Genomic DNA, 54,419 nt, shown 5'->3' on the forward strand with positions numbered 1-54,419 from the left:
ACTTGTAAGAGTTGGACCTTTCAAGGATCTACCGGGAGGTCTTTTTATGCTATTCATGAACCGATAGTTGATAAGACTACTTGGACAATGGTAAAATCCAAAATGAAGAAGGTCGATAAGGTAAAAGTAACCTTAGACGAAGAAGTACCGTTGAGAGGTGTTGTAAAATGCCACTGCGGAACTCCTCTCACAGGTGCTCCTTCTCTTGGTAAATCTGGAAAATATTTTACTATTATAAATGTAAGCATTCGAAGCGTAACAACATAAGTGCCGTAAAAGTACATGAGCAGTTTTTAAATGCATGCAATCTTATGAGTGTTTCTGAAAGGAAAATTAAGAAAATAAGGGTTGCATCTTGCGCTTCAATTGAACAGGAAGTAAAAGCAAACAGGAAAAAAGTAGCAGCAAAAAGGCATAAACTTGACGAAGTACAGCAGAGATTAAATAAGGTAGAAGAAAAATGGTTTAAAGATAAATTAAATAAAGACACTTACGAAAGTGTATTTTACCTATAGTGATCATATCTTAACGCTTACTGCATCAATAGAAAAATTCAGTACAAATCAAGTAAAGCTTTTGAGGTTCTAAATAACAACTTGGATTTAATGGGTGATATCAGGCAGTTTATACAAAATTAGATGTTTTGCAAAAAACGTCAATTTGTAAACATGTTGTTCAATGGCAACTTGTACCACCAAAAGGGTATATATCGAACACCTGCAATGATGGAGATATTTTCTCATAATGCCATTAAAATGGAGGAAAAGGGATATCTTATATATCAAAAAAAGAGGATAACATAATTGTTATCCCTCACAGTGGGCAATTGGAATTTAGAACACCGCATGTCCATCTTTTAAAAATTCCTACGATTTTATTATCCTGTTTTAACCGAAAGATTGTTTTTCTAGGTTGTTGGGAAGCATGAACTGTCCATCGCCATCGACGGCCCTCGGTTTTTGGGATACCAGTCGGCTGGCGGAAAATCTCATTTAGCTTATTTGCTTGTCTGGTCCGCCTTAAAAAAGTTCATGCCGCACCGGATGCTTTCTTTAATTCCTCGATAAAATATTTCGGGGATATTCCCGTATTTGCCGTAAATGCGTTGACGAACCGCCGGGTGCTGCTGAATCCTGCTTCGTCTGCGAGCGCCTCGTGCGTGTAATTTCGCAGCGTCTTTTCATTTTTGATTCGCTGGGCGATGTGCTGTACTTTCAAGCCGTTGATATACTCGTTGAATTTTTTGTGCCGCTGCTTGAGGATGATCAGCGAAAGGTATTTGGTATTGGTATTGAAATGGCCGGCCAGCTTGGTAAGGTTCAGGTCCTTTTCAAGGAACTTTGTGCTGTTTTCAAATTTCGTAAGGCTGTGCAGGACCGCTTCTTCGACGTCACGGCTCATCCCAATTTCAGCATCGCTGGTTTTGGCTTTCGCCTTGGAAATGGCATCAATCTTTTGCAAGAGTTCCCCATATTTTTTTCTTGCTTCCTTTTTATTTCTGTAATACCGCAGCATCCCGTAGGCTACAAGCAGGAGAAGGGCGCCGATCACCGCGGAGAAAATCTTGTCATTGTATTTCCTGTTGCTCAGGGATTTTTTAAGGGATTGTTGCTCAGCCAGCAGTTCCTTGGTTTCGTATTCTTTCTGTATTTTGCCTTGCAGGTAGGCGTGCGTCTGGTGCAGCTTCTGGTCTATTTCCAGCAGTTTCTCTACGTACAGCAGCTGTTCGGGGAGTTGGTTTTTTTCCTTGTAGTAGGAAATGAGCACCTCGTAGGCTCCTCGGATGTCGGGGCGCATATAACCGCGCCGGAGGTAAATCTGGTCTACCTTCTTGAAGTAGGCCACGGCTTTTTCCTGCTCGCCCAGGCTCCAATAAGCCTTTCCCAAATAGAAATAGCCGACCATCTCGTTGGAAAAATCCTTGTTGGCCCGGATGCCGATCATTGCCGCCTGCAATTTGTCGACGGCTGTCCTGTAGTTGTGGACCAGGCACTGGTTGACGCCTTCCGAGAATACAAAGTAGGGTTCCATGTCACGATTGCCCGTGCGGATCCCTTCGGCCATTCCAAATTCGTTGGTCTCGGTGCACAGCCCGTGGTTTCCGACTAGTTTGTAGCAGATGCCTAGCGAATGCAGCGAATTGAGGTAGGCCCTGGTATGGCCTTTCTTAAAATAACCGCAGCATTCCCTGAAGATGGAAATTGCCTCGTCGTAGTACCCCAGGATATACTTCATCTGCCCGATATGGTATCTGGTCTTGTAGATAAGGTACGGGTCGCCTGTTTTTGCGACATACCGGTCTGCTATCAGATAGGTGTCCATGGCCTCGGCCAGGCGCTTCTGTCCGTAGAAGGCGATGCCTTTTGAAAGGTAGGCTGCTCCGATTACCTCGTTGCTTTTGGAGCGTTTCGCCGCGGCGACCATGCTGTCGGCGTAGGCCATCTTCAGCGCATCAGGAGCGTAATGCACGTAATTCTTGTAGCCGTTGGAAAGTTCTTCCCAATTTTCTTCATTCTTGGCCTTGCTCACAAAGGACCGGAGGTAGGCCGATCGTGCCGCGTGGCTGATGTCTTCTTCGATACGGTCGAAAAGGTAGTCGTAGCTCCGCTTTTGCAGCGAGTCGGGAGTATGCGCAGGGCGCGCGCCGGCTTCATTTGTCGGGGCGGACCACAGCACGGATGCGAGTAGCAATCTTACCATCATAGGCGGGTGTTAAGAGAAGTTGTGCCAACTTCGGTGTTAGGTTGATTGGCGGCACCTTGAAAGCAGGGGTGGTTATCTAGGCGCGCGGGGCAAATCAAAGTTAGCCATATTACCGGTAAAATCCTACAGGGCAGGAAGCAAAAGCTGTGTCGATTTTCGGAAAAAGTGCAGTGGAAATGCGGTAAACGTGCAGGTAATGGCTTGCAGGGGTTGTTTTTTGCTTTTAGTTTTGGCTCTGAATTCAAAGCATACGTTCTGGGATATTCCAGGATGGTTCGGCTTTCCCCGGGTGAAAAATGAACTGAGAAAAAACATTCAGTTACCATTTAACACAAAGCAAAATGAAAAATGTAAAAGTAGTCTTGGCGGTACTGCCATTTCTTTTTAGTGCCTGTACGGATGAATACGCAGGAAGCAATCCTGAAAGCACTGGCTTGAGCGAAAGCGCCAGAATGGGAGAGCTCGGTCCCGAAAATCCTTCCAATCCTTTTGACGCCGCTGGGGCCATCTGCGACGAAATTACTGAATTGGTTGTCGAGACCAAGCCCGGAGCAGGCTCTGTAGCAGCTATAGCGGCACGGGTTGATGCTGCGATGGAAAGCCATCCAGAGTGGGGACTTTCAGCGGCCAGTTCGCCACTTTCAGGCAGGATAGCTGCGATTGCTTTATTGCTTGACAATTCTGATCCGCTGGGCGACGCGATGGCGGGATCCGGAATGGGAGCAGGGGCAAAATCCGGCCTTTCTGGGTTTGTCAGCCTGCTGTCTACTAGTGAGGTGGCGCCTTATGAAGATATTCACGCTCTGGCAGTTATCTATGAGTCCGATATGATGAGCAATACTTCCTACACCGGTTCTGAAAGGAGGCGCCTGCTGGAAATTGCCTCAATCGCCCGCTATTCCCTATACAGGAAAAAACGCAAGGACAAGGATTGGGAAACTTCTGTCAGTGTTGCCGGAGCCATTTCCGGCAGCAGCGATGGAGCATCGCTTGCCATCCGGATGGCAGTTGTAATCGGCATCTGCAAGAGGCAGGGCATTACGCAGTAGAAATTTCATTTTGAACGGATGGGTTGGGAGCACCTACAATGTAAACTAAAAAATAAGGCACGTGAAAAGGAAAGCCGTTAAAAGTCCATGGCGGGCAGACTTGAAGATAACGTACAACGCGAAGTGCGCATCTGTTCCCAAGTGCAACTTGGATCTCGAGCCCCGATGGTTTTCAATAGTGCTGGTAAGCAGAGGCATGCTCGAATTCAATATGTCAGGGGTCCGGATTGCCGTTGGGCCTTCAGAAATCTATGGCTTTACCGACACCACAATTCTCTCTAGATGTATTGGGCGGCCAAGCTACAGCTTTGTGTCATGTACCTTAGCGCTTCTGCTGGACAGCCGAATTGCGAGATTTCCATCGGGATACCTCGAGGCAGTCCTGGCACGGCCTGCCAACGTGATGCAGGTGTCAAGAGTAGATTTTCGCCAGCTGCTGCGGCTTGTTGCTATGCTGCGGGAGAAAGTGTACCGTCCGGTACACCCAGAGTTTGAGTCCGAAATCATCAGTCTCTGTCTCAGCCTCCTTTTCTATGAGTATGGTGCCATCTGCAGCAGGAATTTAGCGGATGGGGCGCACTTGTACAGCCGGCCAGAAAAAATAGCGGCGTCCTTTGTAAGGCTTATCGACGAGCATGTGCGGGCGCAGCACGGGGTCAGATTTTATGCAGACCGTCTGTATATCACCCCCGGCTACCTGCGCAAGTGCATTCGCGTGGCGACCGGCATGCCAGCTAGATATTTTATCGACACGGGCCTGCTGTCCGATGCGTATGCCTTGCTGTTGGATGAAAGCCTGTCGGTCGATGATGTCTCGGACCTGCTGCATTTCAGCACGCCTCTTGCCTTCAGCGCATTTTTTAAGAAATATGCAGGACTCACGCCCTCGAAATACAGGTCGAGCCTCAAATAACTGCGGACTGGTGGGAGCGACTGCTTTTTTGCCTATAAAATTATAAAAAATGAAATCACTGAACGTACTACTTTCAGAAATCCGCCTGAAGCAGGAGAGGGTTTCCCAAGAGACCTCGGATCCCATTGAAGAGGCCTACCAGATGACGCTGTACCTTACGGGCATTCTTCAGGAGGTGCGCGAAAGGATACTGAAAAATGGATTTGCGGCTGCGGACCAGGAGGTGCAATTCTTCCGTTACATAAAGCCTCAGATCCTTGGGCAGCTGATGTACTACAACAAGGTGTTTCGGATCGAGGCTGCCTGTCCGGTACATGAGGGGAAACTGTACCATAAGTTTTTTATGGGCCAGCTCCAGGAGCTGAAGCAGGAATTTAAGGACTACGTCTGCGGTTCTGATTTCTACAGGTATTACCGTTCGGGGCGAAACGACAGGGATGCAGAATATTTCCTTCGCGGCAGGATTAATTTCAGCGATGGCCTCAGCAATTTTGTGTTTGAAGTAGACCCGCAATTTTCCACCTATTATGATTCTCGGGTAGCGCGTATCATAGCGAACGACTTGATCTATGTCTATCTGACCCGAAAGATCAATCCGGACGAATCCTCTGAACTCTTGCAGCAGAGCGATGCCGCCAAGGAAATTTGCTGGACGGATTCTAAAAACGCGCTCATTGAGCTTATTTACGCATTGCATGCTTCCGGTGTAATCTCTCACGGAAAGATCGGAATCCGTAAGGTCAGCTTGGTGTTTCAGTTGCTTTTCAGGATCCCCCTGGGCGATATCCACCATTCCTTCCACCGGATGAAGGACAGGTCCGGGACACGGACTTCCTTTATAGACCATCTCAAGCTGTCTCTAGAAAGCTACATGGATAGGGGGCTGTAGCGGGCAGTTTGCAGAACTGTAGCTTTAGCACCGCAGTTCCATACTGGAAAAGCTGGCACCAACCTGCCAGCTTTTTCTGTTTCCTATCGCAGTGTTTTTCTTATTTTACGCTTCGTTAAGGAAGGCTAATGTTTTCTCATCAGGAATTCCGTCGAAATATTTATCCAAGACCGCCCTAAACACGGGATTAGTTTCGTCTGCTGAGGCAAACAGTGTCATGGAAGAGCGGAGCTTCAGGTCGTCAGGAGATCCGAATATGTCGTTGGCAGACTTTCGCTCAATTTTCAGCAGGGCCTCTGAAATATTTATCAGGTGCTTGCCGAGGACAGGGTGGGCCAGGTATTCTTCGGCTTCTTTTAGGTTTTCAATACCGTAAAATGCTGCCATGTCGCTTTTTCCCAGGCCTTTGAGCTGGGGAAAGATGTACCACATCCAGTGGGAGTTTTTTTTTCCCGATGTGATTTCTTCGAGCGCTTTGAGGTAGGTATGGTTCTGGGCTTCCAGGAAGCGGGCTAGTCCTTTGACGGTATACATTGGTGTTGTTGTTTTGCGGTGTAAATTTAAATAATTAATCGAAATTTTCAAAATTTGCTGCATTTAGCGGGATGGCTTTTTTGATCGGCTTGACCTTCCCGGGATGCCGGGCAGCGAAGCTTGCGATCAGCTTCATGACGTAGTGGCTGCTTTTGTACGGATCGATGTATTCTTTCAGTTCCGAGAGGTCTGATACGGTCGCATCGGATGGAAAGTAGCCCATGCCGCAGAAAGCGCCGTTTTCGACATAGACGCAGCTGCGTTCCTCGGCATGCCTTCCCTTATCCAGGTAGGCATAGCTTTCCTGTCCTTGCTTGAGCAGGTCGAGCGCTTCCACGATGCAGGCGTTGTGCACGCTTAGGTCTGGAAGCGATGCTGTAGTTGGCTGGGGTGTAAATTCACCCGCTTCGGGCCTCCCGTAGCAGCAGAAGCGTGGGTCGATTTCGAATTTCTGTGCGAGCTCCCGAAGCGCGTCCATGCCTTCGTGCTCCCTGTCGTAGGCCTGCACGCAGAACTGGAACTTGGGCAGCTTTCCTACCGCCAGGTACCTGTAGCCGTTCCTGGCCTCGTAGCTGTAGAGGCCGAACTTGGGCTCGAAGCGCTTGAGCGCCCGGTTGTACTTTGGCCAGAGCTTCTGGATCTCGGAGCATTCCAACAGGAGCGCCATCAGCTCATTGGCGCATTCTTCAAAAGAAATGCCGTAGATGTCCTTCAGGAAATTCTGGCGCTGGGAGGAAATGCTGTTGCCGCTGAAGTGGGAGGCGACCCGTTTTCTGATATTGACAGCCTTGCCCACGTAGATGACCTTTTTTTCGTAGCTGTAAAAATAATAGACGCCTGGTTTTTCGGGAAGGCGCTCGAAGTCTTCCGGAGGCAGGTGGGGCGGCAGGCGCTGGTCCTGGGCGGTCTTCTTGAGCATTTTTTCGATGTCACCTTCGGTATCCCATTCCATCAATCTGGAGAAAAGGATGGCGGTGGCAGCGGCATCGCCTCCCGCGCGGTGGCGGTTTTCCAGCGGGATGTCCAGCGAGCGGCACAGGTTGCCAAGGCTGTAGGAGGGAAGCCCCGGTCGGATCTTCCTGGCCGCGCGCACCGTGCAGAGCTTTCTGGGCGACCACTTGTAGCCTTCCTGGGCCAGCTGGTGGCGCACGAAGGAGAAGTCGAAGTTGACATTGTGGGCCACGAAGGTGCGCCCCTCCAGCATCCGATGTACCGTGTCGGCCACCTTCTCGAAAGTGGGCGCATGGCGCACCAGCGCGTTGTCGATACCGGTCAGCGCGAAGATCGGGGCGGGGATGTCCTGCTCGGGATTGACCAGGGTCTCCCAGCGGTCCAGTACTTTTTCTCCGTCATGGATCACGATCGCGATTTCCGTAATGCGGCTTCCCCTGGCGTTGCCCCCTGTCGTCTCGATATCTACGATGGCATATTCTGCTGCTTTCATCTTTTTAAGCTTTGGTTCTTATTTTTTGTTCTTCGTTCTGTTACTGTCGTGGATTCATCTTGTAGCGGGGCAGGTTGATCTCGTGTTCCTGCGGGTAGGGCTTGCGCTGGGTCATGCTGACGTCTTCCTGTATGTTCTGGTGCGCGGTGAACTGCCTGTCGTTGGAATTGCTGTACCTCGGGTCGGCGATGAAGGGCATCTTGGCCATCTTGCTTATTGTGACGGTCGGGAAGTGGTAATCTACTTCGACCGTCCCGAGCAGCAGGTAGCACCCGCCGCCCTGAAAAGGGTACCTTGTGACGCAGTCCGCAAAATGCGCCGTATCGAAATAGTTCCCTTCATGGTCCACCCAGGTGCCGAAAAACATGGCACCCATTTTGGTGGGCACGTGCTTTCGGGAGATCAGGTAGGCCAGCATCCTGACCGTTTTTTTGTGGTGGGCCAGCAGGTCCCTCGCCATCACGTCGCCGCGGTAGTGGGTCTGCAGGAGATCGAACGGCGTCTTAGAGACTGGAAAGCTCAGGAGCTCGATCTCATCGAAGGCGTCCTCGAATTCCGAGCGCTCCAGCTTGGGCAGCTCGTACTCGACGGCCGGCTCCCGGATGAGAAGCATGTCTCTGTTCTCGGGCCTGAAGCTGGCCAGCAGGAGCCGTGCGGTGACCAGCAGCTGGTTCTTGGTCTTGCCCGTGAAGCGGAAGGCGCCTATGAAGATCAGCAGCTGCAGGCCCTCGATGCCGATCGGGATCCTGTTGGTGAAATCCTCCAGGCTCTGGAAATCCCCGTTCTTTTCCCTTTCGGCCTCGATAGCGAACGCCGTCTTGGCATCCAGGCTCTTGAGCTGCTTGAAGCCCAGGTAGATGTCTTTTCCATAGACCGTAGTCTCGTACCCGCTGCGGTTGGCGCAGGGGCAGTGGATGGCGGCGCCCGACATCCTGGCCTCGTGAACGTAGACCTCCGTGCGGTAGAAGCCCCCGTCGTTGTTGATGGCCGCGGTCATGAACTCGATCGGGTGGTACACTTTTAGGTACAGGCTCTGGTAGCTCTCCACGGCATAGGAGGCGGAGTGCGCCTTGCAGAAGGAGTAGCCCGCAAAGGACTCGATCTGGCGGTAGACCTCCTCGCTAAGCTGGCGGGGATGGCCTTTTTTTTCACAGCACTCGAAGTAGCGGTCCCTCACGGTCTGCAATTCCTGGAGCGAGCGCCCTTTGCCGCTGATGGCCCGGCGCAGTATGTCGCCGTAGGCGGGCTCCAGGCCTCCGTAGTGCTGGGCGATCTTGATCACGTCTTCCTGGTAGACCATGATGCCGTAGGTCTCCCCGAGCTGTTCCCGGAACACGTCGTGGAAATACTCGAACTTATCAGGATGGTTGTGGCGGAAGATGTACTCCTTCATCATGCCGGACTGCGCCACGCCCGGGCGGATGATGGAGGAGGCGGCCACCAGGGTCACGTAGTCGCTGCACTGCAGGCGGCGCAAGAGCCCGCGCATGGCCGGGCTCTCGATGTAGAAGCACCCGATGGTCTGGCCCCGGCTCAGGTAGGCGTTGCACTTGGCCTCGTTCTTGGAAAGCGCGATATCGCGGATGTCTACCTTTATGCCCCTGTTTTTTTCAATCAGCTTCACGGTATCGTCTATGGTCCCGATGCCGCGCTGGCTCAGTATGTCGAACTTCTCGAAGCCGATGTCCTCGGCCACGTGCATGTCGAACTGCACGATAGGAAAGCCCTTCGGGGGCATCTCCAGCGCCGTGAAATTGGTGATGGGCTCCTCGGAGATGATGATGCCGCAGGAATGCATGCTGCGCTGGTTGGGATACTTCTCGAGCATCATGCCGTATTCCTGCACCAGCCTTACGATCGAATTGGCATCGTGCAACTGCATCGGGTTCAGGGCCAGGGCGTCCAGCTCGGACTTGGGCAGGCCGAATACCTTGCCGACCTCGCGGAAGATCGAGCGGTACTTGAACTCCACGTTGGTGCCGCAGAACGCGACATGCTCCCGCCCGAAGCGGCTGAAGATGTATTCCAGTATGGTGTCGCGCTCCTTCCAGCTCCAGTCGATGTCGAAGTCGGGCGGGCTCTTGCGGCTCGAGTTCAGGAAGCGCTCGAAATAGAGGTCCAGCTCGATGGGGCAGATCGCGGTGATGCCCAGGCAGTAGCTCACGATGCTGTTGGCGCCCGAGCCTCTTCCCACGTGCATGAAGCCCATGCTGTTGCTGTAGCGCACGATGTCCCAGGTAATCAGGAAGTAGCCGCTGAAGCCCAGCTCGTCGATGACCTTGAGTTCTTTTTTTACCCGTGCCTGGGCCTCCTTGTTATCCCTGCCGTACTTGGCAACAAGTCCCTGCTCGGCAAGCCTGGTCAGCAGGGCGATGTCGGATTCCCGGCTGTCGGTATAGTATTTCTTGTTGCGGGGCGTGTCGAATTCAAACTCGAAATTGCAGGCATCGACAAGCATCTGGGTATTCTCCAGGATTTGCGGATAGTCGGCATAGGCGTTTGCAAGGTGGTTGAGATCTGGCATGGTGTCGGTCTTGCGGCAGCAGTCGGCCTCATCCAGCCTGGAGAGCAGGATGTTGTTGTCCACGGCCCGAAGGATGCGGTGCAGGTTGTACTCCTTTTTGGTACGGTAGCTGACAGGCTGCAGCACGACCATGTCTTTGATGAGGCCTTTCCATTCCTGCTGTACCAGGCGCGTCAGCTCTTCGGGGCGGACCCCGATGTACTCGTTTTTATTCAGTGCCGCTGGCGCATTTTCCATGGGATAGATGACGGCGACGTTTTCAAATGCGGGGGCGCGCTCCGGCTTGTCGGTGCCCTGGAAATTATGGTGGGTCAGGAAGCGGCACATCTCGCCGATGCCCTGCTGGTTTCTGGCCAGTCCGATATAGAGCTGCCTTCCGGCGTTGCGGAAATCGATGCCGACCAGGGGCTTGATGCCGTTTTCGAGGCACCCCTTGGTGAAGTTGTAGATGCCCGTCACGGTGTTGATGTCGGTAAGCGCCATGGCAGGAATCTGCTGCCGGGCGCCGAGCGCTACGAGTTCAGCCAGCGGGATGGTGCCGTAGCGCAGGGAATGGAAGGAATGGCAGTTGAGCAGCATTTTTGGTCTTGCTTGTATTTCTTATTGTCTTGTCCTAGGGTCTTGTTTTTAGCTGTGCGCCAGCGCACCTTGCCACGGCGTCCGGGCCGAAGCGGTTCTTGATCCGGTCCATGGCCTGGTAGAGGGAGAGCATCTCCTCGGTGTCCTCGAACAGGTTGATCTGGTAGGTGCCGCGCACCAGCCCGCTGAAGCGCAGGCCGACCAGGCGCAGGCGCATCCGGCGCTGGTAGAGCTTCTCGAAGAGCTCCTTCACGTGCCTTGCCAGGGCATGGTCGCAGGAGGTGTAGGGGATCCGGCACTGCTTGGTCTCGGTATCGAAATTGCTGTAGCGGATCTTGACCGTCACCGTCGAGGCCAGCCACTGCTCGGAGCGCAGCTGGTAGGCAAGCTTCTCGACCATGCCGGAGAGCAGCGCCCTGAGCATCGGGATGTCGATGGTGTCCTGCCCGAAGGTGTGCTCGGTGGAGATCGACTTGCGCTCGGTGTAGGGCTCCACGGGACTGGTGTCGATGCCGTTGGCCTTCTTCCAGATCTCGATGCCGTTCTTGCCGACCATCTGCTGGAGCACCGGGGCGGGCATCTCCGAGAGCGTCTGTATGGTGCGGATGCCGATGCGGGAAAGCAGGGCGAAGGTGGCATCGCCGACCATCGGTATCTTCTTTATCGAAAGCGGGTTCAGGAAGGGGCGCACGTTGTCGGTCGGAATCTCCAGGCGCCCTGTCGGCTTGGCTTCTCCGGTGCCGATCTTGGAAACGGTCTTGTTCACGGAAAGGGCAAAGCTGATGGGAAGTCCCGTTTCCCTGGTGACCGCCTGGGCCAGCTCGCTGGTCCACCTGTAGCTGCCGTGGAAGCGGTCCATGCCGGTGATGTCGAGGTAGAACTCGTCGATGCTGGCCTTCTCGGTCAGCGGGGAGCGCTCCTCGATGACCTCGGTCACCAGGCTGGACATCTTGGAATAGAGCTCCATGTCGCCCTTGATGACCCGCGCCTGCGGGCACATCGCCAGGGCCATCTTGATAGGCATGGCCGAGCGCACCCCGAACCTTCGGGCTTCGTAGGAACAGGAGGCGACCACCCCGCGGTCCCCGCCTCCGATGATCAGCGGAATGCCGTGAAGCTGTGCGTTTCCTAGCCTCTCGCAGGAGACAAAAAAGGTGTCCAGGTCCATGTGTACGATCGCTCTTTCCATATCTTTCTCATTTTATACCCGGCAAAATTAGGACAGATATTCCCAAAGTTTTATATATTTGCTGGGATAAATAATCCCAAAACGAACATGTCCTTATTCTCTGACAATATCAGGCACCTGCGGATGAAAAAAGAGCTCTCGCAGTCGAAAGTGGCGGAAAGCCTAGCCATATCGCGTGACAGGCTGGCCAAGTATGAGGAAGGGAAGTCCCAGCCGCCCCTCGAAATACTGGTGCGCCTTTCGCGCTACTACCACGTGAGCACCGACCTGCTGCTGACCGTGGACATCCGAAAGGTCGACATGGACGGCCTGCTCCGCCTGGAGGACAACCACATACTCTTGCCTGTTGCGGTGGACGCCCGGGGCGAGCACGCCATCGAGATCATCCCGCACCGGGCCAAGGCCAGCTACCTGGCCGGCTACAGCGATCCCGAATACATAGAGTCCCTGCAGCACGTGTCCCTGCCGTTTCTGGGCAGCGGGAAGTTCCGGCTGTTTGCCATCGACGGGGATTCGATGCCCCCGCATAAGGACAGTTCGTATATTGTCGGAAGGTATGTCGAAAAGCTGGAAGAGATGAAGGCAGGCAGGAGCTATATCGTGATCACCGCAGACGGAATGGCCTACAAGAGGCTGGGACGCAGGGAGGCTACCGCACTGGTGCTGGAATCGGACAATACTTTTTATGCCCCGTTCGAGGTACGGGCCGCGGACGTCCTGCAGGTATGGGAATACGCGGGAAGCATCGCTACCGAAGAGTTCGATGTTTCGGAAATGGCCCCGGAAAGCGTGAGGGAGATGCTGCAGGAAATAAGGAAGGATGTGGCTGCCCTGCGTGGGCCTAAGCTGTAGCTTGCAGCACCTTACATTTCTCTATTGCTGGAAACAGTAGAAAATCGCAACTGCGGCCTATTTTATTTTTAACTTTGCAAAAAAAAAACATGAACAGGATATTTTCAATTTTATTGGTGCTGCTGTTTTCTGCAAGCGGTTTTGCATGGGGGCGCAAGGGCCACACGATGGTGGCGCAAGTGGCCTTCAGCTACCTTGATGAAGCGACCAAGAAAAATGTGCTCGGCTATCTGGACGGCATGTCGCTGGAGGAAGCCGCCAACTGGATGGACGACATCAAGGGCGACCGCAGCAAGGACTTCATGAAGCCGTACCACTATGCGAATTTCCCGAAGGGGGCGAAGCCTGCCGACAGGGAGGGAAGCAACATCGTGCGTGTCTTGAACAATACCATTTTAGAGCTTGGCGGAAAGGACAAGCTGGACCGTGAAGAAATAAAAACAAAGCTGCTCTTCCTGTTCCATCTGGTAGGCGACCTGCATCAGCCGCTCCATGTCGGCTATGAGCACGACAAGGGAGGCAATACCGTGCAGCTCAACTACAGGGGGCAGGGCACCAACCTGCATTCGTTCTGGGACAGCGGGATCATCTCCACGCAGAATATCCAGCTTTCGGACTGCATCAATGCCAAGACATATGTGCCCGAAGAGCTTGCTGAGATCAGGAAGATCAACGTGGTAGGATGGAGCGAGGAATCCAGAAGCCACCTGGCCCACGTCTATGCCTACGGCAATCCGAAAGTACAGGACAGGTATGCCTCCGAAAGTGCAAAAATTATTGAATTGCAGATCCAGAAGGCCGGCATCAGGCTGGCAGCGGTACTGCAACTGCTTTTTAGAACTGCCTGATTGCACTATTATTTTATCCACAACACCATGACACCCATAGAAATCAAATCCTATTTTGAGAGCAACCCGCCGCCTGAAATTTTTGGCTTCAAGCCCTGGGCGAAGATTAGCGACTACGGTGTATTAAAGATCAGTAACGGTGACGTTAGGCAATACTTCAAGCAATTCTTCTCCATAAGCAGAACCAGGAGACTGAAATCCTTTCATAAAGTTTCCTTCTAAAGTGCGTGATGCAATTTCAACGGCTGAAAAAACGGTAGGGGCATAGCCTGGCTCCATTTCTATTTTGGAACGCACGATCCTACCGTCGGCATCGGTTACCTCAGCAAGTATTGCGCTTTTGTCCTGAATTTCGCTCGAATGCTTTTCATTTCCAATTAGCAGGGATCCATCTTCAGGGGTAGCGGCGGGAAGTGCCATTTGAAAAAACTCTTCTATATTTTCGATTCCAGTAGATTTGTACGACAATACTGAACCGCCCAGCGGCGTCGGCAGGCATTCTGCCATGCCATTGCCGAAGTCAAACTCGGCAGGTTCGCTCTTGCTTAATTTTACAAGCGTTCCATTTTTTCTGACCAGCAGGCCTGCATTTATAATGTTAGCGCTGCTTGCTATCGAACCGGGGGTAAAACCGCCTGAATATTTAAATGCCACTCGCAATCCGGTCGGATTACTTACACGCTTGGCCGTATGCATCACAAGCGGATCGTAGCTGACAAACAAGCCTGCGCCGGACAATATCATAATTCCTGCTCCTTTAGCTGCTTCGTCTTTCGATTCTGCCAGACGGTAAATATCTATCTCGGCAGTAATGTCGATGTAATGTATCTTGTTTTTGATACACGCATCCATGGCCAGCGCCGCAGTTGCGCTGAAAGGACCCGCCACGTTAAGCAGGGAGTATTTTCCCGACAGGCTTTTTTCCCAGCCCTGTTCCTCATCCACAGAAAATACATGGCAGGAAACGCCAAGTTTTTCAGCCAGCGCCTCAAGCAATTCTTTATTTCTGCCTGCAATTTCAAAATCCAAGCCTCTTCTGGAAGCTTCTTCACAAATCAATGTGCCCGTATAGCCCGTTGCTCCGTAAATTAGCAATTTGGGATTTGTACTGTCTTTTGTTTTCATTTCTATTTCTATGTTTATGATTGCCTGACATCTAAAGATACAGACTGTATTTATTTGATTATATGAGATCTGCTGACAGATGCGTTATCTTTCCTTCCCCAAAAATAAACTCAAAAGAGCCCCGAAGCTTTCCTTCCGGAAAATCGCCTGAAAATTCTACTTCTAGAGACGCCCTGTCCGGATCTTTTATTGCAATGCTAATTATTTTAGTCTGCGTCTTGTAGCCTATAAAATAGCTTTCGTAATATTCCATTATGCCTTTCTTTCCATTAAATTTTCGACCTACAGAGGGATCATCCAAAACTGCGTTTTCATGATAAAAGTCAAGGTATTTTTCGGTATCGTAGCTATTGCCAGCTGTAATCCATCCTTCAATAATTTTTTCTAAATCCATGTTCAATATTTTCGTTATGATCCCGTTTTTTAAATACAGCAACAGTCTTGCAATCAGGCTTTGTTTGAGCTATGATGCACCTCATCGGTTGCAGATGCAAAATTGATACATTAAGTAAGATATAAGTTCGCCGAAATTACGTTATGCGTAGCCATTTTGACGTATGTAAATTTAATAGGGATTGCCTGATCAGGCCGATTATTTTAGCCGAGAGTGGCATATGGAGTATAGGCAACTTCCAAAATTTGCCCGTCAGGGTCATAGAAGTCCACGGTATAATATTGCTCAGAATAGGGCATCGCTATTGGACCGCGGATGAATGCGGCGCCTTCGGCTGCCAATGCATCATAGACCTGATCCACTTGTTTTTTTTCCACAGCCTGAAAGCATAGATGTCTCATGCCAAGAGATGCCGTCTTTATATCATTCTTTCTTTCTACGAAATAGATAACCATGGCGCCATTAGAAAACGAAGCGCCGCTTATCTGTTTCCAACCAATCAAGGTAAGGAAGCTGTTATAGAATTTCATGGCTGCAAACAGGTCTGATACCCAGAATTCAATGTGGTTGATTCCCGGCGTTAAGGTTTTTTCCATAATTTAATATTTGGCCTGCCATATGACTGCCCAGTGCTTGATACTCCGGACGCGCTGTCTGGCGAAGCAGATGAATTTGTATTGATTGCTAATTTAGCCTTCTGCCTTTTTCTTGGTTGCATGCTTCTTTCTTGCTTCCAGGATAGCAGGCATGCTTGCAGATGCCCAGTTTTTTAAAACTGCAATTGCTGGCAACAGGGTTTCCCCGAGCTGGGTCAGCGAATACTCAACCTTTGGCGGCACTTGCGGATAGACCTTTCTGCTGACAAGGCCGTCGATCTCCAGGCTTTTGAGCGCAGAGGCGAGCATCTTCTGCGATATGCTTTCGATCTTATGGTCCAGTTCGCTGTACCGCATCGTTCCCTCGCTTCTCAAAATATCCACTATCATCAGCGACCATTTGTCACCGACGCGATCCAGTAGGCTTCGTATCCCGCAGTCTTCTGCATCAAAATCTTTTTTTATTTTTTTTCTGATCATAATCTTTTGATTTACAGCATTACAAACTTGGCGGTTAGTCACAGGTATTGGCGTGCGTTCTTGTTTGGTGCCCATTTACACGGTAGCTTTGTTTCTCCAAAAGTAGGCAATATAACTTAAAGAGGAATGCCAGAATCGGCTTTGGACCGGTTCTGAAATAACAGCAAGAAGGGTATTTTGAATGCAGAAATTGGGATGCATTATATTTTAAAATACATCTTGCGAGTTGAAAAGAGTTTCTAGAAATGAAAATCGGAATGGCTGGCTGCCATTCCGATTTTTTATTGCTCATTTCAAATTAATAGCCGACTCCTCTGGCACCGCCCGATGCCCTTATAGATTCGCCAGTGACCCAGTGTGCATCGTCAGAAGCTAAAAATAAGGCCAGCGGTGCGATATCTTCAGGCTCTCCAAAACGTCCAAGAGGAGTTCCCGCAATTAGTTTCTCTCCCAGTTCGCCATCAAAGTTTCCTGCGGTAGCAGGTGTATTTGTGTGTCCGGGAAGTATGGAATTTACCCTTATTTTACGAGGGCCAAGCTCTCTTGCCAGAGCCAGCGTAATTGTATCTACGGCTCCTTTAGTCGCTGCATAGACGCTTGATGCCAGATAAGGATCGGTACTCAAGATAGAACTGATATTGATTATGCTTCCGCCTTTAGCCTGCCTTGCAAATTCTTTTGCCGCCAACAGGTATCCCAGCACATTTAAGTTGAACTGTTCATGAAAAGCTTCTTCCGTCAGGTCATCAATCATTTCAAAAACCGCTTTTCCTGCATTATTTACCAAGATGTCGACGGTTCCAAATTCTGACTTGACTTTATCAAACATCAGTTTTACATCGGCTGACTTGCTCATATCTGCCTTGATTGCAATTGCCTTGCCGCCCTTTGACTGTATTTCGCCTACGATCTTGTCTGCGTCATCCTTGCTTGACGAATAGTTGACTATTACAGTGGCTCCTGCTTTACCAAACTCTTTCGCAATACCTGACCCGATTCCTTTTGACGCGCCCGTTACGATAGCTACCTTATCTTTAAGTTTCATAAGTATTTTTTTTAAATTATTATTGTCCAAAGGTAAAATATAGTAACTTTACTTTTGATATGGGTTTCCTCAAGTAAAGTGGGTTCTCGATAATAAATATAGAAATGGAAAAAAATAGACAGCTGGCTGATGAACAGGGCGACTGCTCCAAAATACTTTTTGCCATACAGGATACGCTTGACCTGATAAGCGGCAAATGGAAGATCAAGGTGGTGAGCGTACTGCTTTACGGAAAAAAGAATTTCACAGACCTGCAGCGCCAAATAGACGGGCTGGGCGCGAAGATGCTTTCAAAAGAACTTCAGGATTTGGAAATCAATGGGCTGATAACCCGAACTGTCAACGCTACCAAGCCAATTACGGTATCGTACGAGCTGACTGATTACGGGCATACTCTGGAGCCGATTATAAAAGTACTTGCCGAGTGGGGCACGGAACACCGGCACAAGATTACTGGCAGGTAGCCTGATTCCGATTCTATAGAATTGCAATCGCTTCCGAACTTATCGGTTTTTTTTAGTTGAAAAACGTCAATACAGGCAAGTCCCGTGTAGCATTGGAAGATAAAGATGTCTCTCACTGTGGCATGGCTTTCGGTATGGAATTTATGTATTTGAAGCTTGTCAAGTTCGCTGGCGCTGAGAACCTTTTACAGGATTTTCGCCTTTTTTTCAGCTCAGTCAGGAAAGGGCAAAGTTATAGCAGCTGTTTCCTTAAACTAGTTCAAGGTTATTTCTTGCATTTGTTCATTGGCATTTTGATTCAGATTGCCGCAATTTTGTGAAAATTACAGGGATCAAATTAGTGAATGCAAAATAATAAGGAAGCAAATGATGAACGAACAAGACGCACTGCTGAAAGAACTGATTGCCAATTATGCGAAAGCTGTCAATTCGCGCGATATCGAAGGGCTGCTGTCGCTTTACGCCGAAGATGCGTTTTTTATGCCTGACGGGGTGCGGACCCTAAAAAAGGGGCAGATAGGCAGATCAGGCCTGGAGCAATTTTCCAGAAAAGCTTTTGAAATCGAGTTTTTTGACATTAAGATTGAAGTGCACGGCAGCACCGCATTTGCTGAGGCTGTCGCAAAGACTGCCGCAAGCAGGCCTGACAGGGCCTCGAGACTTGAGGCGACGAGCAGGGATCTTTTCGTGTTCCGACACGAAAACGGGCGATGGAAAATTATCAGATATATTTTTAACAGCGTAAAAGTATCAAGCGCTGAAAATTCCTAGTTTATGAAAGCAGCTGTATTATATCGTCCTGGGGGACCCGAAAATCTGCTCCTGGAAGAAAGGGACATGCCGCCGCTTCAGGGGGATCAGGTCCTGGTAAAGGTGATGGCTTTCGGGCTGAACCGATCGGAGATAATGACAAGGAAGGGCTATTCTGAATCAGTTCGGCTGCCAAGAATTTTAGGCATCGAATGCGTAGGCGAGATTGTTGAAGATCCAGAAGGAGAATTTGAGCCGGGGCAGAAGGTCGCTGCATTCATGGGAGGCATGGGCAGGGATTTTGACGGGAGCTACGCGGAATATGCGCTACTGCCGCGCTCGGTTCTTGCCGCTTTCCAAAGCGGTCTTCCATGGGAAATTCTTGGCGCCCTGCCCGAGATGTTCCAGACTGCCTTCGGATCACTTCATGCTTCCCTCAAGGTAAAAAAAGGCGAGACGCTTCTCATCCGCGGCGGGACATCCTCGGTCGGGCTCCTGGCGGCCCAGATTGCCAGGTCGGAAGGACTGAATGTGATTGCGACCACCAGGAACAGCAGCAAGATAAAACTGCTTCTTGAGAACGGCGCCCACGAGGTGCTGCTTGATGACGGATGTCTTTCCAGCCAGGTTAAAGAAAGCAATAAAAAAATTGATAAGGTTTTGGAACTGGTCGGTACGCCGACCCTGAAAGATTCCCTTTCCTGCATTTCGGCAGGGGGCATCGTCTGCATGACAGGAATGCTTTCGGAAGAATGGTCCCTGGAAGATTTTGCCCCGATGGAATCTATTCCAGCCGGCGCCTACCTGACGGTTTACGACAGCGGGCAGATCAGGATCGGAAGCCGGGAATTTCAGGATTTTATAGACAAAATCGAAAAGGCAGCGATCGTACCCAAGATACAGCATATCTTCAGGCTCTCGGAGATTTCCAAGGCGCATGCGCTGATGGAAGGCAACAGTGGCGGCGGCAAGATTGTCGTAATCCCCTAAAACCGATAATAAAACTATGGATACTTCCACAAATACAGCATTCCAAACGCAAAAGGCTTTTTCCGAGACATTTCTCAACGATGTTCTGGATGGCCTGGGCGGCAGTCCGAAACGGCTATTTTCTAAATATTTTTACGACCAGGCGGGCGACCGCCTTTTCCAGCAGATCATGGAAATGCCGGAATACTACCTGACCGACTGCGAGCTTGATGTCTTTAAAAATAAGACCAGGGATATCGCAGCAGGCATCTTGTGCCAGGATGGGCCGTTTGACCTGATAGAAATGGGCGCTGGCGATGCTATGAAATCAAGTTTTTTATTAGAATACCTGGTAAAAAACAATGTCGATCACACCTATATTCCAATCGATATTTCCGGCAACATACTGTCCGTTTTGACTGATAAGCTAAAGGATGCGCTGCCGCAGCTAAAAGTTGTCCCTCTGGAAGGAGAATATTTTGAAATGCTGGACAGGGCCGTTTCGCTGTCGGGCAGCAGGAAGGTCGTCCTGTTCTTGGGCGGCAACATTGGCAACATGGAAATGGAAGAAGCTTTCCATTTTTGTGCCGCACTGCGAAAAAGGCTGGACAAGGGCGATATCCTGCTGGTCGGATTTGACCTGAAGAAAAATCCGCATGCCGTATTGAAAGCCTACAGCGATCCTGCCGGAATCACCGCGGCATTCAACCTGAATCTTCTTTCCAGGATCAACCGCGAGCTCGATGCTGGTTTCGACATTGCTGGATTTGAGCACTACCAGACCTACGATCCGGTCTCGGGCGCCTGCCGAAGCTACCTTGTAAGCCTTTGCGAGCAGACCGTGACTATTTGCGGCAAAATCATTAACTTTGAGCAGAGCGAGCTTATAGACATGGAAATCTCTCAGAAATTTTCCCAGCAGGACATCGGCAGGATGGCAGCGGATTCAGGATTCCGCATCCTCGGGGAGATCAACGATTCTAAAAATTGGTTCACAGATTCCATATGGCAGGCGGTATAATTAAAAGGATTTCAATGATAGACAGTTACCCAACAAAAGTGTCAGACGATCAAGCTAGGCGGGCAGTGCGCTTTGCCGAAATTCGCAATCATTCTGTAGAAATCTGCGAACCTCTGGAAATCGAGGATTACGTCGTACAGCCAATCGTGGATGTGAGCCCGCCGAAATGGCATCTGGGGCACACGACCTGGTTTTTTGAAACCTTTATCCTGGTTCCGAGCGATCCGAATTACGAAGTTTTTGATGCGCACTACAATTTTGTCTTCAACAGTTATTACGAAACGGCAGGAGCAAGGGTGATCCGTACCGACAGGGGGAACCTGAGCCGTCCATCCGTTTCCGATATTTACAAATACCGGAAATATGTCGATGAAAAGATGCAGGATTTTCTTCAAGGCGATCTGATGGATGAAAGCATTGGATCGTTATTGGAATTGGGCCTCAATCACGAACAGCAGCATCAGGAATTACTGCTGGCCGACATCAAATATATTTTAGGGCACAACCCGCTTTTTCCGGTTTATAAAAAGGAAATTAGCGAACAGATCGAAATCGAAATTGGTACAGGAATGATAGGTTTTTCAGCAGGAATTTACGAAATTGGCTTTGCAGGCGAAGGATTCTGTTTCGATAACGAACTGGGCAGGCATAAAGCGTACCTGAATGATTTTGAAATCTCAAACCGGCTCGTTGCAAACGGCGAATATCTGGAATTTATGGCTGCAAAAGGCTACTCCGACTTCCGGCACTGGCACGCCGAAGGCTGGGACTGGGTGAGACAGAACAAGGCAAAATCTCCTTTGTACTGGCACTTTGTCGATGGAAAATGGATGCAGTACACCTTGAATGGCTTGCAGGAAATCAATCCCGATGAACCGCTTTGCCATATCAATTTCTTTGAAGCTTCCGCTTATGCATCCTGGAAAGGGAAGCGCCTGCCGACCGAAGCAGAATGGGAAGTTGCCTCCGGCCATTTCGACTGGGGAAGGCGCTGGGAATGGACCAATTCTGCCTATCTGCCGTATCCGGGATTCAAAAAGGAAGCGGGCGCAGTTGGAGAATATAATGGTAAATTTATGGTCAACCAGACCGTTCTTCGTGGCGCGTCGGTTGCAACGCCAAAAGGGCACAGCAGAAATACCTACCGTAATTTCTTCCCGACCGATCTCAAATGGCAGTTCACAGGAATCCGATTGGCTAAATAATGTACCATGATAAAGTTTGAATCAGTTTCTAAATATTTTGGCGGCAGGCCAGCGGTCGATACTGTTTCCTTTCAGGCAGATGACAGGGAAATTTTGGTGCTTCTGGGAACCAGCGGCTGCGGAAAGACGACAACACTGAAAATGATCAACCGTTTGGTAGAAGCTGATTCTGGAACTATTTTCATCGACGGAAAAAATATCCGAGACCAGAAGGCAGAAGTTCTACGATTGGGAATTGGTTTTGTGATGCAGCATTCCGGACTTTTTCCGCATTATACAATTCGGGAGAACATAGCAACCGTTCCAAATCTTTTGAAATGGGACAAAAAGAAAACCGAAAGCAGGACGCAGGAGCTTTTAGGCAAACTCAATCTCCCGGCAGAAATCCTTTCCCGTTTTCCAAACGAATTAAGCGGCGGCCAGCAGCAAAGGGTAGGAATCGCCAGGGCTTTGATAGCCAATGCTCCTATTTTATTGATGGATGAGCCTTTTGGAGCTTTGGATACTATTACCAAAGCCGATATTCATTCCGAGTTCAAATCTTTGGAGGAATTGAAAAATAAGACTATAATTCTGGTTACGCACGATGTTCAGGAAGCCTTTGAACTCGGTCACCGGATTTGCTTGATGGATAAAGGAAGAATCATCCAGGCCGGAACGCCGAAAGAAATGCTTTACCGTCCAAAAAATGATTTCGTGAAGGAATTTTTCGCAGCAAGCCGGCTTTTGCTGGAATACAAGGTCACGGCTTTAAAAGACCTTTTGCCTTTCCTTTCTGATTTCAAGACAGATTTTCCAGAAGATTCTGATATTTGGAAAATTTTGCAGAAGCTGAGCTCCGAGCAGCAAAACACAGCGGATTACGAAAAGATACTGAGGGCGTTCAACGAGTACCGAAAATTGCAGATCGTATGACACAGCAGAGTCTTTGGCAGTTTGTTTCAGAACAGCACGAAAAATTACTGACCCAGATCGCAGAGCATCTGGGACTGACATTTTTATCTTTGCTCTTGGCAATCGTCGTCGGCTTGCCCGTGGGAATCCTAATCGCCAGAAGAAGAAAATTGTCCGGTCCCGTTTTGGGCGTCGCAGGAATTTTGCAGACCATTCCGAGCATTGCCCTGCTGGGTTTTATGATTCCCGCTTTTGGAATCGGTGCCGCTCCGGCAATCGTGGCCTTGTTGATCTATGCGCTCCTGCCAATCATCAGAAACACGTATGCAGGCATCACAGGCGTAAATCCGGCAGCCATCGAAGCGGCAAAAGCGATGGGAATGAGCCGCAAACAGCTGCTCTTCAAAGCAGAACTCCCTTTGGCCATGCCCGTTATCATTGCGGGAATCAGGACGGCGGCGGTTATCAATGTCGGGGTGGCGACCCTGGCTTCGTTTGTTGCGGCAGGAGGTTTGGGCGAATTTATTTTTGGCGGCATTTCATTGAACAACACCAATATGATACTCGCAGGAGCAATTCCCGCAGCGCTATTGGCTGTTTTGCTGGACAAGCTGATTGCTGTCTTTCAAAAAATAAAATATAGGGACCTTCGCAAATTCTGGCATGTTTTTCCTTTGTTCTTGCTGGTTATCGGCGCAGGCTACTGGTCTTATACTAAATCGGACAGTAAACTCAAGGCGGGATTCACGCCCGAGTTTATGGGAAGGTACGACGGCGACCTCGGCCTGCGTTCCGTTTATGGCATGAATGTCAATCCGAAAGTCGTGAATGACGCAATTATGTACAAAGCGGCCTATGAAGGCGAGCTCGATCTCATCAGCGGCTATGCTACAGACGGCAGAATAAAGGCTTTTGACCTGTATGTTTTGGAAGATGACAAGAAGATTTTCCCGCCGTATTTTGCCGCACCGATTATCAAGACAGAGACTTTGCAGAAATTCCCCGAGCTTGAAGATGCGCTCGACTTACTGGCCGGGAAATTTAATGACTCGATAATGACGGGCCTCAATTACCGATCAGATTATCTCAATCAGACGCCTGAAAAAATTGCGAGCGATTTTTTAATCGAGAATAAATTGTACAAAAAACCGCAAAACGGGAATTCGGGAACAGTAAGAATCGGTTCCAAGATTTTCGGCGAGCAGTATATCCTGGCTGCGATTTACAAGATGCTCATCGAAGGTCACACGGATTACAAAGTGGAAACAAAGACAGGATTGGGCGGCACGAAAATCTGCTTTGAGGCCCTGATGGGCGGCGCCATCGATTTTTACCCAGAATATACAGGAACCGGACTTCTGGTCTTGTTAGCGCCTGACGGAAAAACACGTTCAACGGTTGCCAAAAGTGCAGAAAGCACCTATGATTATGTCAATTCGGAATTTCAGAAACAATATGGAATCCGCTGGCTGAAACCGCTCGGATTCAATAATTCCTATGCATTGGTGATGCGCAGAAAACAAGCGGAAGCGCTGAAGATAAAATCAATTTCTGATCTTAGGGACTATCTCAATTCTGACTGATGCCTGTTAAATCTCAAACTGCCTGATGGATATCCGTTTTTCATAAGGCAGAATCAATCTTTCAGGTATATTATTCTTCCCTTTGCATATTGCTTTGCACATCCATTCTTCGTAAATTTGTTAGGGCCAGGGCATTGTTTTGAGCCTTTGCGGTGGCAAATAATAATTCTTCCGGCAAAAGTGCAGTGCTGCCTTTCATTACGTACAAATCAAATAAATAATAGGTTATGAAAAAAGTAATAGGAATTCTTGCAGGAAGCCTGCGAAAAGAATCATTTTCAAAAAAAGTCAGCAGGGCGCTGGTCGGTTTCGCACCGGAAGGATTTGAGTTCAGAATAATTGACGTAAGCAATATCCCAATCTACAATCAGGATTTTGACGACGAAAATCAAGTTCCACAAGCGATTGCAAGATTCAGGTCTGAAATGGCTGCTGTCGAGGGCGTCATTTTTGTAACGCCGGAATACAACCGTTCTGTGCCAGGCGTGCTGAAAAATGCGATCGATGTCGGTTCCAGACCCTACGGGAAAAGCGTATGGGACAAAAAACCCGCAGCGATCTTCAGCAATTCACCAGGAAATCTTTCCGCCTTCGGGGCCAACCACCACCTGAGACAGAGCCTCGTGTTTCTGAATATGCCAGCTATGCAACAGCCCGAAGTCTATATTTCCCATGTCAGCGATCTTTTTGATGACGAAGGAAATATGAAGGACGGCACAACAAAAGATTTTATTAAAAAGGCAGTAGAATCCTATATCGAATGGTACAGCAAAAATGCATTATAGGATGTTCTTTCCGGCATTTTCTTAAACAAGGTTAACCGCATTTCTTAAACTTGTTTATGGGTAGGATGTATTTTTTAGACGGAATTTTATAGACGGCAAACAAGCTTATAAATATACATATGAAAGTCAAATCCTTACGGCATAAAGCTCTTTTTTTCCTGTTCATTCTGTTCTCTTTTTCATCATTTAGCCAAGAGGCAAGCAATCTGCGCTACTTTATGCAGGGCAATGCAAAAGCGAGTCCTGTCCCCTATGGAAACAATGCTGCGGCCGGTGCTTATGTACGGTCTGATGACGCAAAGATCTATTATGAAATCTATGGAAAGGGAAGCCCGATTGTCGTGCTTCACGGCGGGATCGTAGGTTCTCCTTTGGAATTGGGCCAGCTGATCGACAGCCTTTCCCAGAAGCACCAGGTCATCTCCATCGCTACGCGCGGACACGGAAAGTCTGAAATGGGCACCAAAATCCCTAGCTACGAGCAGAAAGCCAAAGACGTGAATGCGGTGCTCGCGAAAGTGACCAAAGATAAAGTGACGGTTTTGGGATTTAGTGACGGCGCCTATACCGGCTACTACTTTGCTAAAAACTACCCTGATAAAATTGAAAAGCTGGTAGCCATCGGGGCGGGAGAGTGGAAGAAAGGGTTCCGTGAGTTTAATATGGATTACAAGACCCTTTCGGCAATGGACGAATCCTACTGGAAGCAGCAGATGGGCATACGGCCGGAGCCTAAAAGGATTTATGAATGGTTCAGCAGCCTGAGCAGCTATTACAGCAACGTAAATATTGATGAAACCATTTTGGGACAGATCAAATGTCCGGTCTTGGTGATGGCTGGCGAGAAAGACCAAAACGCGCCTTTCGACACCGTGATCGCAGCATACAAAATGATTCCAAATGCGCAGCTGTCCATCATTCCAAATGCGCCCCATCCTGCATTTTTGGTAAATTTTGATGCTGTTTGGACGAGCATGAAACCTTTTATAGATCAAAATAATCAATTTAAATAGATAAAATCAAAATGGAAAACGATGTAGGGCAGCTACTGGTGCATCATTTTTCAGCTTCTGGCAATAATGATGCGGGCGATATCGCATGAGATTATGCAGAAACTTCTGTCCCGTCTGCATCCAAGAGAACTGTTACAGTTTTTAATAATACCGTCGGTTTTTTGTGGAATTCGTTGCAGTGATCCCAACAGGTTCAACTTTCGGAATGGATCAGAACTAACTGAGGAAGTTTAGCATACATCCTCTGGAACAGCCATTCAGACCTAGATCAGATTCCTGTAGGAAGCGACACTTTCGTTTTTGAGGGAGGCAGAATTCAATATAACGCTGCAGCAGATTACAGGATTGCAAAATAAACACGCCCGATTAGGGCTTTTTAATAATAGTAGTATGAAGATAAATTTTAAAAAATTATTTCTTGTAGCAACAGTTGCCGCAGGATTACAAGTTAGTGCACAAGAATACCGTTCGGCAACGGGACATCCAGTACTAGGTAAAGCGCCAAAAATGAAAGTTAAACTTCTGAGCACGGTAGGTGAGGTGAAAACGTATGCGGTTATTTTTTCCAAAGGTGATGATGCGGTTTCCGGACTGACCGAATTTGCGGAGAAATATAAAGTTAAAAGCGGGCATTATCAAGCTATTGGCGATGCCATGAGCATTGAAGTAGGCTGGTTTGATTATGAAAGGAAAGAATTTCTTGTGCATAAATTAGGTGAAGCGGAAGTGACCTCCTTTACAGGCGATATTGCCTGGATAGACGGTAAACCGGTTGCCCATACGCATATGACCGCATCTGTTAAGGATGGTTCTGTAAAAGGGGGACATCTCTTTAAACTTATCGTTGGGCCAACTTTGGAGGTGATTGTTACTGCTGAGCCTACGCCGTTATACAAAAAGTATAATGAAGAATTTAAGGCTAATTTAATTGATCCGGATTTAAAAGAATAAATTATGGAATCACAATACAAATCCATCAATACGGAAGTAGAATCAGGAAAAGCGCCAGGGTTGAAAATAAAACTTCTAAGTGAAGTCGGTGGTGTTAAAACCTATGTGCTTGTTTTTTCGAAAGGAGATGAAGTAGTTTCCGGACTTACAGATTTTGCTTCAGAGTATGACATTCAAAGTGCCCATTACCAAGGTATCGGAAGCGCTTTCGAAACCGAATTGGGCTGGTTCGATTTTGACCGTCAGGAATATTTGGTCAATACAATGGGAGTTGCAGAAGTGACCTCAATTATTGGCAACATCACCTGGTTTGGGGGAAAGGCAGCAGCACATAGCCATACGACTGTTTCTTTAGGAGACGGAAGTGTCAGAGGTGGACATTTATTGAAAATGGCAGTAGGAGCAACCATAGAAATTGTGCTGACCGCGGAGCCAACTTTTCTCTATAAAACATTAAATCCGGAGTTCAAGGCTGCAACCATCGATCCGGAATTATAAAGAATAAAACTATTAAAAGACAACATTATGGAAATTACAGCAGCTATAGTCAAATCAAAAGGCAGCGAGTTCGAATTGGAAAAAGTAACGCTTGACGGGCCGGGCGCTGAGGAAGTGCTGGTAAAAATCGTTGCGACGGGAATCTGCCATACCGATATGGTGGCCCGCGACTTTATTATGGGATCGCCCAATTTTCCCGTAATCCTGGGTCACGAGGGATCAGGGATTATTGAAAAAATAGGTAACGATGTCCATCATCTCAAAGTAGGAGACCATGTGGTCCTGACTTACGGCTTCTGCGGCGAATGCGAGATCTGCAGGACTGGAAACCCGGCGTACTGCTACGAATTCTTCGACCGCAACTTCTCGGGTGCCGATATCGAAGGGCGCCACCACCACCATGACCACGAAGGAAAGGGCATCAATGACAATTTCTTTTCGCAGTCTTCTTTTGCGACCTATTCGATTGCGCACAAAAATAATGTGATCCCAGTGCCAATGGATGCGCCTTTGGAAATCTTAGGGCCGTTAGGGTGCGGCATCCAGACTGGTGCAGGAGCCGTAATCAATACCCTTAAGATCAAAGTAGGGAGTTCTATCGTGATATCGGGAACGGGTGCTGTCGGCCTGTCAGCTGTGATGGCAGCAAAAGCTTCTTCTGCAACAACTATCATAGCAGTGGATATCAATGACGAGAGGCTGGCTTTCGCCAAAGAATTGGGAGCTACCCATACGATCAATTCGGTTAATGAAAATGTAAGGGAAAAGATCCGCGAGATCCTTCCGAACGGCGTGCAGTTTGCGGTGGATACGACAGGAAGAAGCGAAGTGATCAACAACTCTTTGAACAGTCTGGCGCCAGTCGGTGAAATGGCAATCATTGGTGTTGCCACTAAGCCATTGGAGCTTGAAACCAACATCTTTCTGACCAAAGGATATAAAATCAAGTTCGTGAACCAGGGAGACAGCGTATCTGAGGAGTTTATTCCGAAATTGATAAAAATGTACCTTCATGGGCAGTTTCCTTTTGACAGATTGATCAAGACGTATGCTTTCGAAGATATCAACCAGGCAGTGGAAGATTCTGAAAAAGGAAGAACCATCAAGGCGGTCTTGAAAATCGGAGAATACAATAAGTAATCTTAAAGAAATTAGCAAAGCTTTACACCTGCCTATCAACAGCTCGTGTAAGGCTTTGCCGTTCTAGATGCTGTCCAAATGAAAAAAAATTGTCGAGATGCCAATTTTTATCGCAACCGCCGGAGATGATGATTTTGGCTTTGCCAGCAATTCCGCCAAATTGTACGAAAACTGCAAATAGAAAAGGCCGCGCTGTGTCCCAGAGCCGCCAGTAAACGCAAGATCGAGGACTGAATGCTACGCCTGAGCTTTTCTAAGGGAGTTGTAAAAATAGTAAATATAGGTTTCGACTGTTTAACCAAGCATAAGTTCATATAACAGCTGACAGCCTTGCGGCGGCAGGAATAAAACGGGCCTAGCGATCGGTTACTGCTTTCGGTAATTATTTGGGGAAAGCCCGGAATACTGCTTGAAAAAGCGGCTGAAATGAAACTGGTTTTCAAAATTCAGATGGTCTGAAATCTGTTTTACGGGCAAGGCCTTATTATCGAGCAGAACTTTTGCTTCCAGAACTACCATCTCGGTGATGAATTGCCGCGCCGTCTTGCCTGTTTTCCTTTTAAGAAGCTGCGAAAGGTATTTTTCGTTGATAGAAAGCTTTTCTGAGTAAAAAGTAACTTCCCTGCTGCTAAGGTAAAATTCGGACAATAAATGGATGAATCTGTAGATCAGCGTGTTGGAATAATCCTGGTCTGTTTCCATTTCGTCATAGTATGGCTTTACTTCCAAAAGGATGGATTTGAAGATATTCTTGATAATTTCCGAATGGGTTTCCTGTCTGTCGTTTCGATCCTGTATCTCAGTTATGATGCTGATCATCTTTAGCACCAACTCTCGATCATTTTCCTCCATATTCCGGTAGGAAGCGATTCCTTCCCTTAAAAAATTGGCAACATTGAAGTATTTGCCGAGTATTCCCGACACCTTTAAAAAGCTTGAGGTAAACAGCAGGGAAATAAAGTGCGTATTTTCATTTTCCCAGCTGAACTGGCGAATTGCCGAGGGCGGTATTATAATTACGCCGTTTTTGTTCAGGCCGTATTTTAGCAAGTTGACTTTCAGGTCCAGGGTTCCCGTTAAAACAAAAATAATTGAAAAGTGCTCGGAGCGGAATGGCTTGTTTCTGAAGGCTTCCGAATCATATTTTAAAGAGTCGTAAACTACAAGACCGGAGTTGTCAATCCCCATTCCGATATTTTTGCTGATCTCTGAAAGTTCGAACTCCTTAATTTCAAGATTTGATAGGGCTGTTTTCACACTTTTGCTTTTGACAAATATAAAAACTCTTTTCTTACTTTTAGGTATATTTTGGTTCCTTTCTTCTATGGCATTGCTGGAGTAGCAATACGAATTTTGTAGATTCAACAGCTGATTAAGATGATGATCAGTAAATTTAAATTATAAAAAGGATTTAATGTCAGTAGCTAAAAATATCTCAAATGGAAAAGTGACCGTTCAATCTTTCAGAAAAATGAAAGAAAAGGGACAGAAGATAAGCATGCTGACCGCTTACGACTATACGATGGCAAAGCTGGTAGACCAAGCGGGTATTGATGCAATCTTGGTCGGTGATTCTGCAGGCAACGTCATGGCGGGTTATGAAACCACGCTGAGCGTCAGTCTAGACGAAATTATTTACCATGCAAAATCGGTAAGGCGAGCGGTAAAGAATGCGCTTCTCGTAGTCGACATGCCTTTCGGTACCTGCTCGGGCGATCCGATAGCTTCGCTGCACAATGCCATAAAAATCATGAGAGAGACGGGTGCTGAAGCACTCAAGATTGAAGGCGGGGAAGAATTGCTTCCTGACATCAGTAAAATCATTGTGGCGGGTATTCCCGTGATGGGACATCTCGGGCTGATGCCTCAGTCTGTCCATAAGTATGGAGGATTTGGACTGCGCGCAAAATCAGATATGGAAGCACAGAAACTAAAGGCTGATGCAAAATTGCTAGAGCAGGCCGGATGTTTTGCAGTAACCTTAGAAAAAATTCCTGCGGCACTGGCTGAAGAAATAGCTTCCTCCCTGACTATTCCGGTGATCGGGATAGGTGCAGGACAAAAAGTCGACGGGCAGGTTTTGGTCATCCATGACATGCTGGGACTGAATCAGGATTTCCTGCCCAAATTTGTACGCAGCTATGCCAAATTGGGAGAAACTGTAACAAAAGCGGTATCCGAGTATATCACGGATGTCAAAAACAGCGACTTTCCCTCTGCCAGCGAATCATATGAAAGACCCGCCCAGGAAGCAGTTTGATTATGGAATTTTTTCATTGCTTAAGATCACAACGATTTTTCCGATAAGTGTAATTTTCCATCCCTCTTTTTTCGGAAATTTGCATCATTAGTAATCAAAAATTATAAAAATGAAAAAATTAAGTATTATCGTTTTGGCAGGGATGGGATTGCTGCTTGCTTCCTGCAACAAGAATGCTACGCCAGCGCCAACGGAAGAACAAGAAGTAGCCGAACAGCAAGGTGCTGTTTTTGCAGTAGATACGACATCTTCTGTAGTAAACTGGAAAGCTTTCCACAAAGGAGGATTTGCTCCAAGATGGGGAACACTTTCCGTGACTTCTGGAGAATTATCTTTGGCTGACGGGCAATTGAGCGCAGGTGCTTTTGTAATTGACATGAAATCGCTGAAAGTAGATCCTGCTTCTGTGACTGAAAAAGATAAAAACTATGCTGAATTGGAAGGCCACTTGAAGAGTGCTGACTTTTTTGATATAGAAAAAAATCCGACTGCCGAATTTAAGGTGACCAAAGTTGCTGACTTGGCGGCAGGTACGGCTGATGCTGTAGAAGGCGCTAATAAAACAATCAGCGGTAACCTGACATTGCAAGGCAAGACGCTAAACGTTTCTTTTCCTGCCAATGTTACGGTTGCGGACAAAACAGTTTCTGTTAAGGCTAAATTTACCGTAAACCGCACAGATTGGGGAATCAAATTCGGAACAAGCGAGGCAGATCCGGCAGAATGGATGATCAGCAAGGATATCGAGATCGGCGTTGACGTAAAAGCGTCTAAACTTTAAGACTGCATTTTTAATTCACGCAGCACATCTTGCTTTAATTATAAAAGGTTTGAAAGGCATCTGTTTGACAGGTGTCTTTTGTGCTTAAGTGAAATAACTGCAACATCTTTTAGGCCTATCTTTGCCTATTCTCAGATGAAGATGTCGAAAGCCGTCTTTATCAATAATTACAATCATATTCATTTAAAAAAGTAACTCTTGGATCGTATAGAAATTAAGAAAAATATTCAGAAGCCTGAAGACCAGAACTTGTCTTTTCGCGTATTTGAACTCACGGCTGAGAATTTAGAAGATTACGCGGCGCCACATAAAAAAGACCATTTTTGCATAGTGCTGGTTGAGTCTGGGGAAATCCTGCTTCAGATCGAAGAAAGGCTTTTGAAACTGGGTTCGGGCAAGATATCCATTGTCTTTCCTGAGCAGATTTCTTTCGTATCGAATTTTTCTTCTAATATTTCGGGCAAGATTATACTGTTTGAGGAAATCCTGTTCTGTTCCGATATCTTGAAGAATGAACTGCTTTCCTATAATGTCGACCTGGCCGGCCATCTCAACTGCGTCTTTTTGTCTCCCACGGAATTTGACCATTCAAAAAAGATTGCCCAGGACATCCAAAACATATACCTGGACCCGAGCCTTGTCCGAAAAGAACAGGCGCGTTTTTATATCAAAATTTTTCTGTTGGGACTTATCGAACTGGTTCATGGCCAGCATCCGGTCTTGCAGCACGAAAGCGATAAAACGCAGTATATCCGATTCAAAAAAATGCTGAACGAACGTTATAAGACAGAGCGGACTGTACAGTATTATGCGTCAAAATTAGCAATCACTACAAAAAAGCTGAACAACATTACCAAAAAGCACTGCGATGAAACGGCTATCAATGCCATACATAACCGTATCTTGCAGGAAATCAAAAGATTATTGCTGTTTTCTGATCTTTCCCACAAGCAGATAGCGCTTGATCTTGGATTCAGTTCTCCGTCAGCGCTCAACAAATTCGTAAAGAACAAATTACAGGAAACGCCTACTGAACTGCAACAGGAACTGGCTCAAATTTATACCAGATAGGCCCAATTATATAACACCGCCCTTGCTGTCTGCAATACATTTGTACTATAATTTCAACGTAAAAAAAAGTACAAAATGAGCAAGTTATTTATTGCAGGAGAGGTTTTCCACGGTGCTGGAAGTCTCGAAGAATTAAAGAATGTAAAAGGGAAAAAAGCAGTATTGGTTACTGGCGGCGGTTCCATGAAAAAAAGCGGCACTTTGGATAAGGCAATCGCTTATCTGAATGAAGCAGGAATCGAGACCAAAACATACGAAGGCGTAGAAGAAGATCCATCATCAGAAACCTGCTTCAAGGGTGCAGAACTGATGAAGGATTTCCAGCCAGACTGGATCGTTGGAATCGGGGGCTGTTCGGCTATCGACGCTGCAAAAATGATGTGGGTATTCTATGAGTATCCTGATGCCGATTTTGACGCCATGATCAAGCCTTTCAGCGTTCCGGTATTGCGCCAGAAAGCGAAGTTTGTCGCAATTCCATCTACAAGCGGCACAGGAACTGAAACTACAGGCCTGGCCGTAATTACAGACCGTGAAAAAGGAGTAAAATATCCAATCGTATCTTACGAACTGACACCAGATATTGCAATTATTGACGGAGAAATCTGTGCATCTATGCCAGCTCACGTTACATCAAACACAGGATTGGATGCCTTGACACACTCTGTAGAGGCTTATGTCTCAAACATCGACAATAATTTTGCAGACGCGCTTTCTAAAGGCGGCTTGAAAATCGTTTTCGACAATCTGAAAGAAGCTGTAAAAAATCCAGATAATATCACGGCACGCCAGAATATGCATGATGCTTCATTTATGGGAGGATTGGCTTTCAACAATGCATGGCTGGGAATCGTGCACTCGCTATCTCACCAAGTTGGTGCTTTATTTGGCGTTCCCCATGGTGCCTGCAACGCAATTTTCTTGCCGAATGTTATCCGTTTTAATGAAAAAGAAAGCAGCCGTTTTCCAGACCTTGCAAAAGTAATCGGAAAAGAAACTGCTGAAGACTTGGCTCAGGCCATCGAAACTTTAAGATCTGAAGTAAACAACCAATCTGCCATCAAAGAATTTGGAATATCTCGTGAAGACTGGGATAAAAACCTTGACTTTATGGCAAACAATGCCTTTTTGGATCCTTGTACAGGTTTCAACCCTAGAAAGCCTACGGTTGAAGAATTGAAAGAAATCTACAATGCCTGCTACGAAGGCTTGGTTTACACGGAGAGCAAAGTTCTCGACGCTGCCCTGTAATCTGCCTGAATCTCCTTTTTTTGAATTTGAAGAAGCCCTTAAACTAGTTTAAGGGTTTTTCTTGTGCTTGTTTATGAATGCTTTTTAGGCTTAAGCAGTAGTTTTGTACAGTTAAACTCTATACCATGCTTTCATGAAACAAAAAATTATAGCCATTCTGATGCTTCTGCTTTTAGGCACACCGAGCATTTACGCTCAAAAAATCAAGCTTGAGGAGAATAGACTGACAGCTGTGCAGACCTCGGTTTCCATAGAAAAGATCAAAGGCAAGAAAGCAGTCAGGGTTACTAAATCTCCTGAAGTGATCAAAGACGATGAGGCGACCTATGCCACTATAAATGATTTGAAATTCAAAGATGGCGTGATAGAAGTTGAGGTGCTCTCCAGACTGCTTCCGAATGCTCCAGCTCATGCAAGAGGATTTATCGGATTGGCCTTCAGGATTAATGATGATAATTCAAAATTTGAAAGCATTTACATAAGGCCAACGAACGGAATGGCAGAGGACCAGCTGAGAAGAAACAGAAGCATACAGTATTTTTCTTATCCAGATTTTAAGTTTACCGATTCAAGAAAATCAGCGCCCGGCATTTACGAAACGTATGCTGATGTGGATCTGGACCGCTGGATAAAGCTAAAGATTGAGGTAAAAGGCAAAGTGGCAAAACTATTTATAGACAATGCAAAACAGCCTAATCTGATTGTAAATGACTTGAAAATGGGCGCTGACCAATCTGGTTTTGTCGGACTGTATGTAGATATTGGAACGGAAGGTTTCTTTAGAAACTTAAAAATAGTTCCACTAAAAAAACTAAACTAAATTTGCACGCTGGAACTGCCCCTCCAACAATGGCGCTTTCCATTCTAATCCAATAATCAGATGCATGAAAATTTTAAGAAAAAAATAGAGGTACATGGAAAAATGCTGTATGCAGAATTCTTCCACAATCAAAAGGATCGGCCTACGCTGGTTTTTTTGCACGATAGTTTGGGATGCGTGCAGCTTTGGAGGGATTTTCCTGAGAAACTTTCTGTGGCGGCATCATGTAATGTTTTGATCTACGACCGTCTAGGTTATGGAAAATCGGATGCTATGCCTTCTTCTAAAAGAAATGCCGATTATTTGGAAAAGGAGGCTGCAGTTTTAAATGACCTGCTTTCCAACTTGAATATTACCGGCGCGATTCTTTTTGGGCACAGCGACGGGGGCTCAATAGCTTTGCTGGCAGCTGCCAAATATGCAGGCAGGGTCGCTGGCTTGATATGCGAAGCAGCCCACATATTTGTTGAGGATGTAACTTTAAAAGGAATTTATGGTGCAGCGGAGGCTTACAATACTACTGACCTGCCTGAACGCCTAAAGAAATACCATGGCGATAAGGTAGATGCCGTTTTTAAATCTTGGGTGGAAACCTGGTGCGGTAATGACTTTAGAAATTGGAATATCGAATCTTTTTTACCCCAAATTACCGCTCCATTGCTTTTTATCCAAGGAGATGCAGATGAATTCGGAACCATGGCCCAGGTTGACAGAACCATTTCTCAGGTAAGCGGCAATGCTGAAAAATTTATTTTTTCAGATGCCGGTCATACGCCTCACAAGGAATTTCCTGAAAAGACGGTTGCGATTGCCGCCGATTTCATAAGGAAAGCCTTTCCATAAAAGCATAAAAAGCAGGATCAACAGTACTGTCGATCCTGCTTTTTTTATTTATAAAATCAGAATTATTTTGACTGATTCGAAAGCCACTCAACCACATCGCCGAGCATCTGCTGGTTGATCGTGTGGTCTTCGGGATACTGATGAAACTCAGGCTGCAGGCCTTTACTTTTTAAATAATCCACAGCATCAGTTGCGTAACCGAACTTCAAAACCGAATCATGCGTTCCGTGGGAAACAAAGATATCAAGCTTTTTTAAACGGTCATCTGATGTGATTAAAGGTTTTACTTCCGAAAGCAGCCGGCCGCTCATGACCGCGATTCCCTTAATTTTTTCAGGTGCTGTCAAAGCTACGCTGTAGCTCATAATGCCGCCCTGGCTGAATCCCATCAGGTAAACCTGATCTGCATCAAAGTCCTCCACATTTTTCAAATCATCGATGAACTTTATGATCTCTTTTCGGGAACTTTCGGCTTGCTGCTCATTGATAATAGAGCGGTCTGGCATAATCTGCGCCTGAAACCACGCATAGCTGTTTGGTCGCAAAGTCAAAGGACCCCGGGCAGAAACTACCAAGAAATTATCGGGAAGCGCGTCCGCAAAAGAAAACATATTCTGCTCGTTGCTTCCAACGCCATGCATCAAAATTACTAATGGCGTTTTTTCCGCTTTTATTTTAGGCTGTCTTGCAAGGTAATGCAAGCTCGGTTTTTTTTCTGTTGTATTCATAGTAAAACTTAAGCTGATTGAGATTAGCGCCACCAGCAACGATGCCACCAAGGAATATTTTATTTTCGTCATGCCCTGTCAATCTTAACAGACATCATGTTGAGCGAACCCGCCACCAATCCGTCATTGAAGATAGTTGCCCTTTCATCTTTTTCCTGCAGGCCTAAAATGTAGAGCAGCGGAAGGTAATGTTCTGGAGTGGGAATCGACATCTGGATTTCTTTTCCGAGCTGGTCATATCGTATCAATGATTTGTGGTCGCCGTCTGTTATCAGGTGCTTCAGTTTTTCATTTGCGGTCGTTGCCCAGTCAAAGGCATATCCGGGAACCATCATCTTGTCCCACGCCGCCAATCTGAGGTTGTGGACCGTATTGCCGCTTCCGATAATCAGCACGCCTTTTCGCCGCAACTCCGAAAGTTCTTTTCCTAGAGCGTAATGGTATTCTGGACCTTTTGTATAGTCCATGCTCATCTCGATGACAGGAATATCGGCATTCGGATAGAGAAATTTCACAACGGTCCAGCAACCGTGGTCGAGTCCCCAGTCTTCATTCAGTCCGACTTGCGCGGAAGAAACCAGCTTTTGGGTTTCCAAAGCGAGGTCCAGGCTTCCGGGCGCCGGATACTGTACGTCAAACAGCGCCTGGGGAAATCCTCCAAAATCATGGATGGTTTTTGGGTGCTCCATTGCAGTAACGAAGGTTCCCTTGGTTTCCCAATGCGCTGAGATGCAGAGAATGGCTCGTGGCTTCGGCAGCGTCTGTGCCATCGACTGGAATCCTCTGGTAAAGACGTTGTCATCAATGGCATTCATCGGGTTTCCGTGCCCAAGGAACAGGACCGGCATGCGTTCTGTGGGAGCCAGACTGTCGGTCAGGCCGTGCAATGTGTTCAATTTCATTGCGGCGGCTCCAAGCGGTAAGATTGCGATAGCTTTTAAAAAATCTTTTCGTTCCATAAAAAATTACCGGACAGATTACTTAAACATTATCTGGTCCATATACGATTGGTTGTCCCAGAAGAGATACTCTTCACTCATCGTGCCGTCTTCGTTCCAGATGCCGATTGTTGCCATCTGCAGCTTGAATTTTTTTCCAGTCGGCTGGATGAATGTTCCGTCGCCAAGAGGCATCGGTTTTGTAAACGTACCTTCCATATAGCCCATTACGGCAGTCATGTTGCCGCTGCCTAATTTAAGCGGGTGCTGTTTGATTCTAGTATCTGGAGCGTAGACAAACATGGCATCCAATGTCTTGATGTGCTGCTCGATCCCCTTTTCAGTATGGCCGTCAGGAAAATGTACCAAGATATCTTTTGAATGGCTTTCATGCAGCCTTGTCCAGTCCCTGTTGCTAAAAACCGTATAATCTAAAGTATCGAATGTTGCCAGGTTTTTTGAAATTACTGCGTTTGATGCCGCCAATTCTTTGATTTGTTTCAGGGCTTTGTCAGATGCAACTGATTTTTTATTTTGGGCTTGGGCAGTGAACATTGTCAAAAATGCTGCTGCTAGTAATCCTCTTGTAACGAATGCTGTTTTCATTTTTATTTGTTTAAAATTAGAGTACAAATTTCAGAAACAAACAGCTTCAAGAGATAACACTAATCAGAAGAATAGTTGTGATTTTAGGAAATAATCTTGGCCATTTCCTTTCGGTATTCAGAAGGCGTGAAGCCAGATTTTTTTTTGAAAGCGTGCGTGAAGTAGGTCTTTTCGTTGAATCCGAGATCATAACCGATTTCGGCAATCGTCTTGTCTGTAGTGATCAGGAGATTTTTGGCTTCGGTCAATTTTCTCGTCTCTATGATTTCAGAAACGCTCTGGTGCAGGATGTCCTGGCAGATGAGGTTCAAATTCCGGGTGGTCATGAATAGCTTTTCAGCATAGAAATTTACGTCTTTTGCTTCCATAAAGTGGCTATCCAATAATTTTAGAAAATTTTTGAAGGTATTGCTTTGGATTTTTCTCGATTCATCATCATTCAGGTTTAGCTTTTTTCGTTCCGATTCGATGATGCTAAATAAACTGCTGAGCAGTTGGCGGATAACGGAGAGGTCTGGATTTGGCTGACTGTATTCCTGAAAAATAATTTCACAAATGACGTTCAGCCTGTCAAAACATTCATCGGTTTTTAAGCAAATATTTGCCTTGTCGTGATAAGTCGAGTAGAGCTGGAAAACAGTATCAGCAATGAACTCGCTCTTGAATCGGATGGCCCAGATGTCGCATTTACCATCTTTCGCCAAAGGTTTTACCCGATGCACCTTTCCCTGTGCTATGAAGCTGATGAAAGGCGCATCCATCACCTGAGATTTAAAATCTATAAAATGTTCCAGCTGGCCACTCCTTCCAATCAGCAGCTCTTCGAAATCGTGGTTGTGCGGCTCGTTATCCAGCTGGCTGATTCTCTGGGATTCCGCCAGATCTATCTTGAACATTTTAAAAATATCGGTCATAACTTTAAATAAGCACTAAAATTAATGAAAAGAGTTGTAATAAGGCTTCACAATATAGCGAAAATTGATACAATAGAGCCACAAAAATTATTTGGAAAACCCTGTAATTTATCCCTGTCCTGATAATTATCGGCTTGGTATCGCTATGCATCTATTTCTTATCTTTACGGAAGGAATTCTTTTTGGAATCCCAAGAAATAATTTATCAGGAAATTGTATGGAAATAGGAATTGACAGTTTTGCTTCTGCCATGTATGGAAGCAGCTCGCTGGGAAGCGCAGAAGCCATGGAACAGCTATTAGACCGGATCGTGGCAGCCGACAAAGCAGGATTAGATGTATATGGCATAGGCGAGCATCATAAAAAGGAATTTTTAGATTCGGCAACAGCCGTGATTCTAGCCGCCGCGGCCGCAAGGACAAAGAATATTCGTCTTGCCAGCGCCGTCGCCGTACTGAGTACTTCCGATCCCGTGCGCGTTTACCAAAATTTTGCCACGCTGGATATCATTTCAAGAGGGAGGGCTGAAATTGTCGTAGGGCGAGGCTCCGCGATCGAATCCTATCCGCTGTTCGGATTTCAATTAAACGATTATGATGCGCTTTTCAAGGAAAAATTAGGCTTGTTTCTTCAAATACGCGACAACGAATTTGTTACATGGTCAGGAAAATTCAGGCCGGCGATAGAAAATCAGCCCGTTTACCCAAGGGCTTTGCAGCAAAAACTTCCGGTGTGGCTGGGTGTAGGCGGCACGCCAGAATCTTTCGTGCGTGCCGGCCAGCTAGGGTTGCCGTTGATGGTTGCCATCATCGGCGGGGAAACAGAACGCTTCCGTCCGCTTGTTGACTTGTATAGAAACGCAGGACGCCAGGCAGGTTTTTCTCCAAAGGAATTAAAAGTAGGACTGCACTCTCCAGGTTATATCGCGGCAACAAATGAGCAAGCGGTTGCTGCTTATTATCCAGGCTATGCTGAACTGTGGACAAAGATGGGCAGGGAGCGGGGCTGGCCTCCAGTGACGCAGGCCAGTTTCAACTCACTTGCCGGACCAAGAGGGGCGCTTATCGTCGGAAGTCCCGAGCATGCTGCAGAAAAGCTGCAAAGACACAGTGAGGCTCTTGGCGGCGTTGATCGGTTTACCTTCCAGATGGACAATGCGGGGCTGACACATGGGCAACTTTTACAGTCCATAGAACTTATCGGCTCAAAACTGATGCCATTGCTAAAATAATCCCGAAGCGTGTCTTTTGCAGACGATTTGCAAGGTCCTGTATTAAAGCTGGACCTTTGCTTTTGGTATTTTAAATTTAAAAATTAGGCTATCGTGACAAGACCCTTTATCTTTTTATGGAAAGGCTGTGCCCGTCGCCGCCCAAGTAAACTACGAATACTACAAGTTCAGAATCCTGCTTATTGGTTCCTCTGTGGTATAAGCCGTATGATTCTGCAAAACAGCTATTTTCTTTAAATTCTGTAACGGTATTGTCTTCCATTTCGACGGTAAGCGTTCCTTTCATGATATAGGAGAATACCGGAATTTCGTGCTTGTGCCATCCCGTGGTTTCGCCAGGCGGGAAGGTAATCTTCACCATCTTGACCTGGGGATCCTTGAAGTCTGGATATTTGATCTTCTGGCCGATACTGTTTACATCGGAGTCCAGCATCTTTTCAATTTTTAGGCTGCCGCTGTATTCCTGTGCGCTCAACACCATACTAAAAAGGCACAGGATCGAGGCGATCGCAATTTTTTTCATTCACGTAAATTTTAGGTTGCAAAATTAATGCGCGGAACTAAGAGCGGCGCTTAACCTAATTTAATAAGCGCTCTTAATCTAGTTTAAGACTATTTCTTAAACATGATTAATCTAAAACAGCAAATATTTTTTAAACTTTGCATTCTTTGAATGCATCCTCAAAAGCGGAGCTGCATCATTACCCATTAATTTAAAATAAAGAAGACATGCCACACATTGTAGTGAAATTCTATCCTGGTACGCCAGAAGAAAACAAAGTAAAGATTGCCGAAGGAATCAATAAGCTGATCCAGGAGCAGACAGGAAAACCAGAAGAATACATTTCAGTCGATATTCAAGAAGTCGCTGAAGATGCTTGGATGGATGAAGTATATGACAAAGAAATAAAGCCAAATTTTGAAAAGCTTTACAAAAAGCCAGGCTATTAAATTACGAATAGACGGAGCCGAAGTGTCAACCTTCAGCATTGATTATTTTATGTTTTTAAAAATACAGCGGTGAATCGAAAATATGCCGCTGTATTTTTAAGAATGAATAATTGCTTAACGAAGGAGTATTGCGAGTGTTTTGCACCAAGAGCTAATTAAGAGAGGCATGACGGGCCGATCTTCCAGATGAAATCTGAGGAATCGTTTTCTGATGAATCATGCACATTCCATGTTTCTATTTATTATATTTACTGCTCGAAATACTAGATAGAATCAGATGGGAAGATCGGAAACCGCACTTGCGACAGAGGTACTGATAGGCTTTTTTAATAAATTTTTTCCGCTTGATGAAAAGGAGCGGGAAGAGGTACGCAGGCTGTTTTCCCAAAAAAATGTGAGAAGGAAAGGTTATCTGCTTCAGGAAGGCGATGTCTGCAAGCATTATTTTTTTATTATTTCAGGCTGTTTCAAGCAGTTTGCCGTGGATCCTTCGGGAAAGGAGCACAACCTTCAGTTTGCGGCAGAGAACGATTGGATCAGCGACCTGCACAGTTTTTACTCTGAAGAACCCAGCCGCCTTTACATTGAGGCGCTTGAGCCCTCTGTAGTATTGCAGATTCATCATGATGACCTGCTCTACCTATTTATCAACTATCACAAGTTCGACCGTAATTTCAGGATCATTACGGAGCGGAAATATATCAATTTCCAGAACAGGATACTTCAAAATATAAGCTCCACGGCAGAGGAGCGCTACACCAGTTTTCTGAAGCAGTTTCCGGAATTAGTAAACCGCCTACCAAACACCCAGATTGCTTCCTACCTTGGAATAACGCCAGAATTTTTGAGCAAGATAAGGAAAAAGATAGTTTCCTTATGATACTGTACGGAATCAATTATCAGTTTATTCGTTTTGCAATTGCTAGCAATCGCTATGATGGCAGCGGTGCGTTTCTTCAAATCTCTATTTTGCTGTAGGAAATACGGATGGTTGCTTGTCGTCATGCAGGCAGTGAAACGATATGGCTACTCAAAATCTTAAACTAAGTTAAGGGTATTTCTTGTAATCGTTTAGGGTGGCGATTCGAAAGGATGTTGCAATTTTGTATGTTGGCAATAGTGCTTCAAGCCAGCAAATGCTGTCTATATTCCGAATTAAAATGAAATCACACCGGCTGTCAGATACTACAATCAAATGCCTTTTATTAAATTATGAACACAAGATGCTCAAGATTTTTCTTCATCCAGACGAGCAGGGAGAGATTTTCTTCATCCCTAGTTCCAATCTAGACCCGAAGCTGTCTCTTGATGAAATGGTAAGCCGTGCAGCATCCGTGTATAATTACAGAAGCGCTTTCTTCGAGCAGGCAAACGTTTATTTGCGAAGCAAAGCATCTCTGGATATGACCATTACCTATTACCTGCTGGGTAATGAAAGATTATGCGCAAGTCATTCATGTGGTTCGTGGTTTCCCATAGAAAGTCTTCCAGCTCTGATTGCAGGCGAAGAGGAAATGGTATTTCAGCTGATGAAAATATTGCAACGCGAAATGCCATTTAAACCTATCGCTTCGCATCTGATGCCTAAAAATTTTACGATGCAAGAACTGCAGGGGCTGTATGAAAACATTAGTAGAAAGACGCTAAACAGAGGCAATTTCTATCGGAAAATGATAAAACTTGGAATCCTGGATAGGCTTCCCCCCGCTGCAAAGCCTGTGGGAGGGAGAACTGTTTACCACTATCATTTTAACCAGAAATACTATTCTAACCTAGAGGAGAACTTAATCGAGATTTGGTAACACAGCTATAGCGGTAAGTCTATGATAATTTTTTTAAAAAAGAAGGCCGCCCGTGTTATTGAGGCGGCCTGTTGTTTTTTATATTGTATTGTAGATTCGTATATCCAGTTCCTTGTCGAGATTTCCTTCAAGAAGTTTTGAGAACTTATTGAAGTGCTGGCTTGCACCGTGCAATTCCAGGCTTGCCATTTCATCCCAGATTTCATAAACGAAAAAATTCTCAGGTGCATCCTGCTGTTGGTGGAACTTATATTCGATACAGCCCTTATCGGTATTCAGCGAAGCATTCTGAAGCTCAAGTGTCCCTGTTTGGAATTCTTCGATTTTGTTCTTTTTAACGGTAAATGTTCCTGTAACTGTAATCATGTCAATTGAATTTAAGATTGTGCAAGCAAAGTTCCAAAATTTCAAGGTGCCTTCGGTATAAAAATAGTTGCAATCTCCAATTGTTCATCATTATTGAATTTTTCATTGATAACCCTGGTGGCAATTAAAAACGCTTCGTCCATCTCCTGCATTTTGAATCTGTAGGCGGGACCAGAAATGCCCAGGGCGGCGACTAGCCTGTTATTGTAAAATATGGGCAGCGCGACGCAGTTCAGGTCTTTCTCAAATTCTTCAAGATCAAATGAGCGACCATTTGCCAGGACGCCCTCAAGCGATTCATGGATTCTAGCAGCGCTTTCGATGCCCTGGTTCCTGCAGAGCGTATTTTTAAGATGTGAGGAATGCGCCATGAAAATTTTGCCCACCGCCGTCTTTAGCATATCAAATTCCTTTCCAAGCTGCAGGGAAATCTTCACGGCGCGCTTGGGCTCGCATTTTAATTCATGCCTGAAATAGGATCCCATCTGAACAGAAAGATAAGTTGTCTCGCCTGTCAGGCTGCTGATTTCTTTGAGCAACGGCCTCAAATGCCTTTTAAGGATCACGATATTGCTTTCAGTGCTGTATAGGTAGCGCATCTTTTCAGTTACCCGGTATCTGGGACTCTCATCGTCCTGTTCCACGTATCCGATCTCTTTAAGCGTATTGAGAAAATTGTGCACGGTGGTGTTTTGCAGTTCCAGCGCGTCTGCAATATCGTTCAGCCTGACCCTATTTCCATTTTGGACAATATACTCGAGAATATCAAAGGTCCTCTTGACGGATTGTATCATATTTTAAAAATTGATTGTGCAAAAGCTGCGCACCTGGTGCCAAGCCCAAGGTTTTAAATACAATGCAAATTTACGACATGATAATTTAATGACGCGAGATATTACAGATATTGTTAAGGAACACGGGCTGACCTGCGCGCATCTTTTCCTGACATACTTCAGTACAATCTTCAATAGAACCGGTACGCCTGATCCATCTGAAAGATATCTTAGTCGCCCCGCTTTTTTTCGTCAATAATCTTGGTATAGATCTGATTGGTCGTTATGTTTTGCGCCCCAGTACTTTTGATACCATAAATATAGCGGTGCTCGATGTGCTTTTGCTGGAAATAACGGAACAACTGCGAATGCCTATTGTTTTATTTCTAGCTTCACAAAAAAAAAATAGGAACAGGATATTTTCAATCGTATGGTGTCGATGTTTTCTGCGAGCGGTTCTGCTTGGGGGGCCAAGGGCCGCGCGATGGTCGCACAGCTCACCTTCGGCTATCTGGATGAGGCGACCAAAAAGAACATTATCGATATGGAAAGATTTCTCCGTGGAGCTTACAGCGAGCTCTCAAACTTCAACGGAGATTATAACGATTGTCCTTCATGCTGGAGATTGAAGGACTTGCATTAGGAGCTGACGAAGAAATCCGAAAAACACCCAACTGTAGTTTAAATTTTATAAACCCAAAAGTGAATTTTATAAAAAGCAATCGATTGAGAATTTAGAAATTGCCGTCGCAAGTTGGTGAACTTGTATTAGATCAATATTCATAAGTGAAAAGAGGCGTACCCTAATTGCGCCTCTTTTTTTTTCAAAGGTTCAATCCTTTGAGCTCATCAATTACCTTCTCGAGCCTGGCCTTGTTATAGTTGGACCTGTTATGGCAATAGTCTCTCGTTACACTATCATAATGCATTCGAAAGATTGACACTAGGGAGTCAGAGAAATGCGGAAGCTGAAGCGAAGTGTTTAAGATAGTCTCGCATATTCGGTGTGCTTCATCAGCGACAGCGTTAAGAAGTGCTTTTAGTAGTTTTAAGTAGTCGGTTTCCATTGCAACTTGACGTTTCTGCAAAAATAATAGGAAGAGCTGAATCTTTGATTGCGGTTTTCCCACATTTAGTAAAAAATTCACAGATTGAAATTCTGTAACTCCCTTTAATAAATATGTAAAGTAGGGAAAGCATGAGTTTGCTAACTTGCATCTTGTAGCCGGGGGGCTTGTTTAGAATTTATTTATTTGTGGAAAGGGACGCATTGATTTGCGTCCCTTTTTTGTGTAAAAATCCAACCTAACTTCCTATTAAGCCAATTGCCCAAATTGCTTGTAGCGTGTGTCACCTGTCGTTTTTTTTATTTATGTATGCTTTTGTAATTTCTAAAATTAATTTTGGTTCGTCCATATTTCCTACGAATTCAATTATTTCCGAATCATTAAAATTAGCTATCAAAAAGTTTCTTCCGCTTTCAGATATTTTATAATTTTTTGCTGTTCCGTTGTCAAAATTTTCGAAAACTGTTATTAATTTATTTTTAAGTAATTCATCCAAATTCGATGAAATATTTGAAGGAAAATCGGCTCTGCCAAACAGTTTCATTAATGAGCTTATTCCTTTTATTCCTCGTTCTGATGATATGAGAAATAAAATTAGAATTTGTTTTTTAGTCAGCATTTTAGAATAATTAAAAATTTTATTAATCTAGTCCTTCAATTATTATATTTAAATATTCACTCCCAATATGTAATCCTAAAAGTAGATTTAGTAATTCTGAATCTGCATTAACAACTATGAGTTTATATTTTTTGGATTCGCTTGAAACTTCTACTTCTTCAATTGATTTTATTCGAACAGTTAATGATAGAGATTGGTTAAATGGAATATTCAAAAACAAAGTCACTTCAGCAAGACCTTCTCTAATTTCGCCAATCAAATAGAAATCATTTCTACTTCTTATTGCAAAACTATCAATAACTTAAAATTCTCCTTTTATTTCTTCTTTTTTCCACTTTTTGGTTTTTCAAAATGACAGGTAACGTTCCTATGCTTGGCGTTAGTTGCGAACTTCGGAACTGATTATTTTCTGTTTAAGATAAAATTTCTTGCGAAACATGAACTTAACTTTACCACAAAATTCGCAATTGCACCAAACGCCTTTTAGCAGTAGCCTTTATTTCTCGTAGTCCAAATTTAAAAAATTCGGTATTTTTTCATCATTTTTATTTTCCCAACTTTTGAATGTGAAATTTTCAATTCTTTCAATTACATCATTATCTAAATTTAAATTTGTTTGTTCACAAAATGCTAAAATTGTAGCAAAACCTACAATTGTTGCATTTGTATCTGTGGCAATTCTACCTTCCACTTTTTTTATTTTGACTTTCCATTTTTCGGCACTTTTTGAAAAGGCAAATTCTAAACCATTTTTCACAGCTTTTTTCCAATCTTCATAACCTTTCATTGAAACACTTTCGATAACACCTTGTCTTAACCAACCTTCACCGCAATATTCTTCAATGATTTCATTTTCAAAATCACTTTTATAAACTTCAAGATTTATTATTGCAAAAAATGGTTTTCTATTCTTAACTTTTAATAATACAAAATCTTGCTTATCGTCACTCATTTCTGCGGCTTTCTAAAAGGTTACTGCTAACGGTTTACGGCTTGGCGATGTGGTGGAAATCAAAGCGCAAAATTTCAACTTTGCACAAAAGTTGGACCGAAGAACAACTGCTGAACTTTGCACTAAACCCGTCATTTTGCCAAACTGATTTTATATGCCGTTTTATTCATACATCTCAAGTGCATATTTTACGTTGTCATTATCTAAATCTTTTAATTTCTCTAGAGCATTATTAGAAACGTCAGAGTTAATTGTCTTTAGTACATGAACACATTTTCTTAATGTCGTTTCCAGCTCGTCATCATTCCATCGAAAACGTTGTTTATTAAATGCAATGTTTACAATTGGTTCTACAAATCTGTCATCACACAAATTATCTAAATAAATTGTGTTCATTAGGTCTTCGTGTTGACTGTGCCAAGTTCCAATCAATGCTTTTTCAATATATTCAAAACTATCAGTCTCAAACTTATTCTGATTTGAAAAGTCAAGACATTTTATAAGACCTTTTTCGTCTTCGTTTTGTACAGCTAGTTTTATTTCATCTTTCATTTTTATTCGGTTTTTCAAATGGCATATAACGTTCCGCCGCTTGGCGTCAGTTGCTAACTACGGAACTGATTATTTTCTGTTAAAGATAAAATCTCTTGCGAAACGAAAACATGAAGTTATCACAAAATTCGCAATTGGGAAAAACGGCTGTTGGTAGAAGTGTTTTATTTTTTAATAAATTTTACGGTTTTAATTAAGCCTTCTTCAAAATTAATAATTACTTGATACATTCCGTTTTCTAGTTTTTCAACATTTATGGATTCAAAATTTTTATTTAAAGTGAAAATTTCTTTACCAACCATATCTATAAAAACAATGCTTGTTATTTTTTGATTGCTTTTATTATTAATTGTAACTGTTTGGTTTGCTGGGTTTGGAAATAACTGCACTGCTACATCACTATGAAAATTTTCTACGGAGAGTAAGCAGTTGTTTGCCATTTGTATGGGTGTGGTGACAATAGTGGCTGGTAAAATACCATGATTAGCTCCCCAGTGATAAATACTTTTATCACTCTTTAAGGCTTCAACGTGGCTACCTCTAGGAGATATGCTTTCCCAGTTGGTTTCATTATTGATTTGAGAAGGAATACTTATATTTGTTGTTGTTCCATTACCCATTTCATAATTTGTATTACTACCCCAAGTCCACAATGTACCGTTGTTTTTAATGCCATAGCTTGAGTAGTTAGTCGCATAAATATTTAACCAATCTGTATCTGTTCCAATTTGTATTGGTAAGTCTTTATTAATGTTGGAATTGTCTCCTAATTCTCCATAAGAATTATTACCCCAAGCCCACATTGTTCCATTTTGTTTAAGTGCTAATGTATGATAACCCGTTGATGCCTCTTTCCAATCCGTATCTGTGCCAATTTGAATAGGGGACAAGTAATTACCTGTAAATCCTCCAACACCTATTTTCCCATATAGATTGGAACCCCATGCCCATAATGTGTTATCCGTTTTTATCGCTACCGTTATATCAAAACCTGCATAAATATTTTTCCAATTCGTTTCGGTGCCAACTTGTGTAGGAATAGTTATGTTTAAACTATAAAAACCAAGACCAACATTACTTATGTTATTTTGTCCCCAGCCCCAAAGCGTACCGTTGTTTTTTATTGCAAAACTCGTAAATCCTTTTGTAGAAATTGCTCGCCAATCATTGTCTGTACCAATTTGGATAGGTGTATTTTTCTTTACCGTAGTGCCGTCTCCTAATTGACCAGCAGTATTACTACCCCAAGACCAAAGGGTACCGTCTGTTTTAATAGCTATTGTATGCTCGCCACCAGTTGCAATTGCTAGCCAGTTGGCTGCATTGCCTATTTGGCTAATTGTCGGTCTAATCTGGTATGTGCCATCTCCTAATTCGCCATTATAATTGGCTCCCCAGCCCCAAAGTGTATTGTCTGTTTTTAGAGCTAAAACAAAAGTGTTTCCTGCATCAACAAGTCTATGACATTGTGAATATGTTATGGACGTGAATAAAAAAGCAATAAGAAGTAATTTTGTTTTCATAATATTTTATTTATAGTTTCTAACATTCCTACCAACGTTCCCGCGATACAAGCAGTTTGGGACTAAATTAAACCCGTTATTCGGATTTGACAATCTTCCAAATATAAGCTTATTTCAAATTAAGCCCAATACCCAAATTGCTTGTAGCGTGTGTTAGGTGCCGGCTTTCTTTTTATTGTCTTAGCTTTGTAAATATTTTAGGCATCGTTTCACCGTCTATTGCTTCCATATCAATAAGCTTTAATGCTTTGACCATTTCTAGTGTTGTCGTTTTGTAATGTTTAAAATGTGGAGTTTGTAAATGAGCTTCATAAGCATATTTGTCCGCGTAGATTTCTAATATTCTTATTTCATTCGGTTTCTCTTTTTGTAACATAGGATAAATAGATACAACACCTTTCTCTAATCTTACAGACGCTTCTGCTTCTTCTTTGAGTATGGAAATATATTCGTCAAGATAATTGGGGTCGATTTCTATTTCCGATATTCGGATTATCATCTTGTCTGAACTTACGTTGATATTTTCTTGGGCTTTTTGGGCACAAGAGCTAAAAAATAAAATGGTCAAGAGAAACAAAAATTCTGTTTTAATAAATTTCATACTGTCGTTTTTTTAAGCTTGCAGCTAACTTGTTTTTATATATTACAAAGTCATACGTGTTCATCTAAACTAGCCGGACATGCACAACAAATTTACTTCCAATTTTTCCTCTTCTTAAAAGTCAAGAATATCAATCCGAGGAAAGTTACCAGATAAATCACTCCCAATCCTGGATTCTTGAAAGAGCTATTTTCGAAGTTATATTCTCTTGCCAGAGCCATGCCGACTGGAAAGGCAATGATCGCAAATAGAAAGTTAAAGCCGATTTTGTTTTTCATGTTGTGCTACTATTATAATTTAAGCTTCATCATTATATCGGTCTGCTCATCGTCGCCAAGTTTAAAAATATGCTTGTCAAATTCAACAAATCCGTTTTTCTTGTAAAAGCTGATGGCCCGCTGGTTTTCCTCCCATACGCCAAGCCAAACATATTCTGCGCCGAGATCGTTTGCTGTGTCGATTGCTTTTGCATATAAAACCTGAGCGATCCCTTTGCCGTGGTATTCGTTCACGACGTAAATTCTTTCAATCTCTAAAGCGCTGCTATCTTTGAGTTCTGTCTGAGAATCGCCAAAATTAACCTTCAAGTATCCAGTAATCTTGCGATCTGTTTCAGCAAAGTAAAATTGTGAATCGGTATTTGCCAATTCTTCCCAAAGCTTTTCCTTCGATAGGTTTTTCTCCAGGTAATTTAGCAAGTTCTTTTCAGTATTGCTTTCGGAGAAAGTTTCAGAAAAAGTTTGTTTGCTGATTTGCTGCAGTTGATTTATTTCAGATGGAGCGACTTTAGTTATCTTGGTGGTATTCATGTTTAGAAAATTAAGCGTAAAATTAAGGTGTGGGGTTAGATATGTCTATTGCGAACTTGGGAATCGTTTATTTTCCGTGAAAGATGAAATTTCTTGTGAAACTGCGAGTGAACTTACTAAAAAGTCGCAATTGTGGGGAGAGACACTGGCGGTTGTTTTATTGGTTTTTTTCTCTTTTGAAAAATAATATAACCTTTCTGGTAAATCCATTTAATGCGTAGTCAATAGAATTTACAAGTTCCCATCCTTGTTCACCCAGATTATTCAAAATTTGTTCAATTTCAGTTGAATCTATATGCATTGATTTCGATAGCTTGCTATCATCTGCTTCAAATTCTACTGTCTTATATTCGTATTTTTTCATTTTCTAATTATTTATAACATTTATAATTTACTTTTTTTTTTTATTTTTTTCAAATACAATTCCTATCGCGGCGGTAATGCTGTATAATGTTCCGGAGCATGGCGGGGTTGTGGAATAAAGGTGCGAGATTTTTCGGTTAAATACAAATTTCCAGTAAGCCAAATGCCCAGATCCGTTGTAGTGGCTGTTAGCGGCTGTTTTTCTTTTTGTTATAAATTAGTATGTATTTTTTCTCATACTTAATTCTCATTTCATCTTCATTAATTGAGATTATTTCGTCTGTTGAGGTATTTATATAATTTCCATCTTTATCCAAATCCCATTTTACATCAAGTAACTTTTGAGTTCCGTTTATCAATTGGGCATTTTTTGAATTTTTTCGAATTATCATTTTGTATATAATCATATTATTACTTAATAATTTCCAATTTCCAATTTCGGAATTTATTTCAGTAAATTTCATAAGATATGTGTGGTCTTGATTTAGGTTTAGTTCAGGTCCAATTGCGGCTACTTGAATATCTTCGCCAAAAGCGTTTTTATAGTCTTTGGTTATATATTTAACTTCATTGTTTTTTCGTCAACTGTTTTTATAAAATTCCATTCTCCAATTAATAATTTTTCAACTTCAACATTTTCATTTAATTTGCTTTGAGCTTTCCCAGACAAAGTAATGAGGGTAATTAGTATGGTAAGTAAATATTTTATTTTCATATTTTGGTTTTATTCTACTTCGGTCTTTGAATTTAGCGCTATTTTCGGATTTGCCAAATCTTCCAATACAAAACCAATTTCAAATTAAGCCTAATGTCAAAATCCGTTATAGTGGCTGTTAGCAGAGGTTTTTTATTTAATTTGAATCATTTCGATAAGTTTATCTGTTCTGTTTTTTATCGTGATTGTATCTGTTTTATATTTGTCTTTTGAAATTATTATTGTTAAATCATTATCACTCAAAGCAAAGCTGGTGATATGATGTATTTCAAAAACACCATTTTGATCAGAGTAATTTATAAAATCTTTATTTAATTCTTCTATAGCTACTTCATTTAATGCTTTTTTGGTTTCGGAGTCAATAATTTTTCCATCGCAAGAATTAATTAATATTAATAAAATTAATAGAAGCGAATATCTCATAAAGCGCTGATTAGTTCTAGTCTTCTTTATCATAATTTGATTTTTAGTAATTGCAACATTTCTGTTGTAAGAATTTAAAATTTTAATTTGATTGCCAAACCTATTTGTATTACTATTCTTCGAAATTTCGTCCAACATCTTGCACTACAGCGGGTTTATGATTAAATTAATCCCAATCTCCGGATCTTCCAAATCTTTCAAATACAAACTAACTTTTGATTAAGCCAATTGCCGAAATCCGTTGCAGTGGCTGTTATGCATCGTGCCTTTAGTCAATCCTGCTTTTTATAACTTCAACAATTTCCCTATAATTTTCAAAAATATCGGAAGAAATAATTAATGCATTACCATTTTTAAGATGCAAGGTAGTATAATGATATCCATCCGATATATTGATACCGCGTGTACTTCTTAATCTTGTTTTTTGTCCCTCTACGCTTGAAATAGAATCGAAGGCAATAAATTGTTTTGTTCGGAATACTAAAGAATTTTTTTCAATACCATTTTCCGTAATTTTCAAAGTAAAATCTTTAAACACACCTATTGAAAGATATATTATAAAGAACAACACAACAAATGCTAGAATTAAAGATACCTTTGTGGTTTCGACAGGATTTCTCAATCCATCTACGCAAAAAGATAAAATTAACAAAAACAGGAAAAGTCCAATTCCTATTCTGATGGAAAACAATTTTCTGAATTTTGATTCTATCACCATTTGATTTTATCTATTCCGTAGTTTACTGTATATGCATGACGTCCCGGCGCTTGGCGAGGTTGTGGAAAATCAATACTCTTTAATAATTACAATCTTGCCGTCTTCATCAAAAGTCTCACGCTTATAGATCTTACCGTTTGTATGGTAGTATTTCGATTTTACATTTCCTGATGGATAGTTGAAGAACGAACTACCTTCTGCCTTATCATCGACGTAAAAGATCTGTTCCATTAGTTTGCCGTCCTCAAAATATTTTCGCTTGTAGCCGTGCAATTTCCCGTTAAGGTAGGGAACGAGCCGTTCAATTTGTCCGTTGTCGTAGAAGTTGGTCCAGTCGCCCGAGCGCAGGCCATTACTGTAGGCGTATTTTGCTTTGAGATTTTGGTTGACATAAATCTCATATGCGCCATCTGGCAATTTTTCCTTGAGCGAATATGCAGAGCCGAGGCCCGCTCTTCTCGTTGCATCCGTTATAAATACATAAGAGGTATCTGCTTGATCCAGAAGTCGAAAATATCCCTGATCATCTTTTGACATCATGATTTTCTTCGCTTGTCCGAAACAAGAAGTAACAACAAAAAGGAGGGCAGTTATAAGTAATATTTTCATAACGGGTTGGCAGGGTTCCAGCGCTACTCGAGGTCGCGAACTTAGGATCAGTTTAATTTCGGTTAAAGATAAAATTTCTTGCGAAATGTAAACTTGAATAAACCACAAAATTAGCAATCTTGCCAAACGCGTGTCGTGCGTTCGGATTTCTTCTTTTCTGTATTTATGAGTTTTGGAATATTAAGACAGTATTATCGAAGTTTCGTTCTTTCAGATCTTTATCCTTTATTCCAAAATATCCCATTGAAGAAATATAAAAGTTATCAAAAAATTCTGGAATTGAATTTTCTGTTGAGAATTGAAATAAATTGATAAACTCATTTCGGATACTATCTATTTTTTCTTGATTTGTTTCAAGTCCATCTGATGAAAATTCTATTCCTAAATGCTCAAAAGCCCATTCCATTTTTACGTCACCTTGCATTGGATAAGCGTGTCCTAAAATTTGGTTGTTTTCATAAGTGAAGAAATCTTCTTCAATTTCATAATAGGAGGCTACATCATTTTTACTTAAGGTTTCTATTTCTAAAGTTTCAACGGATGGAAATGTGTAAATTGTATCGAATTTCATTTTGAAATCTCTAAAGCGGCAATCTTCATTCAGTTCGGCTGGAAAAGGTGTTTCGGTTAAATCATTTTCAGTCGAATACACAATTTTATGTTCTAAATTAAATTCAGATGGATTTGCGATAAAAAAATATAGCATTCCAACATCCGGTAAGGTTTTGTCAATGTCAAACTCGCTCACTTGTTTTAAGTTTAACTGCGCTAAAAAAGTCATTGGTTCGTTTTGGCTTTTTGGCCATTCAACATTCTTAGGTAAATCTGGTTTTCCGCCAAATTTTGAATCTCCGAGATTAATTTCTGATTGCTTTGCTTCAGCTTCTATGTTTATTGCTGGAATCAAAAAAGATTCAATTTCTTTTCCTTTTTCCCATTTAATCGCATTAAGCTGTTTTAAATATTCTGCTTTTGTTTTCATCTGTCAATAAGTTTTTATTTTGGTTTTCTATCGCTCGAAACTGATGAACAGCTTGTGTTATATGTATTACAAGGTCATACATGTCCATCCAAATTAGCAAATTAGGCGCAACAGATTTATCTATTTCTAATTGCCTTCTTCTTAAGCGTCCAGAATACCAGTCCAACGAAAGCTACCAGATAAATCACTCCCAATCCTGGATTCTTGAATGAGTTATTTTCAAGGTAATAGTCTCTTGCCAGAGCCATGCCGACCGGAAAGGCAAGGATCGCAAATAGAAAGTTGAAGCCGATTTTGTTTTTCATGTTTTAAGAATAGCGGATATTGCGTTAAAGATAAAATTTCTTGAGAAATGTTGACGTTAGCTCACCCCAAAAATCGCCTTTTCTTCTAATCGCTGTTATCACTTGGCGTGGTAGAAGTGCAATGCCTTGAAACTATTGCATTGTAAATTTTTTTGTTGAAGTTCCATTTGCACTGATGGCTGGCTATTTTTATGACAGTTGGGCAATCCAATACGGAGTCAAGCCTTACCTGCGAATTCTATTTCTTTTGCTTTTCTTCCGTATTTTTTTTTTGGAGACCATCACCTTTTTCACTGCACGAAACAATGAAGCATCTGCCATCCTATAAGGTTGTGTTTCCATAAGTGGTGTTTATAGGTCGCCGCCATTGGCAGGCAGTGCCTTTTCATTTGATGTACTCATCAATTTT

65 protein-coding genes (2 of these 65 running past the window's edge) are annotated in these 54,419 nt (G+C 44.2%); 30 read left to right on the top strand and 35 right to left on the bottom strand.

The annotated features are described in order from the left end of the window. The 3 genes in view from ACFPVY_RS02380 to ACFPVY_RS02390 are tightly spaced (at most 44 nt apart) and all read left to right on the top strand, a layout consistent with a single transcriptional unit that may run on beyond the window. Positions 1-67: the final stretch of a hypothetical protein gene (locus ACFPVY_RS02380; protein ID WP_379790104.1), read on the top strand. Its footprint begins 176 nt before the window's first position; 67 of the gene's 243 nt are visible here — the last part of the coding sequence; its start codon lies beyond the left edge, outside the window; it ends in the stop codon at positions 65-67. A 35-nt stretch (positions 68-102) separates the two neighbouring features. Next, positions 103-267 carry a hypothetical protein gene (locus ACFPVY_RS02385; protein ID WP_379790105.1) on the top strand — a complete coding sequence of 55 codons (165 nt, stop codon included), beginning with the start codon at positions 103-105 and terminating at the stop codon, positions 265-267. Between the two features lie 44 nt (positions 268-311). Next, positions 312-515, top strand: coding sequence for a hypothetical protein (locus ACFPVY_RS02390; protein WP_379790106.1), 204 nt, complete (start codon positions 312-314; stop codon positions 513-515). A gap of 514 nt (positions 516-1,029) precedes the next feature. On the opposite strand, the gene ACFPVY_RS02395 is transcribed toward ACFPVY_RS02390, so the two are convergent. Further along, entirely contained in the window at positions 1,030-2,703 is a 1,674-nt protein-coding gene (locus ACFPVY_RS02395) for a helix-turn-helix domain-containing protein (RefSeq protein ID WP_379790107.1), read from the bottom strand. 341 nt (positions 2,704-3,044) lie between these two features. On the opposite strand from ACFPVY_RS02395, the gene ACFPVY_RS02400 reads away from it, so the two are divergent. From ACFPVY_RS02400 to ACFPVY_RS02410, 3 genes are all read left to right on the top strand, one after another. After that, positions 3,045-3,752: a hypothetical protein gene (locus tag ACFPVY_RS02400; protein WP_379790108.1), complete on the top strand. Its 708-nt coding sequence runs from the start codon at positions 3,045-3,047 to the stop codon at positions 3,750-3,752. Positions 3,753-4,161: 409 nt separating this feature from the next. After that, a complete protein-coding gene (locus tag ACFPVY_RS02405; RefSeq protein WP_379790109.1) occupies positions 4,162-4,665 on the top strand; it encodes a helix-turn-helix domain-containing protein in 504 nt (167 codons plus the stop codon). Between the two features lie 49 nt (positions 4,666-4,714). Continuing rightward, positions 4,715-5,554: an RteC domain-containing protein gene (locus ACFPVY_RS02410; protein WP_379790110.1), complete on the top strand. Its 840-nt coding sequence runs from the start codon at positions 4,715-4,717 to the stop codon at positions 5,552-5,554. Between the two features lie 105 nt (positions 5,555-5,659). Here the strand turns inward: ACFPVY_RS02410 and ACFPVY_RS02415 are convergent, their stop codons facing one another. From ACFPVY_RS02415 to dinB, 4 genes are read right to left on the bottom strand one after another with little or no spacing between them, the layout of a single operon-like run. Continuing rightward, positions 5,660-6,139 carry a DUF1810 domain-containing protein gene (locus ACFPVY_RS02415; protein WP_379790111.1) on the bottom strand — a complete coding sequence of 160 codons (480 nt, stop codon included), beginning with the start codon at positions 6,137-6,139 and terminating at the stop codon, positions 5,660-5,662. After that, positions 6,123-7,532 carry an exonuclease domain-containing protein gene (locus ACFPVY_RS02420; RefSeq protein WP_379790112.1) on the bottom strand — a complete coding sequence of 470 codons (1,410 nt, stop codon included), beginning with the start codon at positions 7,530-7,532 and terminating at the stop codon, positions 6,123-6,125. Before ACFPVY_RS02420 ends, ACFPVY_RS02415 begins: the two co-directional genes overlap by 17 nt. A 40-nt stretch (positions 7,533-7,572) precedes the next feature. Continuing rightward, positions 7,573-10,635, bottom strand: a complete 3,063-nt coding sequence (locus tag ACFPVY_RS02425; RefSeq protein WP_379790113.1) for a DNA polymerase III subunit alpha — start codon at positions 10,633-10,635, stop codon at positions 7,573-7,575. Positions 10,636-10,669: 34 nt separating this feature from the next. Next, entirely contained in the window at positions 10,670-11,824 is a 1,155-nt protein-coding gene (gene dinB, locus ACFPVY_RS02430) for a DNA polymerase IV (RefSeq protein WP_379790114.1), read from the bottom strand. A 123-nt stretch (positions 11,825-11,947) separates the two neighbouring features. Between dinB and ACFPVY_RS02435 the strand changes: the two genes are divergently transcribed. Further along, entirely contained in the window at positions 11,948-12,676 is a 729-nt protein-coding gene (locus tag ACFPVY_RS02435; protein WP_379790116.1) for a LexA family transcriptional regulator, read from the top strand. Positions 12,677-12,765: 89 nt separating this feature from the next. Further along, entirely contained in the window at positions 12,766-13,524 is a 759-nt protein-coding gene (locus ACFPVY_RS02440; RefSeq protein ID WP_379790117.1) for a S1/P1 nuclease, read from the top strand. A 123-nt stretch (positions 13,525-13,647) separates the two neighbouring features. Here ACFPVY_RS02440 and ACFPVY_RS02445 read toward each other — a convergent pair whose 3' ends face one another. The 5 genes from ACFPVY_RS02445 to ACFPVY_RS02465 form a co-directional block, all read right to left on the bottom strand. Further along, positions 13,648-14,649 carry a saccharopine dehydrogenase family protein gene (locus ACFPVY_RS02445; RefSeq protein WP_379790118.1) on the bottom strand — a complete coding sequence of 334 codons (1,002 nt, stop codon included), beginning with the start codon at positions 14,647-14,649 and terminating at the stop codon, positions 13,648-13,650. A gap of 58 nt (positions 14,650-14,707) precedes the next feature. Continuing rightward, positions 14,708-15,043, bottom strand: a complete 336-nt coding sequence (locus tag ACFPVY_RS02450; protein WP_379790119.1) for a nuclear transport factor 2 family protein — start codon at positions 15,041-15,043, stop codon at positions 14,708-14,710. Between the two features lie 203 nt (positions 15,044-15,246). Next, positions 15,247-15,639, bottom strand: a complete 393-nt coding sequence (locus ACFPVY_RS02455) for a VOC family protein (protein ID WP_379790120.1) — start codon at positions 15,637-15,639, stop codon at positions 15,247-15,249. Between the two features lie 93 nt (positions 15,640-15,732). Beyond that, positions 15,733-16,194, bottom strand: a complete 462-nt coding sequence (locus ACFPVY_RS02460) for a winged helix-turn-helix transcriptional regulator (protein ID WP_379790121.1) — start codon at positions 16,192-16,194, stop codon at positions 15,733-15,735. Between the two features lie 223 nt (positions 16,195-16,417). Beyond that, positions 16,418-17,164: a glucose 1-dehydrogenase gene (locus tag ACFPVY_RS02465; protein WP_379790122.1), complete on the bottom strand. Its 747-nt coding sequence runs from the start codon at positions 17,162-17,164 to the stop codon at positions 16,418-16,420. Between the two features lie 104 nt (positions 17,165-17,268). On the opposite strand from ACFPVY_RS02465, the gene ACFPVY_RS02470 reads away from it, so the two are divergent. The 7 genes from ACFPVY_RS02470 (at position 17,269) to ACFPVY_RS02500 (ending at position 24,050) form a co-directional block, all read left to right on the top strand. Next, positions 17,269-17,628, top strand: coding sequence for a winged helix-turn-helix transcriptional regulator (locus ACFPVY_RS02470; protein WP_379790124.1), 360 nt, complete (start codon positions 17,269-17,271; stop codon positions 17,626-17,628). Positions 17,629-17,994: 366 nt separating this feature from the next. Beyond that, positions 17,995-18,399, top strand: a complete 405-nt coding sequence (locus ACFPVY_RS02475) for a YybH family protein (protein ID WP_379790125.1) — start codon at positions 17,995-17,997, stop codon at positions 18,397-18,399. A 3-nt stretch (positions 18,400-18,402) separates the two neighbouring features. Continuing rightward, on the top strand, positions 18,403-19,368 hold the full coding sequence (locus tag ACFPVY_RS02480) for a zinc-binding alcohol dehydrogenase family protein (RefSeq protein ID WP_379790126.1): 966 nt from the start codon (positions 18,403-18,405) through the stop codon (positions 19,366-19,368). A gap of 16 nt (positions 19,369-19,384) precedes the next feature. Next, the gene (locus ACFPVY_RS02485; protein WP_379790127.1) at positions 19,385-20,368 is read left to right on the top strand and encodes an L-histidine N(alpha)-methyltransferase; all 984 of its coding nucleotides are present in this window, start codon (positions 19,385-19,387) and stop codon (positions 20,366-20,368) included. Between the two features lie 14 nt (positions 20,369-20,382). After that, positions 20,383-21,573: an ergothioneine biosynthesis protein EgtB gene (egtB, locus tag ACFPVY_RS02490; RefSeq protein WP_379790128.1), complete on the top strand. Its 1,191-nt coding sequence runs from the start codon at positions 20,383-20,385 to the stop codon at positions 21,571-21,573. 6 nt (positions 21,574-21,579) lie between these two features. Then, entirely contained in the window at positions 21,580-22,488 is a 909-nt protein-coding gene (locus ACFPVY_RS02495; protein ID WP_379790129.1) for an ABC transporter ATP-binding protein, read from the top strand. Next, entirely contained in the window at positions 22,485-24,050 is a 1,566-nt protein-coding gene (locus ACFPVY_RS02500; RefSeq protein ID WP_379790130.1) for an ABC transporter permease/substrate-binding protein, read from the top strand. The genes ACFPVY_RS02495 and ACFPVY_RS02500 overlap by 4 nt, the downstream gene beginning before the upstream one ends. 70 nt (positions 24,051-24,120) lie before the next feature. Here ACFPVY_RS02500 and ACFPVY_RS02505 read toward each other — a convergent pair whose 3' ends face one another. Beyond that, positions 24,121-24,249, bottom strand: a complete 129-nt coding sequence (locus ACFPVY_RS02505) for a hypothetical protein (RefSeq protein ID WP_379790131.1) — start codon at positions 24,247-24,249, stop codon at positions 24,121-24,123. A 28-nt stretch (positions 24,250-24,277) separates the two neighbouring features. Between ACFPVY_RS02505 and ACFPVY_RS02510 the strand changes: the two genes are divergently transcribed. From ACFPVY_RS02510 to ACFPVY_RS02530, 5 genes are all read left to right on the top strand, one after another. Further along, positions 24,278-24,835: an NADPH-dependent FMN reductase gene (locus ACFPVY_RS02510; protein WP_379790132.1), complete on the top strand. Its 558-nt coding sequence runs from the start codon at positions 24,278-24,280 to the stop codon at positions 24,833-24,835. A gap of 119 nt (positions 24,836-24,954) precedes the next feature. After that, positions 24,955-25,848 (top strand): alpha/beta fold hydrolase, encoded by an 894-nt coding sequence (locus ACFPVY_RS02515; RefSeq protein WP_379790133.1) that lies wholly within the window; start codon positions 24,955-24,957, stop codon positions 25,846-25,848. A 390-nt stretch (positions 25,849-26,238) separates the two neighbouring features. After that, entirely contained in the window at positions 26,239-26,799 is a 561-nt protein-coding gene (locus ACFPVY_RS02520; protein WP_379790134.1) for a PPC domain-containing DNA-binding protein, read from the top strand. 3 nt (positions 26,800-26,802) lie between these two features. Beyond that, positions 26,803-27,297 carry a PPC domain-containing DNA-binding protein gene (locus ACFPVY_RS02525; protein ID WP_379790135.1) on the top strand — a complete coding sequence of 165 codons (495 nt, stop codon included), beginning with the start codon at positions 26,803-26,805 and terminating at the stop codon, positions 27,295-27,297. A gap of 27 nt (positions 27,298-27,324) precedes the next feature. Then, positions 27,325-28,437: an NAD(P)-dependent alcohol dehydrogenase gene (locus ACFPVY_RS02530; RefSeq protein WP_379790136.1), complete on the top strand. Its 1,113-nt coding sequence runs from the start codon at positions 27,325-27,327 to the stop codon at positions 28,435-28,437. A gap of 366 nt (positions 28,438-28,803) precedes the next feature. Here ACFPVY_RS02530 and ACFPVY_RS02535 read toward each other — a convergent pair whose 3' ends face one another. Next, the gene (locus tag ACFPVY_RS02535; protein ID WP_379790137.1) at positions 28,804-29,694 is read right to left on the bottom strand and encodes a helix-turn-helix domain-containing protein; all 891 of its coding nucleotides are present in this window, start codon (positions 29,692-29,694) and stop codon (positions 28,804-28,806) included. Positions 29,695-29,851: 157 nt separating this feature from the next. Between ACFPVY_RS02535 and panB the strand changes: the two genes are divergently transcribed. From panB to ACFPVY_RS02565, 6 genes are all read left to right on the top strand, one after another. Beyond that, positions 29,852-30,697: a 3-methyl-2-oxobutanoate hydroxymethyltransferase gene (gene panB / locus ACFPVY_RS02540; protein ID WP_379790138.1), complete on the top strand. Its 846-nt coding sequence runs from the start codon at positions 29,852-29,854 to the stop codon at positions 30,695-30,697. 109 nt (positions 30,698-30,806) lie between these two features. Further along, positions 30,807-31,478, top strand: a complete 672-nt coding sequence (locus ACFPVY_RS02545; RefSeq protein WP_379790140.1) for a YceI family protein — start codon at positions 30,807-30,809, stop codon at positions 31,476-31,478. A gap of 198 nt (positions 31,479-31,676) precedes the next feature. Beyond that, a complete protein-coding gene (locus ACFPVY_RS02550) occupies positions 31,677-32,549 on the top strand; it encodes an AraC family transcriptional regulator (protein WP_379790141.1) in 873 nt (290 codons plus the stop codon). A 75-nt stretch (positions 32,550-32,624) separates the two neighbouring features. Further along, the gene (locus tag ACFPVY_RS02555) at positions 32,625-33,800 is read left to right on the top strand and encodes an iron-containing alcohol dehydrogenase (protein ID WP_379790142.1); all 1,176 of its coding nucleotides are present in this window, start codon (positions 32,625-32,627) and stop codon (positions 33,798-33,800) included. Positions 33,801-33,933: 133 nt separating this feature from the next. Next, the gene (locus ACFPVY_RS02560; RefSeq protein ID WP_379790143.1) at positions 33,934-34,620 is read left to right on the top strand and encodes a hypothetical protein; all 687 of its coding nucleotides are present in this window, start codon (positions 33,934-33,936) and stop codon (positions 34,618-34,620) included. 60 nt (positions 34,621-34,680) lie between these two features. Next, the gene (locus ACFPVY_RS02565; protein WP_379790144.1) at positions 34,681-35,463 is read left to right on the top strand and encodes an alpha/beta fold hydrolase; all 783 of its coding nucleotides are present in this window, start codon (positions 34,681-34,683) and stop codon (positions 35,461-35,463) included. Positions 35,464-35,525: 62 nt separating this feature from the next. Here ACFPVY_RS02565 and ACFPVY_RS02570 read toward each other — a convergent pair whose 3' ends face one another. The 4 genes from ACFPVY_RS02570 to ACFPVY_RS02585 form a co-directional block, all read right to left on the bottom strand. Beyond that, the gene (locus tag ACFPVY_RS02570) at positions 35,526-36,263 is read right to left on the bottom strand and encodes an alpha/beta hydrolase (protein ID WP_379790145.1); all 738 of its coding nucleotides are present in this window, start codon (positions 36,261-36,263) and stop codon (positions 35,526-35,528) included. Beyond that, positions 36,260-37,093 carry a 4,5-DOPA-extradiol-dioxygenase gene (ygiD, locus tag ACFPVY_RS02575; RefSeq protein WP_465254358.1) on the bottom strand — a complete coding sequence of 278 codons (834 nt, stop codon included), beginning with the start codon at positions 37,091-37,093 and terminating at the stop codon, positions 36,260-36,262. The genes ACFPVY_RS02570 and ygiD overlap by 4 nt, the downstream gene beginning before the upstream one ends. Before the next feature lie 75 nt (positions 37,094-37,168). Next, positions 37,169-37,735: an ester cyclase gene (locus ACFPVY_RS02580; RefSeq protein WP_379790147.1), complete on the bottom strand. Its 567-nt coding sequence runs from the start codon at positions 37,733-37,735 to the stop codon at positions 37,169-37,171. 83 nt (positions 37,736-37,818) lie between these two features. Continuing rightward, entirely contained in the window at positions 37,819-38,649 is an 831-nt protein-coding gene (locus ACFPVY_RS02585) for a helix-turn-helix domain-containing protein (RefSeq protein ID WP_379790148.1), read from the bottom strand. 217 nt (positions 38,650-38,866) lie between these two features. Between ACFPVY_RS02585 and ACFPVY_RS02590 the strand changes: the two genes are divergently transcribed. Continuing rightward, positions 38,867-39,880, top strand: a complete 1,014-nt coding sequence (locus ACFPVY_RS02590) for an LLM class flavin-dependent oxidoreductase (protein WP_379790268.1) — start codon at positions 38,867-38,869, stop codon at positions 39,878-39,880. A 106-nt stretch (positions 39,881-39,986) separates the two neighbouring features. On the opposite strand, the gene ACFPVY_RS02595 is transcribed toward ACFPVY_RS02590, so the two are convergent. After that, complete coding sequence (locus tag ACFPVY_RS02595) at positions 39,987-40,313, bottom strand: cupin domain-containing protein (RefSeq protein ID WP_379790149.1); 327 nt, start codon at positions 40,311-40,313, stop codon at positions 39,987-39,989. A 296-nt stretch (positions 40,314-40,609) separates the two neighbouring features. Between ACFPVY_RS02595 and ACFPVY_RS02600 the strand changes: the two genes are divergently transcribed. The 3 genes from ACFPVY_RS02600 (at position 40,610) to ACFPVY_RS02610 (ending at position 42,633) form a co-directional block, all read left to right on the top strand. Next, positions 40,610-40,831 carry a tautomerase family protein gene (locus ACFPVY_RS02600; RefSeq protein ID WP_379790151.1) on the top strand — a complete coding sequence of 74 codons (222 nt, stop codon included), beginning with the start codon at positions 40,610-40,612 and terminating at the stop codon, positions 40,829-40,831. 277 nt (positions 40,832-41,108) lie between these two features. Then, positions 41,109-41,711, top strand: a complete 603-nt coding sequence (locus ACFPVY_RS02605; protein ID WP_379790152.1) for a Crp/Fnr family transcriptional regulator — start codon at positions 41,109-41,111, stop codon at positions 41,709-41,711. A gap of 343 nt (positions 41,712-42,054) precedes the next feature. After that, a complete protein-coding gene (locus tag ACFPVY_RS02610; RefSeq protein ID WP_379790154.1) occupies positions 42,055-42,633 on the top strand; it encodes an NrtR DNA-binding winged helix domain-containing protein in 579 nt (192 codons plus the stop codon). A 78-nt stretch (positions 42,634-42,711) separates the two neighbouring features. Here the strand turns inward: ACFPVY_RS02610 and ACFPVY_RS02615 are convergent, their stop codons facing one another. The 18 genes from ACFPVY_RS02615 to ACFPVY_RS02700 all read right to left on the bottom strand — a co-directional run. After that, positions 42,712-42,999, bottom strand: coding sequence for a putative quinol monooxygenase (locus tag ACFPVY_RS02615; RefSeq protein ID WP_379790155.1), 288 nt, complete (start codon positions 42,997-42,999; stop codon positions 42,712-42,714). A 41-nt stretch (positions 43,000-43,040) separates the two neighbouring features. Next, positions 43,041-43,793, bottom strand: a complete 753-nt coding sequence (locus ACFPVY_RS02620) for an IclR family transcriptional regulator (RefSeq protein WP_379790157.1) — start codon at positions 43,791-43,793, stop codon at positions 43,041-43,043. A 1,329-nt stretch (positions 43,794-45,122) separates the two neighbouring features. Continuing rightward, entirely contained in the window at positions 45,123-45,458 is a 336-nt protein-coding gene (locus ACFPVY_RS02625; RefSeq protein WP_379790158.1) for a hypothetical protein, read from the bottom strand. Between the two features lie 22 nt (positions 45,459-45,480). Further along, positions 45,481-45,717 carry a hypothetical protein gene (locus ACFPVY_RS02630; protein WP_379790159.1) on the bottom strand — a complete coding sequence of 79 codons (237 nt, stop codon included), beginning with the start codon at positions 45,715-45,717 and terminating at the stop codon, positions 45,481-45,483. A gap of 237 nt (positions 45,718-45,954) precedes the next feature. Then, positions 45,955-46,410, bottom strand: coding sequence for a hypothetical protein (locus ACFPVY_RS02635; protein ID WP_379790160.1), 456 nt, complete (start codon positions 46,408-46,410; stop codon positions 45,955-45,957). 162 nt (positions 46,411-46,572) lie between these two features. Beyond that, positions 46,573-46,962 (bottom strand): hypothetical protein, encoded by a 390-nt coding sequence (locus ACFPVY_RS02640; RefSeq protein ID WP_379790161.1) that lies wholly within the window; start codon positions 46,960-46,962, stop codon positions 46,573-46,575. Between the two features lie 164 nt (positions 46,963-47,126). Then, a complete protein-coding gene (locus ACFPVY_RS02645; protein WP_379790162.1) occupies positions 47,127-48,485 on the bottom strand; it encodes an RCC1 domain-containing protein in 1,359 nt (452 codons plus the stop codon). 172 nt (positions 48,486-48,657) lie between these two features. After that, positions 48,658-49,086, bottom strand: coding sequence for a putative quinol monooxygenase (locus tag ACFPVY_RS02650; RefSeq protein WP_379790163.1), 429 nt, complete (start codon positions 49,084-49,086; stop codon positions 48,658-48,660). A 290-nt stretch (positions 49,087-49,376) separates the two neighbouring features. After that, positions 49,377-49,895: a GNAT family N-acetyltransferase gene (locus tag ACFPVY_RS02655; protein WP_379790164.1), complete on the bottom strand. Its 519-nt coding sequence runs from the start codon at positions 49,893-49,895 to the stop codon at positions 49,377-49,379. A gap of 157 nt (positions 49,896-50,052) precedes the next feature. Next, positions 50,053-50,259, bottom strand: coding sequence for a DUF4177 domain-containing protein (locus ACFPVY_RS02660; RefSeq protein WP_379790165.1), 207 nt, complete (start codon positions 50,257-50,259; stop codon positions 50,053-50,055). A 187-nt stretch (positions 50,260-50,446) separates the two neighbouring features. Next, the gene (locus ACFPVY_RS02665; RefSeq protein ID WP_379790166.1) at positions 50,447-50,722 is read right to left on the bottom strand and encodes a hypothetical protein; all 276 of its coding nucleotides are present in this window, start codon (positions 50,720-50,722) and stop codon (positions 50,447-50,449) included. An 89-nt stretch (positions 50,723-50,811) separates the two neighbouring features. After that, on the bottom strand, positions 50,812-50,973 hold the full coding sequence (locus ACFPVY_RS02670) for a hypothetical protein (protein WP_379790167.1): 162 nt from the start codon (positions 50,971-50,973) through the stop codon (positions 50,812-50,814). A 132-nt stretch (positions 50,974-51,105) separates the two neighbouring features. Further along, a complete protein-coding gene (locus ACFPVY_RS02675) occupies positions 51,106-51,534 on the bottom strand; it encodes a hypothetical protein (RefSeq protein WP_379790168.1) in 429 nt (142 codons plus the stop codon). Positions 51,535-51,664: 130 nt separating this feature from the next. Then, on the bottom strand, positions 51,665-52,114 hold the full coding sequence (locus ACFPVY_RS02680; RefSeq protein WP_379790169.1) for a DUF6585 family protein: 450 nt from the start codon (positions 52,112-52,114) through the stop codon (positions 51,665-51,667). 69 nt (positions 52,115-52,183) lie between these two features. Next, positions 52,184-52,723, bottom strand: a complete 540-nt coding sequence (locus tag ACFPVY_RS02685; protein WP_379790170.1) for a toxin-antitoxin system YwqK family antitoxin — start codon at positions 52,721-52,723, stop codon at positions 52,184-52,186. A gap of 163 nt (positions 52,724-52,886) precedes the next feature. After that, positions 52,887-53,705 carry a DUF1963 domain-containing protein gene (locus ACFPVY_RS02690; protein WP_379790171.1) on the bottom strand — a complete coding sequence of 273 codons (819 nt, stop codon included), beginning with the start codon at positions 53,703-53,705 and terminating at the stop codon, positions 52,887-52,889. A 116-nt stretch (positions 53,706-53,821) separates the two neighbouring features. Next, positions 53,822-54,010, bottom strand: coding sequence for a hypothetical protein (locus tag ACFPVY_RS02695; RefSeq protein ID WP_379790172.1), 189 nt, complete (start codon positions 54,008-54,010; stop codon positions 53,822-53,824). Between the two features lie 385 nt (positions 54,011-54,395). Then, positions 54,396-54,419, bottom strand: partial view of an amidohydrolase family protein gene (locus tag ACFPVY_RS02700; protein WP_379790173.1) — the 3' portion only. It continues 1,497 nt past the right edge of the window; 24 of the gene's 1,521 nt are visible here — the last part of the coding sequence; its start codon lies beyond the right edge, outside the window; the stop codon is at positions 54,396-54,398.

It is taken from the genome of Flavobacterium qiangtangense (genome assembly GCF_042658345.1).
In the GTDB taxonomy this organism is placed as follows: Bacteria; Bacteroidota; Bacteroidia; order Flavobacteriales; family Flavobacteriaceae; genus Flavobacterium; species Flavobacterium qiangtangense.

Excerpts from the sequence above, each read along its gene's own strand:
- ACFPVY_RS02600 (WP_379790151.1), top strand. The coding sequence starts at position 40,610 with ATGCCACACATTGTAGTGAAATTCTATCCTGGTACGCCAGAAGAAAAC.
- dinB (WP_379790114.1), bottom strand. The coding sequence starts at position 11,824 with ATGGAAAGAGCGATCGTACACATGGACCTGGACACCTTTTTTGTCTCC.
- ACFPVY_RS02670 (WP_379790167.1), bottom strand. The coding sequence starts at position 50,973 with ATGAAAATAAAATATTTACTTACCATACTAATTACCCTCATTACTTTG.
- ACFPVY_RS02625 (WP_379790158.1), bottom strand. The coding sequence starts at position 45,458 with ATGCTGACTAAAAAACAAATTCTAATTTTATTTCTCATATCATCAGAA.
- ACFPVY_RS02555 (WP_379790142.1), top strand. The coding sequence starts at position 32,625 with ATGAGCAAGTTATTTATTGCAGGAGAGGTTTTCCACGGTGCTGGAAGT.
- ACFPVY_RS02525 (WP_379790135.1), top strand. The coding sequence starts at position 26,803 with ATGGAATCACAATACAAATCCATCAATACGGAAGTAGAATCAGGAAAA.
- ACFPVY_RS02460 (WP_379790121.1), bottom strand. The coding sequence starts at position 16,194 with ATGGGCACCAAACAAGAACGCACGCCAATACCTGTGACTAACCGCCAA.
- ACFPVY_RS02650 (WP_379790163.1), bottom strand. The coding sequence starts at position 49,086 with ATGAAATTTATTAAAACAGAATTTTTGTTTCTCTTGACCATTTTATTT.
- ACFPVY_RS02610 (WP_379790154.1), top strand. The coding sequence starts at position 42,055 with ATGCTCAAGATTTTTCTTCATCCAGACGAGCAGGGAGAGATTTTCTTC.
- ACFPVY_RS02695 (WP_379790172.1), bottom strand. The coding sequence starts at position 54,010 with ATGAAAAACAAAATCGGCTTCAACTTTCTATTTGCGATCCTTGCCTTT.
- ACFPVY_RS02595 (WP_379790149.1), bottom strand. The coding sequence starts at position 40,313 with ATGCTGGACTCCGATGTAAACAGTATCGGCCAGAAGATCAAATATCCA.
- ACFPVY_RS02445 (WP_379790118.1), bottom strand. The coding sequence starts at position 14,649 with ATGAAAACAAAAGACAGTACAAATCCCAAATTGCTAATTTACGGAGCA.
- ACFPVY_RS02570 (WP_379790145.1), bottom strand. The coding sequence starts at position 36,263 with ATGACGAAAATAAAATATTCCTTGGTGGCATCGTTGCTGGTGGCGCTA.
- ACFPVY_RS02410 (WP_379790110.1), top strand. The coding sequence starts at position 4,715 with ATGAAATCACTGAACGTACTACTTTCAGAAATCCGCCTGAAGCAGGAG.
- ACFPVY_RS02495 (WP_379790129.1), top strand. The coding sequence starts at position 21,580 with ATGATAAAGTTTGAATCAGTTTCTAAATATTTTGGCGGCAGGCCAGCG.
- ACFPVY_RS02590 (WP_379790268.1), top strand. The coding sequence starts at position 38,867 with ATGGAAATAGGAATTGACAGTTTTGCTTCTGCCATGTATGGAAGCAGC.
- panB (WP_379790138.1), top strand. The coding sequence starts at position 29,852 with ATGTCAGTAGCTAAAAATATCTCAAATGGAAAAGTGACCGTTCAATCT.
- ACFPVY_RS02620 (WP_379790157.1), bottom strand. The coding sequence starts at position 43,793 with ATGATACAATCCGTCAAGAGGACCTTTGATATTCTCGAGTATATTGTC.
- ACFPVY_RS02385 (WP_379790105.1), top strand. The coding sequence starts at position 103 with ATGAAGAAGGTCGATAAGGTAAAAGTAACCTTAGACGAAGAAGTACCG.
- ACFPVY_RS02400 (WP_379790108.1), top strand. The coding sequence starts at position 3,045 with ATGAAAAATGTAAAAGTAGTCTTGGCGGTACTGCCATTTCTTTTTAGT.
- ACFPVY_RS02390 (WP_379790106.1), top strand. The coding sequence starts at position 312 with ATGAGTGTTTCTGAAAGGAAAATTAAGAAAATAAGGGTTGCATCTTGC.
- ACFPVY_RS02685 (WP_379790170.1), bottom strand. The coding sequence starts at position 52,723 with ATGAAAATATTACTTATAACTGCCCTCCTTTTTGTTGTTACTTCTTGT.
- ACFPVY_RS02675 (WP_379790168.1), bottom strand. The coding sequence starts at position 51,534 with ATGTTGGACGAAATTTCGAAGAATAGTAATACAAATAGGTTTGGCAAT.
- ACFPVY_RS02585 (WP_379790148.1), bottom strand. The coding sequence starts at position 38,649 with ATGACCGATATTTTTAAAATGTTCAAGATAGATCTGGCGGAATCCCAG.
- ACFPVY_RS02510 (WP_379790132.1), top strand. The coding sequence starts at position 24,278 with ATGAAAAAAGTAATAGGAATTCTTGCAGGAAGCCTGCGAAAAGAATCA.
- egtB (WP_379790128.1), top strand. The coding sequence starts at position 20,383 with ATGATAGACAGTTACCCAACAAAAGTGTCAGACGATCAAGCTAGGCGG.
- ygiD (WP_465254358.1), bottom strand. The coding sequence starts at position 37,093 with ATGAAATTGAACACATTGCACGGCCTGACCGACAGTCTGGCTCCCACA.
- ACFPVY_RS02505 (WP_379790131.1), bottom strand. The coding sequence starts at position 24,249 with ATGAAAGGCAGCACTGCACTTTTGCCGGAAGAATTATTATTTGCCACC.
- ACFPVY_RS02680 (WP_379790169.1), bottom strand. The coding sequence starts at position 52,114 with ATGGTGATAGAATCAAAATTCAGAAAATTGTTTTCCATCAGAATAGGA.
- ACFPVY_RS02480 (WP_379790126.1), top strand. The coding sequence starts at position 18,403 with ATGAAAGCAGCTGTATTATATCGTCCTGGGGGACCCGAAAATCTGCTC.
- ACFPVY_RS02455 (WP_379790120.1), bottom strand. The coding sequence starts at position 15,639 with ATGGAAAAAACCTTAACGCCGGGAATCAACCACATTGAATTCTGGGTA.
- ACFPVY_RS02665 (WP_379790166.1), bottom strand. The coding sequence starts at position 50,722 with ATGAAATTTACTGAAATAAATTCCGAAATTGGAAATTGGAAATTATTA.
- ACFPVY_RS02500 (WP_379790130.1), top strand. The coding sequence starts at position 22,485 with ATGACACAGCAGAGTCTTTGGCAGTTTGTTTCAGAACAGCACGAAAAA.
- ACFPVY_RS02645 (WP_379790162.1), bottom strand. The coding sequence starts at position 48,485 with ATGAAAACAAAATTACTTCTTATTGCTTTTTTATTCACGTCCATAACA.
- ACFPVY_RS02395 (WP_379790107.1), bottom strand. The coding sequence starts at position 2,703 with ATGATGGTAAGATTGCTACTCGCATCCGTGCTGTGGTCCGCCCCGACA.
- ACFPVY_RS02425 (WP_379790113.1), bottom strand. The coding sequence starts at position 10,635 with ATGCTGCTCAACTGCCATTCCTTCCATTCCCTGCGCTACGGCACCATC.
- ACFPVY_RS02485 (WP_379790127.1), top strand. The coding sequence starts at position 19,385 with ATGGATACTTCCACAAATACAGCATTCCAAACGCAAAAGGCTTTTTCC.
- ACFPVY_RS02635 (WP_379790160.1), bottom strand. The coding sequence starts at position 46,410 with ATGAGTGACGATAAGCAAGATTTTGTATTATTAAAAGTTAAGAATAGA.
- ACFPVY_RS02640 (WP_379790161.1), bottom strand. The coding sequence starts at position 46,962 with ATGAAAGATGAAATAAAACTAGCTGTACAAAACGAAGACGAAAAAGGT.
- ACFPVY_RS02580 (WP_379790147.1), bottom strand. The coding sequence starts at position 37,735 with ATGAAAACAGCATTCGTTACAAGAGGATTACTAGCAGCAGCATTTTTG.
- ACFPVY_RS02560 (WP_379790143.1), top strand. The coding sequence starts at position 33,934 with ATGAAACAAAAAATTATAGCCATTCTGATGCTTCTGCTTTTAGGCACA.
- ACFPVY_RS02545 (WP_379790140.1), top strand. The coding sequence starts at position 30,807 with ATGAAAAAATTAAGTATTATCGTTTTGGCAGGGATGGGATTGCTGCTT.
- ACFPVY_RS02530 (WP_379790136.1), top strand. The coding sequence starts at position 27,325 with ATGGAAATTACAGCAGCTATAGTCAAATCAAAAGGCAGCGAGTTCGAA.
- ACFPVY_RS02420 (WP_379790112.1), bottom strand. The coding sequence starts at position 7,532 with ATGAAAGCAGCAGAATATGCCATCGTAGATATCGAGACGACAGGGGGC.
- ACFPVY_RS02520 (WP_379790134.1), top strand. The coding sequence starts at position 26,239 with ATGAAGATAAATTTTAAAAAATTATTTCTTGTAGCAACAGTTGCCGCA.
- ACFPVY_RS02690 (WP_379790171.1), bottom strand. The coding sequence starts at position 53,705 with ATGAAAACAAAAGCAGAATATTTAAAACAGCTTAATGCGATTAAATGG.
- ACFPVY_RS02465 (WP_379790122.1), bottom strand. The coding sequence starts at position 17,164 with ATGAAACTTAAAGATAAGGTAGCTATCGTAACGGGCGCGTCAAAAGGA.
- ACFPVY_RS02605 (WP_379790152.1), top strand. The coding sequence starts at position 41,109 with ATGGGAAGATCGGAAACCGCACTTGCGACAGAGGTACTGATAGGCTTT.
- ACFPVY_RS02565 (WP_379790144.1), top strand. The coding sequence starts at position 34,681 with ATGCATGAAAATTTTAAGAAAAAAATAGAGGTACATGGAAAAATGCTG.
- ACFPVY_RS02660 (WP_379790165.1), bottom strand. The coding sequence starts at position 50,259 with ATGAAAAAATACGAATATAAGACAGTAGAATTTGAAGCAGATGATAGC.
- ACFPVY_RS02615 (WP_379790155.1), bottom strand. The coding sequence starts at position 42,999 with ATGATTACAGTTACAGGAACATTTACCGTTAAAAAGAACAAAATCGAA.
- ACFPVY_RS02435 (WP_379790116.1), top strand. The coding sequence starts at position 11,948 with ATGAAAAAAGAGCTCTCGCAGTCGAAAGTGGCGGAAAGCCTAGCCATA.
- ACFPVY_RS02515 (WP_379790133.1), top strand. The coding sequence starts at position 24,955 with ATGAAAGTCAAATCCTTACGGCATAAAGCTCTTTTTTTCCTGTTCATT.
- ACFPVY_RS02470 (WP_379790124.1), top strand. The coding sequence starts at position 17,269 with ATGGAAAAAAATAGACAGCTGGCTGATGAACAGGGCGACTGCTCCAAA.
- ACFPVY_RS02440 (WP_379790117.1), top strand. The coding sequence starts at position 12,766 with ATGAACAGGATATTTTCAATTTTATTGGTGCTGCTGTTTTCTGCAAGC.
- ACFPVY_RS02655 (WP_379790164.1), bottom strand. The coding sequence starts at position 49,895 with ATGAATACCACCAAGATAACTAAAGTCGCTCCATCTGAAATAAATCAA.
- ACFPVY_RS02475 (WP_379790125.1), top strand. The coding sequence starts at position 17,995 with ATGATGAACGAACAAGACGCACTGCTGAAAGAACTGATTGCCAATTAT.
- ACFPVY_RS02450 (WP_379790119.1), bottom strand. The coding sequence starts at position 15,043 with ATGGATTTAGAAAAAATTATTGAAGGATGGATTACAGCTGGCAATAGC.